Genomic DNA, 56066 nt, shown 5'->3' with positions numbered 1-56066 from the left:
AGCTGGCGCTGGCCGCGCGTCTTGGCGCGGAGGTCACCGTCAACGCCAAGACCTCCGACGTTGTCGAGGAGGTGCAGAAAGCCACCGGCGGGGTGCACGGTGTGCTCGTCACCGCGGTGCATCCTCAGGCGTTCGGCCAAGCGATCGGCCTGACCCGGCGCGGTGGAACCATCGTGTTCAACGGTCTGCCGCCCGGCGACTTCCCGGCACCGATCTTCGATATCGTGCTGAAGGGCTTGACGATTCGCGGATCGATCGTCGGAACCCGCCAGGACATGGCCGAGGCGCTGGACTTCTACGCCCGCGGCCTCATCCACCCCACGGTCGAAGCGGCCAAGCTCGAGGACATCAACGAGGTATTCGGCCGGATGGAGCGCGGCCAGATCGACGGCCGCATCGTCATCGACTACCGCTGAGACCCCAGCTGCGCGCGGGAGCCTTCGATGCCGACCAGGCGGATATCATCGCGGCGGATCGTGGCCCACTGCCCCGGCGTCATGGTGAACTCCACCATGGTGTCGGGGCGGTCGCGTCGTTGCTCGACGGTGGTGCCGGTCTCGGTGTAGGGCAGCGAGCGTGTCACCGCCAGCGAGGCCGCGTTGTCGTGCCAGGCCCGGGTGACGGCGAGATCGGCCTCGAAGCCCGCGAAGATCAGATGCAGCGCGGCCTGTCGGACCTCCTTGCCGATACCCTGACGCTGGTGGGCCAGGCCCAGCCACGAGCCGGTGGTCAGCGTCCGGTTGGCCGGAAACTGTTCGGCGTGAACCGAACACATCCCGACCACCGACTCCTCGACCAGGACGGCGAGGTCGAGATTCCACCGCTGCGCCGTCGTCTCTGCGCGGTTGCGCCAATAGAACTGCATGCTGTTACGCTCCAGCTGCGGTGAGGGCACATCGGTCCACGGTTCACTGAACGGCATCGTCGCGGGATGGTGAATACCCTTGGCCGCCAACGTGGCCAGCCGCACGCCCAGCTCGTCGCCGACGTAGCGCAGCACGACCCGCGGTGTCACTACCTGCAGGTCGGCCAGCGGCCAGATGTCGTGTGCCATGGCATTCATCGGACCACATCGAAGGTGAGTCGAAAAGCGAATTTCCCGGCGATCGTCAGCCGGGGCGATGGCGGTGGTAGTGGCGGGCCACCCGGGTCCGGTTGGCGCAGATGTTCTGGGTGCAGAACTTTCGCCGGGCGTCGGTGGCGACGAAAAGCATACTGCAGGAGGGATTTTGGCATCGTCTGAGCCGTTTGTTCGCTGGCCCGGCCAGCAGGTCCATGAGACTGTCGGTGACAGCCCCCAGTGCGAGCTCGTGCCGGCGGTTGGCCGGCACATGGTGGGTGGTGACCGCCGTCCACCCCGCCCGGGTGTGTTCCAGGCGCCGGGTGGCGGTTACCCCGGCGGCCACGTCATTGACGTACTCGACGGCGGCCGGATCGGGTGCGGTTCCGGCGACGTGCGCGTCGAGCAGGTCGCGGACCGCACGGCGTAGTTCGACGGTGAGCGCCAGCGTGGGCGTTGTCGCCCTCTCGGGCATGCGATCCCGCTCCAGGCTCCACCACAGCCGGCAGGTCGCCTCGTCCGACAGCAGGTCGGTAGCCGGATCCGTGGTGGTGATGATCGTGTCGGCCAAGTCCACGGCCAGGGGTTCTCCCGCCACGATGAACCCGGCCACCTGCGCCTTCTCCATACGGGACCCGGCATTCATTCGACTAATGCTATCAGGGCATTGACAGCGTTAGCTCTGGTCGGGTAAGAAAACTAACGTCAATAAGGCACTACTACCGTTAGACATGGGAGGGTCCGTTCATGGATTCGCTGGAACTACTGCAAAGCGCAGATCGCCGCCTGGTCGATCTGACCGCCGGTCTGGGCGGGAACGACCTGGACCTGGCCAGCCCGTGCTCCGCCTGGAACGTGCGCTCGATGCTCAGCCACACCGTTGCGTCGATCGACGCATTCGCCGCGGCGGTGGACGGCGGCTCCGGCCCGACCGAGCAGGAACTGTTCAGCGGCACCGACATCCTCGGTGCCGACCCACTGGGTGTCGTCGAACGGTCGGTGCAACGCTCGCAACGCGCGTGGGCGACGATCACCGACTGGCAGCTGCCCGTCGCGACCGTCCTCGGCGAGATGCCGGCCGCACAGGCCATCGGGATCATCACCTATTCCACGCTCGTTCACAGCTGGGATCTGGCGGTGGCGGTCGGGCGACCGGTCGAGTTCGACGAAGCCGAAGCCAACCTGGCCGAAGCGGTGGGCAAGAACCTCGTGCCACCGTTGCGGCAGCAAGACCTCTTCGGTGCGGAGGTCGAGACGGCCATCGACGCGACCCCGACGCAGCGAGTCGTGGCCTTCTCCGGCCGCAGCCCGCTGTGACCGGATTCCACAGCGGCGAGCTTGCGGTGCAGGAGCGGGCCGGAGTGGCAACGCGCGCACACCAACTCGCTGGCATGGTCGGCCGGGGCGAACTTCGCCCCGCGACCGCCGAATTCCTGGCGGCAGCGCGGCTTGCGATGCTCACCGCGCGTGACGGGGCCGGCCGGCTGTGGATCTCACCCCTGCTGGGGCCTTCCGGGTTCCTTCGCGCAGATACGCCCACGACGCTGGATGTGGACTTCCGCTGGCCCGCCGCCGATCCGCTGCACGTCCTACCGGCGGGCCAGCCCGCGGGACTGGTCGTGATCGACCTTGCCGCCCGCAGGCGCATTCGCATCAACGGTGTGCTGACCCGTGCCGGCGCGACGGGGATGTCCATCGAGGTCGGCCAGGCGTACGGCAACTGCCCGCAATACATCCACCCGCGCCGGTTGGGCACTCGCGGCGATCAGTCGACACCGGACCGGATACCGGTGTTCACGGGTGCCGCGCTGCGGCCGCAGGACCGACGGCTCGTCGAACGCGCCGACACGTTCTTCCTCGGCACAACACATCCGGCGTCAGGCAATGACGCGTCGCATCGCGGCGGGCCGGCTGGATTCGTGCGGGTCGACGGCGGCCGCCTGAGCTGGGCGGACTATCCGGGCAACAATCTGTTCAACAGCCTGGGAAACCTGGCCGTCGATCCCAGCGCCGCCATGGTGTTCCTCGACTTCTCCACCGGGACGACGCTGCAGTTATCGGGCACGGCGGCGCTCGCCTGGCACGACCCGAAGTCCGGCGAAGACCATGACACCGGTCGGGAGGTGACATTCACACCCGAACGCGTCGTCGTGACCGCGATCCCGGGTCTGCACGTCGAGTCCTGACTCAGGCCACGCGGCTGGTCGTCTGCAAAGATGCCAGTTGATGAGCACAACTAACGGACCTCAGGCGGCGTTCTGCGTCGGCTTCACCCGGGTCAGCGAGGCCGGCATCTCGCTGGATCAACAGGTGACGGCGACGCTGGTCGATCATCGGGGGTTGGTGGAGATGCCGGCCTATGCGGTGATGGCCGAATCGGTCACCAGCGGCGCCTACTGGTACACGTTCGCCGAGCCGGTCGCCACGGTGCAGTCCTGGCTGGCCCTCACCGCCGGGGTTCGGCCCCGGGTGGGGGATCGGCTCCACGCCGTGTCGGTGCTGGCCCATCACGACGACGCCCACGGCACCGCCACGATGACCATTACCAACGGATCCCACGAGGTCGTCTGCGCGGGGGTGGCCCGCGCCGTGCGGGTCGGCCGCAGCACCGAGGCACTGCGGGCGCTGGACAAGGATGCGATCGCCCAACCGGTCGAGACGCTGCCCGCACCACCCGACGTCGACACCACCGTGTCGACCATCGACCCGGATTGGGATGGCCGGCGCGTCCTGGCCGCGATCAGCCGCGGCGACATCGCCCGCGGACCGCTCTGCGAACTGCTCGCCATGACCGTGGACCTCGACGACGAACCGGTGATGACCGTGCAGCCCCAGCCGTGGATGGCCAACCCACTCGGTGCCATCCAGGGCGGTGTCATCGCCTCGCTCATCGGCCAGGCATGCTCGCTGGCCGGCCAGGCCCACACCGGCCCCGGCGACCGCTACACACTGGCTGACCTGAGCGTTTTCTATTTCCGGTCGCCCCCGGTCGACGGGCGGCCCCTCACGCTGGCCACCACCACCGAGCGGGTCGGTCGGCGGATGGCGACGGTCGCGGCCACCATGGCCGACGCCGCCGGCACCCGCTACGTCCGCGCCGTCGCCAACATCGCCTACGAGCGGGGATGAGCGTTTTGACCTGCCCGGATCGTCGCAGGTAAGCTGCCACGTTGGCGTGCGGTACGCCGCGGTTTCGCACCGCGGGGTAAGCCGGGTTCTCGGGTCAGTGTTGGTCGCCGAGATGTAACCCCCACCGTCGCGTCCCGACCGGCACCCGGGTCATACCGGGACCACCACCGGGGTGTGAATCCCAAATTTAGAGAGGTAGCGCTGTGTCTACGTACACGCCGAAGGCGGGTGACACCACGCGATCGTGGTACGTCATCGACGCCACCGACGTGGTGCTCGGCCGGCTCGCCGTTGAAGCAGCGAAGTTGCTGCGCGGCAAGCACAAGCCGACATTCACGCCGAATGTCGACGGTGGCGATTTCGTCATCGTCATCAACGCCGACAAGATCGCCGTCAGCGGCGACAAGCTCCACACCAAGATGACTTACCGGCACTCGGGTTACCCCGGTGGCCTGCGCTCCCGCACCCTTGGTGACGAGATGGCCAAGCACGCCGACCGTGTGGTGGAGAACGCCATCGTCGGGATGCTGCCGCACAACAAGCTGAGTCGGCAGGTGCAGAAGAAGCTCAAGGTTTACGTCGGCCCGGATCATCCGCATGCCGCGCAGCAGCCGATTCCGTTCGAGATCAAGCAGGTGGCGCAGTGAGCGAGACGACAGAAGGCACGACTGAGGTCGAGGCGACTGAGGTCGTCGAGGTCGAGGTGACCGAGACCCCCGAGGTTCCTGAGGCCGCCGCCGAGGCGGCGCCGCGCGAGCCGGTCATCATCGACCGTCCCATTCAGACCGTCGGTCGCCGCAAGGAGGCTGTGGTGCGGGTTCGGCTGGTGCCGGGTACCGGCCAGTTCAACCTCGACGGCCGCAGCCTGGAGGCCTACTTCCCGAACAAGGTGCACCAGCAGCTGATCAAGGCCCCGCTGGTGACCGTCGATCGGCTGGAAAGCTTCGACGTCTACGCCCACCTCGATGGCGGTGGCCCCTCGGGTCAGGCCGGCGCGCTGCGCCTGGCGATCGCCCGCGCGCTGATTCTGGTGCAGCCCGAGGACCGGCCGGCCCTGAAAAAGGCCGGCTTCCTCACCCGTGACCCGCGTGCCATCGAGCGCAAGAAGTACGGCCTCAAGAAGGCCCGCAAGGCGCCGCAGTACAGCAAGCGCTGACCTGCCGCGTATCCCTACGCAACGGCTCGCCGGGCGTCATCCAGTCTCTTGGGCTGGAGGCGCCCGGCGAGCCGTTTGTGGTGGGGGGCACAGGACGACTTGCCGGTTGAGAGACCCTGGTGCGGGCAGTGTCCGCGTTCACGGGCATCTCGGTGCAGTTTCGGTTTGGCGGCGACATGACGGTTACCCTCGTCGGTTGTGTCTTGAGCCGGTAGTTGTGAGAGGTTTGTCCGCATGGGTCGACTGTTCGGGACCGACGGTGTCCGCGGCGTCGCCAACCGAGAACTGACTGCTGAGCTGGGTTTGGCGCTGGGAGCGGCTGCCGCGCGCCGACTCGCCGTGACGAGGAGCTCGGGGCGGCGCGTCGCCGTCGTCGGCCGCGACCCGCGAGCCAGCGGCGAAATGCTGGAGGCGGCGGTGATCGCCGGTGTCACCAGCGAGGGCGTCGACGCGCTGCGCGTCGGGGTGTTGCCCACCCCGGCGGTGGCCCACCTCACGGGTGCCTACGGCGCCGACTTCGGCGTGATGATCTCCGCTTCGCACAACCCCATGCCCGACAACGGCATCAAGATCTTCGGGCCGGGTGGTCACAAACTCGACGACGACGCCGAGGATCGGATCGAGGAACTCATCGCGCAGGGACCCGGTCTGCGTCCCGTCGGCGCCGACATCGGCCGCGTCGTCGATGCCGCCGACGCGCTGGAGCGCTACCTGCATCATGTTCGGTCGGCGGCGCCGGTCCGGCTGGACGGCGTGACCGTCGTCGTGGACTGCGCCCACGGCGCCGCCTTCCAGGCCGCACCGCGCGCCTACCACGCGGCCGGGGCGCGGGTCATCGCGATCAACGCCGAACCCGACGGCCTGAACATCAACGACGGCTGCGGGTCGACGCACCTGGAACGATTGCAGGCCGCGGTGGTCGCCCACCGGGCCGACATCGGTCTGGCCCACGACGGTGACGCCGACCGCTGCCTGGCCGTGGACGCCAACGGCCAGGTGGTCGACGGCGACGCCATCATGGTGATCCTGGCCCTGGCCATGCGGGAGGCCGGTGAGCTGGCCTCAGAGACCCTGGTGGCCACCGTGATGAGCAACCTGGGCCTGCATCTGGCGATGCGGGAGGCCGGTATCACCGTGCGCACCACCGGCGTGGGTGACCGCTACGTCCTGGAGGAGCTGCGGGTCGGCGAGTACACCTTGGGCGGCGAGCAATCGGGCCACATCGTGATGCCCGCGCTGGGCACCACCGGCGATGGGATCGCTACCGGGCTGCGGTTGATGGCGCGGATGGCGCAGACCCGCCTGCCGCTGGCCGCGCTGGCCGCACCGATGCAGACGATGCCGCAGGTGCTGATCAATGTCGAGGTCGCCGACAAGGCGACAGTCGCCGAGGCGCCCTCGGTACAGTCCGCGGTGCGCGCGGCGGAGGCCGAGCTTGGCGACACCGGACGAATCCTGCTGCGCCCGTCGGGAACCGAGCAGATGGTTCGCGTGATGGTGGAAGCCGCCGACGAGGACACCGCGCGGCAGCTGGCGATCCGCATTGCCGAATCGGTCAGCGCCGAAAGCTGATCGGAAGCATCGGGGAACCGATTGCCGCAGCGGTGCGTCATACCCGGGCATGGGTAACACACGCGTGGACACTGCGACGGTACGTGCCGCCGCGCAGCGCTTCGACACCGCCGCCGACGCTCTCGGCGGCGCGCTGCCGAGCCGGCTGCGCTTCGACGGGAGTGTGGCGGGGCGAACGCACGCCACCCACGGTGATGCGCTGCGCTCAGCGCTGGACCGGCTCACCGCCGAGATGGTGCAGTGGTCACGCGCCGCCCAGGAGATCGCTGCCGCGCTGAGGGGGACCGCCGACCGCTACGGCGATGCCGAGCTGCGTGCGGCGGCCCGATGACCACCGACGTCACGGCCCGGCTGGCGGCCGGGCGGCCATCGGTGTCCAACACGCAAGCCTATGTGGCGGCCTGCCATGCGGTCGGCTACCAGCATCCTGACCTGACCGCACACGGGGCGCAGATCGTCGAATGGTATGGCGGCGAAGAGGGTTTGGACCTGCACGCGCTGGACGCCGACTGCGCCACACTGCGCAACGCGGCGGCCGCCGCCGACGAGGCCGTGCGGGTGCTCCGCGACGGCCATACCGCGGTGCTGGCGGCCTGGCGAGGCAAATCCGGTTCTAGTGCTGCTGATTTCATCGAACGGCACTGCGCAACCGGCGCGGCTGTTGCCGGCACACTGCACGCGGCATCGACGGCGTGCGAGGCGTTGCGAGACGCGCTGTCGCGCGCGGTCGAGGAGAAGGTCGGCGCGGCGATCTCGATCGATGACCGCCGCGCCGGCGAGCGGCCGGCCTGGCTGGCCGCGGCGACCACCGTGACAAGCGGGGGAGCGGCCCGCGATGACGCCGTCGCGGTCGTCACCGAGCAGATCACTCCCTACGTCGACGCCGATATCCGCACCGAATGGATCGCCTCGATGCGGTCGTCGACGTCATCGGTGGTGGCCGCGTACGCCGAAGCCCTGCACCAGTTGAGTGCCGCTCCGGCAGCGTATTTCGAGGTACCCGGACGGTGGGACGGCCCGCCGGATGCAGGACCCAGACCCGTACCCACCGCGCCCGCCGGGGTGATAGCCGCCGCGTCCCCGCCGGAAGCGCCGGCCACTGAGTCCGCATCGGCACCACCAATGCCGGATACCACAGCGGCCCAACCACTTCCAACCACCCCGATGGCTGAGATGCCACCGCAGCCGAGCCTTGGTCCCACACCGTCCGCCGGTGTCCCGGGCATGGCCGATGTCGGCGGGGGCCTGTCCGGGCTGGTGGGCCAGATCGCCGATGCGTTTGGCGGTCTGTTCGACGGTGTGCCGGACACCGGGGTGGGCGACGAGCCGCCGCAGCTCGAGGACCCGGCCGGGCCGGATATCGACAAACCCGAGCCGGACGAGACCGATCCAGACATCGGGTGCACGGAAGAGGCTGTGCCCGAGGATGTTCCGGTGGCCGACGAGGTCGACGGCGGCGACGGGGCGCCGAGCGCGGAACCCGCCGCGGCCGCCGATGTCGAGCCCCCCGAGCCGCTGCCCTCACCGCCGGTGGAGCCGTCGGATGAAATGGCCGAGCCATTCGACGAGCAGACGCCCTGCGAGATCGCCGCCGACGAGCTGGCGCAGGTCGGCCAGTGACCACGGACCGCGACCGGCTGGTCGTCGCCGCGTCGCAGCGTCGGGTGCTGCGCCCGGCCGACGAGCAGCGGGCGGCGCGCCCGCCGGTCATCAGGGCAGCAGCTGCTGCAATTCCTCTACCCAGCTGATGTATTCGGCGCCATCGGTGGTGACCGGTGTGGTCAGCAGTGTGGTGACCCCCGCCTCGGCGAAGGCGGCGATGCGTTCCTTGACGAACCCGCGCGGACCGATCAGGTTCACGTTGCGCACCAATTCGTCGGGCACCGCGGCGATCGCCTCGGCCTTGTGTCCGGCCAGGAACAGGTCCTGGATGTGGTCGGCCACCTCGCCATAGCCGTACCGGGTGGCCAGCTTGTGGTAGAAGTTCTGACCCCTGGCGCCCATGCCGCCGATGTAGAGTGCCAGATGCGGTTTGGCCCAGTTCAGCCGCTCCTCGACATCGTCGCCGATGGCCAGTGACACTCCGACCATCACGTCGAGTTCGCCGAGTTGGCTGTCGCGCTTGGCTTTTCCGGCCCGCAGTGCGTCACCCCAGACGTCGTCGGCCTTCTCGGGATAGAAGAATATCGGCTGCCAGCCCTCGGCGATCTCCGCGGTGAGCTCGACGTTCTTGGGGCCCAGCGCGGCGATGGAGATCGGAATCCGTTCGCGTACCGGGTGATTGATGAGCTGCAGCGGCTTGCCCAGGCCGGTCCCCTGGTCGGCCGGCAGCGGGATCTGGTAGCTGCGGCCCTGGTGCTGCACGCGTTCGCGGCGCCAGACCTGACGGCAGATGTCGACGACCTCGCGGGTGCGGCCGAGCGGAGCGTCGAACGGCACCCCGTGAAACCCCTCCACCACCTGGGGGCCGGACGTGCCGATACCGAGCCGGAAGCGGCCGTCGGACACGAAGTCCAGGCCGGCGGCGGTCATCGCCAGCAGGGTGGGGGTCCTGGTGTAGATGGGGAAGACGCCCGAGCCCAGCTCGATCGTGGACGTCTTGGCCGCCAGATAGCCGAGCTGGCTGACGGCGTCGTAGGAGTAGGCCTCGGCGACCAGGGCGATGTCCACCCCGGCCTTCTCCAGCACCACGATGTGCTCGACTGCCTCGCGGAAGCCACCCGAATAGTCCAGAAAGATGCCGGTGCGCATCAGGACGTTATATCACCAACCAGTTGGTTGACTGATCGCCGGGCACGGCATTCCGGCCGCCAGCAGACGCAGAATCGCACTCCGGGGACCGGAATGGTGCGATTCTGTGTCTGCTCGCCCCGCGCAACTACGTGAGCAGCGCGACGATCTGGTCCTCCGGCGTGACCGGCGGCGCCTCCGGATCGAGCGGCTCGGTCTTGGGCAGCACGGCCTCGGGGTCGGCGAACTCCTTGTAGTCCTTGTCGCCGGTGAGGTGAAACAGCAGGAAGCCGGTCAGCAGGGCGCGGGCCGTCTTCTGGGTGCGTCGATCCGAACCCGGCAGGCCCAGTGCCCCCGCGATGCGGCGCTTCTCGGCCAGCCCGGCGGATTCTGCCTTGCTGACGATGCGCAGCACCGACCCCTTCCACGCGTGGGCCAGGTCGAGGGCGTCGGTGCGCAGCGACTGCGGGTCGTCGGGCGCGCTGAGCACCAGTCCCGGCACCTTCAGCGACGCCGCCGGTTGCCGGGCGGGCGGTTTGGTCACCGACGGGAACAACGCTGCGACCGCCTTGGGAGCGCCCGCGCCCGCCCCGGCCAGGCCGGCCACGGCAAACACCGCCGCCGAACCGCCGAATCCGTGGCCGGCCAGCCCCAGTTTGGTGGGATGCACGCTGATCTGGCCAGGGCCCAGTCGGACCCCGGTAATGATGTCGAGGGTGGTGCCCAGGTCGAAAGCCAGGTTCAGCACCGAGGGGGCCAGGCCGCGCTCGGTGTTCGGCGCAGCGGCCACGATGCCCCACGACGCGAGGTGTTCGAGCGTTTTCAGGTAGTGATCGACGTCTGTGAGCCAATCGTGGCCGAAGGCCACACCGGGCAGATTGAAGCCCGACGCCGGGGTGTAGACGGTGCCGGGGAGCCCGGCAAAGGCCAGGTCACCGCGCAGAACGGGATGCGGGCCGCGACGCGTCAGCGCCGCGAAGAGCTTGCGTGTCCGGGCCACCTCACGAACCTAGCCCACCGGGTCCGGTCCGCCGCTGCACTACCCTGGTTAGACATGTGCGGAATCGTGGCTTACGTCGGGCATCGCCCTGCCCGGGGTGTCGTCGTCGACGCACTGCGGCGGATGGAGTACCGCGGTTACGACTCCTCCGGTATCGCACTGATCGACGGAGGGGGCGGCCTCACCGTGCGCCGCCGCGCCGGTCGGCTGAGCAATCTCGAGGAAGCGCTGGCCGAAACGGATCCGGCCGCGCTGACCGGAGTCGCGGGCATGGGCCACACCCGATGGGCCACCCACGGTCGGCCCACCGACCGCAACGCTCACCCGCATCGCGACGCGGCCGGCAAGTTCGCCGTCGTCCACAACGGCATCATCGAGAACTTCCCCACCTTGCGCCAGGAACTCGAGGCAGACGGTGTGGAGTTCGCCAGCGACACCGACACCGAGGTGGCCGTCCACCTGGTCGCCCAGGCTTACCGGCAGGGCCCGACCGCCGGTGACTTCGAGGCGTCGGTACTTGCGGTGCTGCGCCGGCTGGAGGGGCACTTCACGCTGGTGTTCGCCCACGCCGACGATCCCGGCACCATCATCGCCGCCCGGCGGTCCACCCCGTTGGTGGTCGGCATCGGCGACGGCGAGATGTTCATCGGGTCCGATGTTGCGGCCTTCATCGAATTCACCAGGGACGCTGTCGAACTGGGCCAGGACCAGGCAGTGGTGATCACCGCCGACGGCTACCGGATCACCGATTTTCAGGGCCACGCCGTCCGCGAGTACCGAGAATTTCACATCGATTGGGACCTCTCAGCCGCCGAGAAGGGCGGTTACGAGTACTTCATGCTCAAGGAGATCGCCGAGCAGCCCGCCGCCGTCGCCGACACCCTGCTGGGCCATTTCATCGACGGCCGCATCGTGCTCGACGAACAGCGGTTGAGCGATCAGGAACTGCGCGAGGTCGACAAGGTGTTCATCGTCGCCTGCGGCACCGCCTTCCATTCAGGGCTGCTGGCCAAGTACGCGATCGAGCACTGGACGCGGCTGCCCGTGGAAGTGGAACTCGCCAGTGAATTCAGATACCGGGACCCGGTTCTGGACCGCGGCACTTTGGTGATCGCGATCTCCCAGTCCGGTGAAACCGCCGACACGCTGGAGGCGGTCCGGCACGCCAAGAGCCAGAAGGCCAAGGTGCTGGCGATCTGCAACACCAACGGCAGCCAGATCCCGCGGGAAGCCGACGCCGTGCTCTACACCCGCGCCGGACCCGAGATCGGGGTGGCGGCCACCAAGACGTTCCTGGCCCAGATCGCCGCCAATTACCTCGTCGGCCTGGCCCTGGCGCAGGCGCGCGGCACCAAGTACCCCGACGAGGTCGAGCGGGAGTACCGCGAGCTGGAATCGATGCCCGATCTGGTGGCCCGCACGCTTGACCACCTGGGTCCGATCACCGAGCTGGGGCAGCGGTTCGCGGCGTCACCGACCGTGTTGTTCCTGGGCCGCCACGTCGGCTACCCGGTGGCGCTCGAGGGCGCGCTCAAGCTCAAGGAACTGGCCTACATGCACGCCGAGGGCTTCGCCGCCGGCGAGCTCAAGCACGGTCCGATCGCGCTGATCGACGAGGGGCTGCCCGTCATCGTGGTGATGCCGTCGCCGAAGAACGCGGCGACCCTGCACGCCAAGCTGCTGAGCAACATCCGCGAGATCCAGGCCCGCGGCGCCGTCACCATCGTGATCGCCGAGGAGGGTGACGACACCGTGCGCCCGTATGCCGACCACATCTTCGAAATACCGGCGGTGTCAACGCTTTTCCAGCCGTTGCTGTCCACCGTGCCACTTCAGGTGTTCGCCGCGGCGGTGGCTCGCGCTCGTGGCTACGACGTCGACAAGCCGCGCAACCTCGCCAAGTCCGTCACCGTCGAATAGCCGATCAGCCCAGGTCGGCCACGGCGGCCAGGATCTCGGCGACCTCGGTTCGGGTGGTGTAGTCGGGGTGGATATCGCTCCAGGTGATTACCCCGTCACCGTCGATGACCAGGACGGTGGGCATCGGGAGCTCATAGCCGCCGTCGGCATTGGCCTCGCGAAGGTCCAACCCCAGCCGCTGGGTGGCCGCCCGGGATGCTTCCGAGGGCGCGGTGACGATGCCGAGCGCGGCCGCGATCCGATTGCCGGGATCGGAGACCACGTCGAAGGTCAGCGCGTTGACTTCGATGCTGGACAGCGTTCCGTCGGGCTTCTGCGGGCTGATGGCGATCAGCCGGATGCCGCGCGCGGCAAGTGTCGGCACCAGCTGGTCCTGATAGGTCTTCAGCGCCAGGTTGCAGTACGGGCACCACGCGCCCCGGTAGAAGACGACGACGGCCGGCCCGCCGCCGCGCAGCGCCGTGATCGTCGTCGTATTTCCCTGTGCATCAATGACTTCCGGATCGGGCAGCACAGTTCCGGGTCGAGCCGCGCCCGGCGCGGCACCGTCGTCGAGCATCCGCTTCTGGTCGGCGACCAACACCTCGATGACGTCGGCGGGCAAGTGTTCGGACAGGCCTTCCTGCAGTTGGGCGACCTGGGCGGCGATCGTGACGGGTTCGGTGGTGGACATCGCGGTTCCTCTCCGGTGGGCGTGTGCCCCATGCTGGCGCGCAAAAAATGGAGTGTCAATGCCAAAAAATCAGCGGCGGCGAACCAACGCGCGGGCAGGTTCGGTCAACTGAGCCGCGATCTGGGCGATCACCGTGTCCATCGCGGCGGTGAGGGCGGCGGTGTCGCGGTTGACCTGACTGAGTAACAACCCGCCCTGGGTGGCAGCCAGCAGGGCCAGCGCCAGGCGATCGGTGTCGGTGCCGGCCGGGAACTGGCCGGCGGCGGCCATCGACGCCAGGCCGTCGCGCAGGATGCGTTCCCACTCGGCGAACCATCGCGCCAACTGTGCCCGCGCCAGCGGGTCCGTCTCGACCAGGTCGGCGGCCAGAGAACCCAGCGGGCAGCCTCCGATACAGTTCTGAGCTGTGCGGATGCCGACGACCAGATCCCGCCAGCGCCATAGGTCGTCCAGGCACGTCACCCGGGCCAGGCCCAGCTGCTGGACATCGAGGACGCGGCGGCCCTGCAATTCGATGACGGCGGCGATCAAGGCGTCCTTGTCGGCGAAGTAGTGGTACAGCTGTGACGAGCTCACGCCGGCGGCGGCCTGGATGTCCTCGATGGTGGTGCGCGCCACGCCCCGTTCCTGCATCAGGTCGGCGGCGGCGCCGACGATCCGATCTCGCGTCTGCGCACCCTTGCGGGTCAGGCTACGGCCGTTGACCGCGGCGGGCAGCTGAACAGATTTTGGTTCAGTCACTCCAAAATGGTACCCGGGATCAGCCCGCGACCGGTGTCTGTCGATACAGCACCAGCCGCCATCCCGCGCGTTCGAGATCCAGAAGTTCATCAAGCAACTGCTGATCGGTCATACGGGTGAATACCCGCGCGGAGTTCGCTGCTATCACACGTTGAGGACGTAACCTTGGTGCCGATGCGGCACTACTACACCGCCGACGCGATCCGCGCCGCCGAGGCGCCCTTGTTGGCCAGCCTGCCCGATGGTGCACTGATGCGTCGCGCCGCCTACGGCTTGGCTACCGCGATCGCCGCGGAGCTGCGCGCCCGGACCGGGTCGCTGGCCGGCCGGCAGGTCTGTGCCGTCGTCGGATCCGGCGACAACGGCGGTGACGCACTGTGGTCGGCGACCCTCCTGCGTCGCCGTGGTGTGGCGGCGACGGCGGTATTGCTGAACCCCGAGCGGACCCATGCCAAGGCGCTGGCGGCGTTTCGTGCCGCCGGTGGCCGGGTGGTCTCCGCCGTTCCCCCCACGGCGGATCTGGTGATCGACGGGGTCGTCGGCATCTCGGGGAAGGGACCGCTGCGCGAGGCAGCCGCCGCCGTTTTCGCCGCGGTCGAGGCCGCGGGCATCGCGGTGGTGGCCGTCGACATTCCCAGCGGAATCGACGTGCAGACCGGCGCGCTCACCGGGCCGGCCGTGCGCGCCGCGCTCACCGTGACCTTCGGCGGGCTCAAACCCGTTCACGCCCTTGCCGACTGCGGCCGCGTCGAACTCGTCGACATCGGGCTGGATCTGCCAGCCACCGATCTGGTCGGCCTCGATGCCGCCGACGTCAAAGCCCGCTGGCCGATTCCCGGCGTCCGCGACGACAAATACAGCCAGGGAGTCACCGGCATCCTGGCCGGCTCGTCCACCTATCCCGGTGCGGCGATCCTGTGCACCGGGGCCGCGGTGGCCGCGACGTCGGGAATGAAACGCTACGCCGGGTCAGCGGCCGCGGAGGTGGTGTCGCACTGGCCGGAGGTGGTCGCCGCACCGAACCCGCACGCCGCCGGCCGGGTGCAGGCCTGGGTAGTCGGACCGGGCCTGGGCGCCGACGAAAACGCGTTCGGTGCTTTGAATTTCGCGCTCAACACTGATCTTCCGGTGATCGTCGACGCCGACGCTCTGACCATGCTGTCCGCGCAGCCGGACCTGGTGGCGGGGCGCGCCGCCCCGACAGTGCTGACGCCGCACGCCGGCGAATTCGCCAGGCTGGCTTCCGGAGCCGGCTGGCCGGCGACGTCGGACGAAGTGCCACCGGGGGAGGACCGGGTGGCGGCCACCCGCCGGCTCGCCGAGGCGTACGGCGCCACGGTCCTGCTCAAGGGCAATGTCACCGTCATCGCCGAGCCCTCAGGCTTGGCCTACCTCAACCCCGCCGGAGGTTCGTGGGCAGCCACCGCCGGATCCGGTGACGTGCTGTCCGGCATGATCGGCGCGTTGTTGGCCTCGGGCCTGCCGCCCGTCGAGGCGGCTGCCGCGTCGGCATTCGTGCATGCCCGCGCCGCCAACGCCGCCGCCGCCGACCCGGGCCCGGTGTCGGTGCCCACGTCGGCGTCGCGCATCCTCGCTCACATCCGTCAGGCCGTCGCAGAACTGTAGAAAGGACTCTCGTGCCCCACGTCAAGTACCGTTCCCCGTCGATCTCGCCCGCCTACACCGGCCGGCTGTCCGCCGACCCGATCCCGTCGCTGCGGCTGCCCGACGAGCCGATGGAACCCGCCGCGGCCTATCGATTCATCCACGACGAGTTGATGCTCGACGGCAGCTCCCGGCTGAACCTGGCGACGTTCGTCACCACGTGGATGGACCCCGAAGCCGAGAAGCTGATGGCCGAGACGTTCGACAAGAACATGATCGACAAGGACGAGTATCCGGCCACCGCTGCGATCGAATCTCGTTGTGTGTCAATGGTTGCCGACCTCTTCCATGCCGAGGATCTGCGCGACGACGATGCCTCCAGTGCCACCGGTGTGTCGACCATCGGATCCTCGGAGGCGGTGATGCTCGGCGGGCTGGCGCTGAAGTGGCGGTGGAAGGATCGGGTGGGAGAGAAGTGGAAGACCCGCACACCCAACCTGGTCATGGGTTCCAACGTCCAGGTGGTGTGGGAGAAGTTCTGCCGCTACTTCGAAGTCGAGCCGCGCTACATTCCGATGACGGAGGACCGCTACGTCATCACGCCCGAACAGGTACTCGACTACGTCGACGAGGACACCATCGGCGTGGTGGCCATCCTCGGCACCACTTACACCGGTGAGCTGGAGCCGATCGCCGAAATCTGCGCCGCCCTGGACAAACTCGAGAAGGACAAGGGTCTTGACATCCCGGTGCACGTGGACGCGGCCAGTGGCGGATTCGTGGTGCCCTTCCTGCATCCCGACCTGGTCTGGGACTTCCGGCTGCCGCGCGTGGCGTCGATCAACGTCAGCGGCCACAAGTATGGGTTGACCTACCCAGGCCTGGGTTTCGTGGTGTGGCGCAACAAGGATCTGCTGCCCGAGGATCTGGTTTTCCGGGTCAATTATCTCGGCGGCGACATGCCGACCTTCACGTTGAACTTCTCCCGACCCGGCAACCAGGTGGTAGGCCAGTACTACAACTTCGTGCGGCTGGGGCGCGCCGGTTACACCACGGTCATGAAACGCCTGTCGCACACCGCGCGATGGCTGTCCGATCAGCTGGCCGAGTGCAAGCACTTCGAGGTGATCTCCGACGGGTCGGCGATCCCGGTGGTGGCCTTCCGGCTGAGCGGCGACTTCGGCTACACCGAATTCGACGTGTCGGCGGCGCTGCGCTCGTACGGCTGGCAGGTGCCGGCCTACACCATGCCCGAAGGCGCGGAGAACGTCACGGTGCTACGGGTGGTGGTGCGAGAAGGGTTCTCCGCCGACCTTGCCCGCTCACTGTGGGATGACCTCAACGCCGTGCTGGGCCACCTCGATGCGATCAAGCCAGAGGGGCACTTCACCGAGCAGCACTTCGCGCACTAGGCGCTACGCCAGCATCCAGTTCCGGGTCGAGGTCCCGGAGACCGAACGATTGATTCACGGTAATGCCGATGCCGCGCGAAGCACCTGCCGATCGCTGGCGCCCGAGCCTGACGCTGACGGTCACAAAAACGACAGGTCAGCGCCCTATGCGGGCATCGGTGTCGGCTTCTGGGACAATTGGCTGCGGTGACATGAACATGCACACGACATCGTTGACCCCGTCGACGCAAACCCAGACTTCGCGCCCCGGCGCCGAAGCGCTCGTCGATCTCGGGGCGATCGCCCACAACGTGCGCGTTTTGCGTGAGCACGCGGGGTCCGCCCAGGTGATGGCGGTCGTCAAGGCCGACGCGTACGGCCATGGCGCCGTCCAGGCGGGCCGGGCGGCGGTGGCCGCCGGCGCCGCCGAGTTGGGGGTCGCCACCATCGACGAGGCGCTGGCCCTGCGCTCGGGTGGCATCACCGCACCCGTGCTGGCCTGGCTGCATCCGCCGGGCACCGACTTCGCCCCGGCGTTGACGGCCGATGTGCAAATCGCCGTCTCGTCGGCGCGGCAAGTCGCCGAACTGCTCGACGCGGTCCGGCGCACCGGACGCACGGCCGAGGTCACGATCAAGGTCGATACCGGGCTCAACCGCAACGGGGTCCTTCTGGCCGATTACCCGACGGTCCTGGCCGAACTGCAGCGTGCCGTTGCCGCCGATGCGGTCCGGTTGCGCGGCATCATGTCGCACCTGGCCAACGGTGACCTTCCCGATGATCCACTCAATGACCTTCAGGCGCAGCGGTTTACCGACATGATCGCCGAAGCACGCAGGCGCGGCGTCGAATTCGAGGTGGCCCACCTGTCCAACTCGCCGTCGGCGATGGCGCGGCCAGACCTGGCCTTCGACATGGTCCGGCCCGGTATCGCAGTGTATGGACTGAGCCCCATCCCCGAGCGTGGCGATATGGGGTTGCGTCCGGCGATGACGCTGAAATGCGCGGTAGCGATGGTCAAACCGGTCAAAGCCGGCGATGGCGTGTCCTACGGGCACACTTGGATCGCCGGCCGCGACACCAACGTGGCGTTGCTGCCCATCGGCTACGCCGACGGGCTGTACCGGCCGCTCGGTGGCCGGATCGACGTGCTGATCAACGGCAGGCTGCGCCCCAGCGTCGGACGGGTCTGCATGGATCAGTTCGTCGTCGATATCGGTCCTGGTGAACCCGACATCGCCGAGGGCGACGAGGCGATTCTGTTCGGCCCCGGCACTTCCGGTGAGCCGACGGCCCAGCACTGGGCCGACCTACTCGGCACCATCCACTATGAGGTGGTCACCAGCCCGCGCGGGCGGGTGGTACGTACCTATCGGGAGGCTGATGCCGGTGGGCAGTGATCACGAGAAGAACCTCAAGCGTTCCCGCGGCATCGACGAACGCTTGGCGCGTCGTGCCGAGAAGACCGCCGAACGGCTGGCCCGCAAGTCCGACCGCCCCGGTCTCGGGGTCGGCAAGAAGGCCGGGTTGATGGCCGGTGTGGCCGGACTGGGCGCTGTCAGCACCGTTGCCGGGCTGTCGGCCGCGCGTTCGCTGCGGTACCGGTCCTTCATCGAAGATGCCTACCGGGGTGAGGATTTCGCGCTTCTCGACGCCGATCGCGGCTGTGTCGTCACCACCCCGGACGGCACCCCGCTGGTGGTGCGCGAGGTCGGGCCGATCACCGCTCCGCTCACCGTTGTGTTCGCCCACGGATTCTGCCTGCGGATGGGGTCTTTTCACTTTCAGCGGGCCGCCCTGGCGGACCGCTGGGGAGGTCAGGTCCGGATGGTGTTCTACGACCAGCGTGGCCACGGACAGTCCAGCGCGGCACCGGTCGATACCTACACGGTGACCCAGCTGGGTCAGGACCTGGAAACCATTCTGCAGGTGATGGTTCCGCGTGGCCCGATCGTGCTCGTCGGGCATTCGATGGGCGGGATGACGGTGCTGTCGCACGCCCGTCAGTTCCCCGAGCACTACGGCAGCCGCGTCGTCGGTGCGGCGCTGATCTCCTCGGCCGCCGAAGGTCTGCCTCGTTCGCCGGTGGGCGAGATCCTGCAGAACCCCGCGCTGGAGGCTGTTCGTTTCGCGGCGCGGTACGTACCCAAGATGATTCACCGTACCCGTGGCGCAGCCCGTTCGGTGCTGCGCCCGATCCTGCGTACCGCCTCCTACGGCGACGACAAGACGAGTCCGAGCGTTGCGGCTTTCTCCGAAGAGATGATTCACGACACCCCGATCGCCACCCTGGTCGAGTTCCTGCACGCCCTGGAGGTTCACGACGAGAGTGCGGCGCTGCCGGTACTGGCCCGGATCCCCACCCTGATCGCCTGCGGCGACCACGATGTGCTGACCCCGGTCGTGCACTCCGAGGAGATGGCCGCGGTGCTGCCGAACAGTGAACTGCTCATCGTCGCCGGCGCCGGCCACCTGGTACAGCTCGAACAGCCTGAGGTGATCAACGACGCGCTGGTAAGGCTCGTCGAACGCGCGACCCCGTCGAAACTGGTGGCCTTCGCCCGCGCGCTCAAGGACCGCGCCCGTGGATAGGACGCAGGTGCGCAGCGGCACACTCGAACTGCCCACCGTGGAGGACACCATCGCCCTCGGGGAGCAGCTGGGCCGGCAGCTGCGGGCCGGCGACGTTGTCGTCCTGTCCGGGCCACTGGGAGCTGGAAAGACCGCCCTCACCAAGGGAATCGCACTCGGCATGGATGTCGAGGGGCCGGTGACCTCGCCGACCTTCGTACTGGCCCGGGTGCACCGGCCGCGGCGCGCTGGACGGCCGGAACTGGTGCATGTCGACGTCTACCGTCTGCTCGAACACACCGGCGCGGACCTGCTGGCCGAACTTGATTCGCTGGACCTCGACGCCGATCTCGACGACGCCGTCGTGGTGGTCGAATGGGGTGAAGGTCTGGCCGAACGGCTCTCGGAGAATCACCTGGACATCACCCTCGTGCGCAGCGCCGACAGCGAGATGCGCACCGCGACATGGCAGTGGAATCACCGATGATCCACAACGTCTTGGTCATCGATACCGCCACGCCGGCCGTGACGGCCGCGGTTGTGGTTCGCGGCGACGGGATCGGCGTCGCCGGAGAGCGGATCACGCTGGACGCACGCGCTCATGCCGAGACGTTGACCCCCAACGTGGTGGTGGCGGTCTCCGATGCCGGCCTGACGATGGCCGATCTGGACGCCGTCGTCGTCGGTTGCGGCCCAGGACCGTTCACCGGCCTACGGGTCGGAATGGCGACGGCCGCGGCCTACGGGCATGCCCTGGGCCGCCCGGTCCACGGCGTATGCAGCCTGGACGCGATCGGGGCGCTGACGACCGGTGAGGTGCTGGTGGTCACCGACGCCCGCCGCCGCGAGGTGTATTGGGCGCGCTATCGCGACGGCGCGCGCATCGAGGGGCCGGATGTCGCCGCGCCCGCCGATGTATCGGTCGGTGCAGCCGTTGCGATCGCCGGATCGCCGGAACACGCCGCACTGTTCGGGCTGCCCGTCATCGGCCCCGCCTACCCGACCGCGACGGGTCTGGTTGCCGCCGTTAGTGATTGGACTACAGATCCCGATCCGCTGGTGCCGCTGTATCTGCGCCGCCCGGATGCCAAGACGTTGGCTGAACGCGGAGTCCTGCAATGAACGTCCGGTACGGCCCGCTGACCAAGGCCGACGCCGCCCGCTGTGCGGAGCTGGAGAACATGCTGTTCGAGGGTGATGACCCGTGGCCGGATTTCGCGTTCGTCCGTGAGTTGGCCGCTCCGCACAACCGCTACGTCGCCGCCCGGGTCGACGACAAACTGGTCGGCTACGCCGGGATCTCGCGGTTGGGGCGCATCCCGCCGTTCGAGTACGAGATCCACACCGTCGGAGTCGATCCCGCCTATCAGGGGCAGGGGATCGGTCGGCAGATGATGGTCGAGCTGCTGAGCGCGATCGGCCCGGACTCGGTGGTGTACCTGGAGGTCCGCACCGACAACGAGCCGGCGATCGCGCTCTACACCAGCCTCGGCTTCGCCAAAGTCGGCGTACGCAAGCGCTATTATCGGGTCAGTGGCGCCGACGCCTACACTATGCGACGGGACGCTCATGCCTGACCCCGAGTCGCTTCGCCCCTGCCCGCCGTCCCAGATTGTCTTGGCCATCGAAAGTTCCTGTGATGAAACGGGAGTCGGCATCGCTCGGCTGGATGCCGACGGCACAGTGTCGCTGCTCGCCGACGAGGTGGCCTCCAGCGTCGACGAGCACGCCCGGTTCGGCGGCGTGGTTCCCGAGATCGCCTCGCGCGCCCACCTCGAAGCACTCGGGCCGACGATGCGCAGGGCGCTGCGGGTCGCCGGCATCGACAGACCCGACATCGTCGCGGCCACCATCGGGCCGGGCCTGGCCGGTGCCCTGCTGGTCGGTGTGGCCGCCGCCAAGGCCTATGCCGCCGCGTGGGGCGTTCCGTTCTACGCCGTCAACCACCTCGGCGGGCACCTGGCCGCCGATGTCTACGATCACGGTCCGCTGCCCGAATGTGTGGGCCTGCTGGTCTCGGGCGGGCACACCCACCTGCTGCACGTGCGGTCACTGGGCGAGCCGATCGTCGAACTCGGCAGCACTGTCGACGACGCGGCGGGGGAGGCCTACGACAAGGTGGCCCGCTTGCTGGGGCTGGGTTATCCGGGCGGGCGGCCGCTGGACGAGCTGGCCCGCACCGGCGACCGTGAGGCGATCGTCTTCCCACGGGGTATGACCGGTCCGCGCGATGAGCCGTTCGCGTTCTCGTTCTCCGGCCTCAAAACCGCCGTCGCCCGCTACGTCGAAAGCCATCCCGAGGCGTCGACCGCCGACATCGCCGCCGGATTCCAGGAGGCCGTCTCCGACGTGCTCACCGCCAAGGCGGTGCGGGCGGCCGGCGAGCTCGGAGTATCTACTTTGCTGATTGCCGGCGGGGTGGCAGCCAATTCGCGACTGCGTGAATTGGCCGAAGAGCGGTGTGCAGCAGCGGGTTTGACACTTCGGATTCCCCGACCACGGTTGTGCACCGACAATGGGGCGATGATCGCCTCGTTCGCCGCGCATCTGATCGCGGCCGGCGCGGCGCCGTCGCCGCTGGACGTGCCCAGCGACCCCGGCCTGCCGGTCATCGCCGGCCAGGTCATGACGAGCCGGTCCGGCCGGTGATGCACTACGACAACCGGCTGCGTCCGGCGCAGCCGACCACCCCGGCACCGGATGCCTTCACCGTCCACCGCCGTGAGGTGCCGGCAACCACTGGCCGGGATGGGCTCGCGCTGGCCTTCGTGGACGAAGGAGTCGGCGGCTATCCGCTACTCCTGCTGCACGGCTATCCCGAAACCAAGCGGATCTGGTGGCGCAACATCGCCGCACTCGCCGAGGCCGGCTACGAGGTGATCGCCCCGGACCTGCGCGGGCACGGCGACTCTGACCTGTCCCAGGATGACGTTTACGACATCGCGGCCTACAGCCGCGACGTCTACCTGCTGGTCCACGATGTCCTCGGCCATGAGCACTGCGGCGTCGTCGGCGGCGACGTCGGCGGGGTGGTCGCCGTGGACCTGCTGCACCGGTATCCCGGCTTCGTCGACAAGCTGGTGTTCTTCGACACCGTGCCGCCGCTGGTGTTCGACGACTACGTCGCCGCGGGCATCGACCCGGCCGTCATCCTGAGCGACGGACCCACCGGCGACTACCGCCACCGCCAGGGCGCCACCCCCGACGAACTGGCCGCCGAGCTGGACACCGTCGACAAACGGCGCCGCTACATCGGCGAGATGTACGGCCACCGGCTGTGGGCTTCGCCCGGGACGTTCAGCGCCGATGATGTCGATTTCATGACCGAACCCTTCGGCGCCGAGGAGCGGCTGCGGGCCGGCTGGGCCGTCTACCAGCTCGCACACGGCAGGCCGTCCAGCGAACCGCCGATCATGGACCGCAAGGTCGACGTGCCGACCCTGATCCTCTACGGCATGGACGACCACGTCGTCGGCCCGGAGTTCGTGCATCTGTGCGAGGTGGCCTTCACCGACCGAACCGGACCCGTCGTGCTGCCCGGCGCCGGGCACTTCCTGCAGTGGGAACGCGCCGACCTGGTCAATGCCCTGGTCATCGCGTTTTTCGGCGATATGCGCGTGCTACACGAGTTGCCGGCCTGAGCGGCCAGGTCTGCTCTCGGCGAATACGCAGCGGGCCACCCTTGAGTGCTAGCACTCGCATGTATAGAGTGCTAGGTGGCTTGCGGACAAACCCTGTGTCGGCACCCGCGACGACGGCGCGAGGGCATGGACGTATGCCGAACACCTGGTAATTCCGACTGGTCCGGGCGCATTAGCCCCGGCCCGCAAGTTAACTAAGTGGAGGACTCCATCGTGGCCGTGAACATCAAGCCACTCGAGGACAAGATCCTCGTACAGGCCAATGAGGCCGAGACGACCACCGCGTCGGGTCTGGTCATCCCGGACACCGCCAAGGAGAAGCCGCAGGAAGGCACCGTCGTCGCAGTTGGCCCCGGCCGCTGGGATGAGGATGGCGAGAAGCGGATTCCCCTGGACGTTGCCGAGGGTGACACCGTCATCTACAGCAAGTACGGCGGCACCGAGATCAAGTACAACGGCGAGGAGTACTTGATCCTGTCGGCCCGCGACGTGCTGGCGGTCGTCAACAAGTAGCAGTCGTGAACCGCCCCGGAGATCCCCGTAGCGGTACGGGTGGTGTCCGGGGCGGAACGCGCTGGAGCGAAGTCAGGACTGATATATGAGCAAGCAGATTGAGTTCAACGAGACTGCGCGCCGGGCCATGGAGGTCGGCGTCGACAAGCTCGCCGACGCCGTGCGGGTGACGCTGGGCCCGCGTGGCCGCTATGTGGTGCTCGCCAAGGCGTTCGGCGGCCCGACCGTCACCAACGACGGCGTGACCATCGCCCGTGAGATCGAGCTGGAGGATCCGTTCGAGAACCTCGGCGCGCAGTTGGTGAAGTCGGTGGCCACCAAGACCAACGACGTCGCCGGTGACGGCACCACCACGGCCACCGTACTGGCGCAAGCCATCATCAAGAACGGCCTGCGCAACGTCGCTGCGGGCGCCAACCCGATCGCACTCGGATCGGGGATCGGCCGGGCGGCTGACGCCGTGTCGGAGGCGCTGCTGGCCGCGGCTACCCCGGTCGCCGGCAAGACCGGCATCGCCCAGATCGCGACCGTCTCCTCACGTGACGAGGAGATCGGCGAGATGGTCGGCGAGGCGATGACCAAGGTCGGCGGCGACGGTGTGGTCAGCGTCGAGGAGTCCTCGACGATGAACAACGAGCTAGAGATCACCGACGGTGTCGGTTTCGACAAGGGCTTCATCTCGGCCTACTTCGTCACCGATTTCGACTCGCAGGAGGCTGTCCTCGAGGACGCCTTGGTGCTGCTGCACCGCGACAAGATCAGCTCCCTGCCCGACCTGCTGCCGTTGCTGGAGAAGGTGGCCCAGGACGGGAAGCCGCTGCTGATAGTCGCCGAGGACGTCGAGGGTGAGGCGCTGTCGACGCTGGTCGTCAACGCCATCCGCAAGACGCTCAAGGCGGTCGCGGTCAAGGCGCCGTTCTTCGGCGACCGCCGCAAGGCGTTCCTCGATGACCTGGCTGTCGTGACCGGTGCTCAGGTGGTCAACCCCGATGTCGGCCTGCTGCTGCGTGACGTCGGCCTCGAGGTGCTGGGCACCGCGCGCCGCGTGGTGGTCAGCAAGGACGACACCGTCATCGTCGACGGCGGCGGCACCAAGGAGGACATCGCCGACCGGGTCAAGCAGCTCAAGGGCGAGATCGAGGCGAGCGAATCCGACTGGGACCGCGAGAAGCTGCAGGAACGGTTGGCCAAGCTGGCCGGCGGCGTCGCGGTGATCAAGGTTGGTGCGGCCACCGAGACCGCGCTCAAGACGCGTAAAGCCTCGGTTGAGGATGCCGTGCACGCGGCCAAGGCCGCAGTCGAGGAGGGCATCGTCGCCGGTGGCGGCAGCGCCCTGGTGCAGGCCAACAAGGCCCTCGACGCGCTGCGGGCATCGGTATCCGGCGACGAGGCGCTCGGCGTCGAGGTGTTCGCCTCGGCACTGACGGCCCCGCTGTTCTGGATCGCCACCAACGCCGGTCTCGATGGAGCCGTCGTGGTCAACAAGGTCGGTGAGCTGCCCACCGGGCACGGTTTCAACGCCGCAACACTGACCTATGGCGACCTGATCGCCGACGGTGTGATCGATCCGGTCAAGGTGACCCGCTCCGCGGTGCTCAACGCCGCGTCGGTGGCACGCATGGTGCTCACCACCGAGACCGCGATCGTGGAGAAGCCGGTCGAGGTCGAGGACGACGGTCATGGCCACGGCCATCACCACGGGCACGCGCACTAAGTAGTTCTCTGCCGAGCAGACGGAACCGCCCCCGACACGCCGAGTGTTCGGGGGCTTTTCCGTCTGCTCATACCCGTGGTTTGACGTCCTTGTCAATTAATGTCCCAGCCATTACGGTCCGAGCGGGACCAGTGCGGGGAGGCCAACCAGATGACAGTGACGGACGCGATTCGATTCACCGGCTTTGCGGCAAAGACTGTCGGCGACTCCGTGTGGGTGAACAGCAAGGCGTTTCGCGCCCGCCGGCACTGGCAGATCGATGCGGCGATCAGCGATTACGACCCGCTCGACCCGGTGACGGCCGCGCAGCCCCATGAGGCCTATCGCCGGCTGCATGCCGGCGACCGGGTGCAGTACAACCCGAAACGTAAGGTGTGGATCCTGAGCCGTCTGGACGACGTCCGGACCGCCCTTCGCGACGACACGGCATTGTCCAGCGCCGACGGGCCCTCCCTGATCAAAGTCCGGGCGCCGACCCTGGTTTCGACCGACGGTGACAAGCATGCCCAGCTGCGCCGCCAGGTGTTGCCCGCCTTCACCAAAGCGGCATTGGACGGTTGGCGTCAGGCCATCGATGAGCTGGCGGCGGAGACGGTTCGCGACGTGATGGACCATCCCGGTTGTGACGTCGTCCAACGGTTGGCGGTACCCATGCCGGTACGGCTCATCGCCCGACTACTCGGTGTCCCCGACACGGACGTGGCGGATTTCCGGCGGTGGTCGGAAGCGGCCGTACAGGTCACCGATCTGGCGCCGACGGCGGCAGGCGTGCGGAAGCTGGCAGGCGCGCTGAGCGGTTCCTGGGCGATGGAGCGCTACTTCCGACGACAGTTCGCCGCAGGTGGACTGAAGGGCACGGACGCCATCCTCGGACGACTCCTGGCCGAGAACGAGGCAGGTTCGCTCAGCGATGCCGAATTGTTCCGGTTCGCGATGCTGCTGCTGTTGGCCGGCAATGAGACCACCACCAATCTGCTCGGCGGCATGTTCGCCACTTTGGCCGCCAACCCCGAACAGTTCGACGCGGTGCGCGCCGATCACGGGTTGATCCCGATGGCGATCGAGGAATGTCTGCGCTACCTGTCGCCGGCCCAGAACCTGTATCGCACAGCGCTCAGTGACTACCGGGTGGGCGAGGTGACCATTCCGGCGGGCGCGCGGATCTTGCTATGCCTCGGTGCCGCTAACCGCGACCCGCGGGTCTTCGACAAGCCTGACGAGTTCCGGGTGGACCGAAACTCGACCCAGCACATCGCTTTTGGGTTCGGAGTCCATCTTTGTTTGGGTGCTCAGCTGACCCGCATGGAAGCCCAAGCGGTGCTGCTTGAACTCGCGACGCAGGCTAGTGGGATATCGACGGTGGGTGAAGTGATCTGGTCGACCAATAGCTTGTTGCGGGGACCGACGCGCGTGCCGGTGCGCCTCACCCGGGCCTGAGCGACCATCAATCGAGTCCAACACGGTGGCGGGTGGTCGGTGACGGCTGCTTCGGGATTACCTGTGGTGGCCTGCTCCGATGTGTGAGCTCGGGTAGCCTCGGATCAGGAAGCAATAGGGACCGGGGGGCCGCTATGCACGTCTCGGCGTTTGTTCCAGTAGTGAGTGCGGATGACAGCGGCTCGGGCATCACAGCCACTGGTTTTCCGATGACCACATTCTCTGTCGGTGAGTTTCCGATCGGGGTTCAGATTCCGATCGTCTTGTCGGTGTGGACCGACAACGGCTCCGATCACGACCCGCACTTGTACACGGTCGCCCGCGATCCGGACGGGGAGCGGCGCGGTACGGTCGAGGTGTTCTGGCATTGGCCAGACGTCGATGGCCAGCCGTGCAAGGTGGGCGCGAGGGTGCTGCAATTGGCCTTCGTCGCCACGAAGCCGGGCACGTATCGGGTGGGCCTCTACGAGGAACCGGACTGCATGGAAACCGACCACTCATTCCCGTTGGTTGTGACGGGGTCGGTGCCCAGCCTGGTTAGTCACTGAAGGCCCGGCAGCTCGACAACGAGCACCACGCGCAGGTGACTGCATTCGAGACCCGAATACCGTGCGTGCGAGCCGGGCCGAAGGAATACGCTCGAAGGGAATCGGGGACAGGGAGCGGGACGTATGCCCCTCACGGATCTGCGTTACCCGGCGGCCGGGCTCATGGCCTGTGCGGCCGCGATCGTGTGCGGGGTGCCGGCCAACGCCGACCCGCTGGACCCGATCCCCGGGGAGGGATTCTTTCTCGTCGGACCCGATATCGCGCCGGGCCTCTACAACACCGGCGGGTCGGCATCGCCCTTCGGGATCTGGATCAACGACGTGCCGACCCAGGACTCGATGTGCGTCTGGTTCACCTACAGCACACCTGACTCGAACAAGGACCATGTGGTCGCCACGAACATGTCCATCGGTCCGATGAACGCCAACATCAATTCGACGGTGAAGGCCTTCGAGTCGCACAACTGTCAGCCTTGGACTCGGGTCACCTGAGCTGAGCATGACGCAAGTGACAGCCACCGGGCAGGAGACGGCGCGACCAGGCCGCTGGTGCCGGGAGCCTGACAGCTACCTAGGAATCCAGCCAGTCCCAGGCCTGGTCGACGTCGTCGAAATACCGGGCCTCTTGGGCATAGAACGGCTCAGCGAGCCGGGTTAGCCACTTCTCCCACTGGTGGTGACCGACTAGGGCCATTCGCTCGATCGAGCGGTGGTATTTCTTGCCGAACCGAAGGTCCGCGCCCCAGGCCTCGACCTTCTCCCAGTGGAATTCGCTCATGTCCAGCAGGACCCGCACTGATCCCGATGCATCGACGATGGTCTGAACGTCAGGTCCGAGGATGTCATAGTCCGCACGGGTGACATCCCCGCTGACCCGGAATCCAACAACGTTGTCATGACTGCGGGACATTTTCTCGATCACAACGACCTCCTCAACAGTTCACCCTCCACACAAACTACACATACGTGTAGATCGATCAGGCGCGAACGGCGCTCGAACAACCCGGCCGAACGTTGTCGTCAAACGCATTTGCAGCACAACACCTTTGCTGGATCGAGCACCGCCGCCGTCGGCCCCGAGATCGGGGTCTACGTCCGAGGCGGCGGGTGCGGTTTCGGTGGAGTCGCTGCAGAATGGGTGATCGGCCGTACCGCGAACAGCGCCTCGTGCTGGGGTGGTTTCGCTACGAGCGACCCGCTGGCCACGCCGACTACTACTTCCGTATTCACGGCGCCGCCGCTGACGCACAGGAGTTATACCGCCAAAGCGCCGCTGAGTCGGCGGGTGACCGCGGCGAGCTGTTCACCCATCCGGGTGATGTCTGCGCCGCTCATCGGCTCTGCACTGGGAACGAGGCTGAGCATCAGTGACATTCGAGAATCCGGCCCGAGGATCGGGGAGTCGATGTGGCTCACCGTGTAGGTTCCCTTGGGCTCGAGGCTGGCCGGGAACCACTCCTCCTGGTGGATCAGTTCGTCGGTCAACTCCTGGGCCAGTTGACTCAGCCGGGTAGAGCGGACCTCCGCGCTGCGCACGATCAACGCCAGTTCCTGTAGGCGCAGATCCGGCAGCAGATGAAGCCCTACCGCGTAACCACGCTGCGTGGCATTGGCGATCGCGTGTCGGTACCGATCGCGGACGTCCTCGGGCAGCGTGCTCAGCCAGCGCTCCCGAACCTCCGGGTGACTCCACGCGACGGTCGAGGCTCCGTAAGGCGGGCGGTGCGGGAACTGGGTCCCGATCGGCATCGGGTGACCGCCGCCGTGGCTGCTTCGAACCTGGTCGACGACGGTCGAATGATCGTCGTCCACCGAGAACGCGACGCAGTGGGCGCCGGTCGCTGCCGACAGCTCGGCCATCGCCGAGCGTGCCAGCACCAGCGCCGGGTAGCGGTCGGCCGCTTCGCGTCCGAGACGAACCAGCGCGGGGCCGAGGTGATAGGTCTTGCGAACCGGATCGCGCAGCAGCCACCCGGCCCGGAGCAGTTCCGAGAGCATCGAGTGGCAACTGGCTTTGTGGACGCCCAAATACCGAGACACCTCGGCCAACGTCACGCCGCGGCTCCCGTCACCCGCTAGATGCTCGAACAGGTTCACCACCCGTTCGGTCTGTGGCGACGGTCGAGCAGCCATCGACTGATGGTCGCATATTGCGACTGCTTGCGGTGTGATAAGCGACCATGTGACGATGGCCACAATGAACGACCTTGAAGGCAAAGTGGCCGTCGTCACCGGGGGAGCCGGGGGGATCGGCCGCGCAATGGGCAGGCGTTTCGGTCAGGCCGGGATGAAGGTGGTGCTCGCCGACGTCCTGGCCGAATCCCTGGACCAGGCCACCAGGGCACTCGCCGACGACGGCATCGAGGCGCTCGGGGTGGTCACCGATGTCACCGACTACTCCTCGGTCGAATCGCTGGCGAAGGAGGCGCTCGATCGCTTCGGCGCCGTGCATGTCGTGTGCAACAACGCCGGCACCGGCGGGGTCTCCGAGGGCTACATGTGGGAACACGACCTCGCCGACTGGCGCTGGGGGATCGACGTCAACGTGCTCGGCGTCATCCACGGGATCAAGGCCTTCGTGCCGATCCTGCTGGAGCAGGGTGAGGGACACGTGGTCAACACCTGCTCGGGCAACGGCGGGTTCGCGCCGATCGCCCGGGGCGCGATGGGCGGGCCGGCTACGGCCGTCTACCCGATGACCAAGGCCGCGGTGCTGTGTCTGACCGAGAGCCTCTACACGCACCTGGAGATGACGGGATCCGGGGTGCGCGCCCACGTCCTGTTTCCCAGCGGCTTCTTGAACACCGGCATCTGGGAATCGTGGCGCCATCGACCGACCCGGTACGCCGCGACCCAGGACCGTCGCACACCCGACCAGACCCTCGAACGGGTCCTGGGCCGCTTCGAATCCGCAGGCGTCCATGTCGAATTCACGCCGCTCGAAACCGTTGCCGAACAGGTCATTGAGGGAATCCGGGCGAACAGTTTCTGGATGATGGGCCCGCCCGCGCCGTCGGATCAGGTGGTGAGCAGCAAGGCGGCGTCGATCCTGTCCCGGGGCGAGCCCGACTATTTGGTCGACGTCCTCGGCAAACACGCCGAGAACACGTCGGAAACCGGAGGAGGAAAGTCTTGAGCACCAACGTCATTCGCTACGGACCTCGCCCGCCCGAGGCGCGCGTCGACCATGAGATCGACGCCACCAAGGCGCCGATCGCCACCGAGGCCGTCACCGTCACCTACCTCACCGACCCGGAGATCGTTGCCGTCGTGCTGCCCAAGCCGCTGCAGCCCGCGGCCGAACCCCTGGTCCGGATCCAGTTGCAGCGGGTCCAGATCGAAGGCAGGCCGCCATTCGGTTCAGCGGTGTTCTCGGTGACCGCCCGGGACGGCGACCGTGAGGGGGACTATCCCCTGTTCATGCCGCAGTCCACCGAGCAGTCCGTCACCGGCGGGCGCGAAACCTTCGGCGAGCCCAAGAAACTGGCCGAGATCGCCGTCGAGCGTGACGCAGACAGAGTCACCGCCACGGTTGCCCGACTGGGGTATCCGCTCATCAGCGTGGCCGGTCGTGTCACGGGGGAATTGGAGCTGCCGCCCGACCAGGTCAACACCGAGTTCTACTTCAAGTTCCTGCGCGCCCCCGACGGCGACGGCATCACCGACCCCCACCTCGTGTACGGCGAATACCACCGGCACTACGAGCTGCTGGAGAACATCGAGGGCACCCTCGAATTGGGGGAGTCACCGCTGGATCCGGTGGCCGACATCGTCGTCCGTGAGGTCCGGTCGGTCACCTGGTGTCGTCGACGCACCGTCCAGGTGGGACGCATCGCGCGGCAGGTGCCGCAGGAGTGGCTGCTGCCCTACGTGCACCAGCGCTACGACGACGTCGCATTGCTCGCCGCGCCCAGGCCGGAACCAACCCGGGTCTAGCGCATGGACCGCTACACCGTCATCTCGGCGGATTGTCACGCCGGTGCCGACCTGCTCGACTACCGCGACTACCTCGATCCTGAGTTCAGGGACGAATTCGACAGCTGGGCAGCCACTTACGTCAACCCGTTCGCCGACCTCGCCGATGCCGATGCCGAACGCAACTGGGACAGCGACCGGCGCAACGCGGATCTGGATCAAGAGGGTATCGCCGGAGAGGTCATCTACCCCAACACCATTCCGCCGTTCTTCCCGTCGTCGAGCCTGGCGGCGACGCCCCCGGAGACCGCCCGGGAGCTCGAGCTGCGCTGGGCTGGTCTGCGTGCGCACAATCGCTGGCTGGCCGACTTCTGCTCGCTGTCACCGCAGCGCCGCGCCGGGGTGGGACAGGTCATGCTCCAAGACCTGGACGAAGCTGTCACCGAGGTGGCGCGGATCGCCAAACTTGGTCTGCGCGGCGGTGTTCTGCTGCCCGGGATCCCGCCCGGGGCGGCCATCCCGCAACTCTACGCTGAACACTGGGAGCCGCTGTGGGCGGCCTGCGCCGAGGCCGGCATTGTGGTCAACCACCACGGCGGCAACGCCGGACCGAGCCCGCTCGACGGGTGGGGTAGCTCGTTCGCGATATGGGTGTACGAGACGCACTGGTTCGCGCACCGGGCGTTGTGGCACCTGATCTTCAGCGGCGCGATGGATCGCCACCCCGACCTCACCGTGGTCCTCACCGAGCAGGGTGCCGGGTGGATCCCGGCGACCCTCGATTCACTCGACGTCGCCGCGGCCCGCTACGCGCGGGCCGGCTCGGCGATCGCCCGCTTCGCCGGTCCAACCGCCGGCTCCTTGCACCTCAAACCCAGCGAGTACTGGGCGCGCCAGTGCTACGTCGGCGCCAGTTTCATGCGACCCGTCGAGTGCGCCGAGCGCCACGACATCGGCGTCGACCGCATCATGTGGGGAAGTGACTACCCCCACCTCGAGGGAACCGGAACCTTCACCCGAGAAGCGTTGCGCTACACGTTCTCCGGTGTGCCACCTGTGGAAGTCGCGGCCATGCTGGGCGGAAACGCGGCCACCGTCTACGACTTCGATCTGGCGGCTCTCAAACCGTTGGTCGACCGCATCGGCCCGACGGTGGCTGAGGTCGCCGAGCCGCTGGCCGCCGTGCCCGCGGGCGCCAGCAGCACCGTATTCGAACCCGACCCGATCCGTACCTGGTAGCGAAAGGCCCGCAATGGATCCGTACCTGATCATCTCCGCAGACACCCACGCCGAGCTCCCGACCGAGCAGTACCGCGAGTACGTCGACCCCGAATACCGCGAGGACTTCGAGGTCTACCTCGCCGAGAAGATCGCCGCAGCACAAGCCGGCGGATTCATCGACGAGGAATTCGCACAAGAGTGGTTCTCGGAGAACGGCGAAGGCATCGCCGGTGGATGGGATGTCGCACAACGAGATAAGGAGCTCGACGGCGACGGTGTGGCCGGCGAGGTCATCTTCCCCGACGCCGACGCGGTGACCGGGGTCGCGGGCGCCCCGTTCGGCGCGGGCCTCGGACAGTCGGCCAGCCTTGACCCTGGCCGCGCCATGGCCGGGGCGCGGGCGCACAACCGGTGGCTGGCCGAGCTGTGCGGCCACAGCCCGGAGCGCCGGGCCGGGGTCGCCGTCATCCCGATCCTGGCCGATGTCGACGCGGCGGTCGCCGAGATCAAGCGCGCGGCCGAGTCCGGGCTGCGAGGTGGGATCATGATTCCGGTGCTGTGGGGTGACTATCCGCCCTACCACGATCGTCGCTACGACAAGGTCTGGGCCGCCTGCCAGGACCTGAACATGCCGGTGCACACCCACGTCGGGCCCGCCCCGAGTGAAGAGTATGGACCGCACCTGGGCATCTACACCACCGAGGTGCGGTGGTGGGGAGCCAGACCGCTGTGGTTCGCCTTGTGGGCCGGCGTGTTCGAGCGCTTTCCCAAGCTGCGCTGGGGTGCCACTGAGTGCGGCGCGTACTGGGCCAACGACCTGCTGTGGCTGATGGACACCCGCTTCCTGCGTGAGCACTCCGCGAAGAAGATGAGCAAATTGCTCGAAGGCGATCTCACGATGCCGCCCTCGGCGTACTTCGACCGCAACTGCTTCATCGGAGCCACCACCACCGAGCGCCGCGAACTGGCCCGCCGTTACGAGATCGGTGTCCCGAACATGCTGTGGGGCAACGACTACCCACATCCGGAAGGAACCTGGCCGAACACCCGCAAATGGCTGCGCCACACCTTCTGGGACATCCCCATCGACGAGACCCGGCAGATACTGGGCCTGGCTGCGGCCGAGATCTACAACTTCGACCAGAAGGCGCTGGCGCCGCTCGTCGAACGGATCGGTCCGACGCCTGAAGACCTGGGCCAGGACGATGCGGTGAGCATCCCCAAGTGGGCCGCAGCCCGCGAGGCCGGGCGGCATTGGTTGACGGAAGCGGAGCCCATTCCCGAGCTGGTCGAGAACTGATATAGCACGATCGTGACGAATTCGGCCGATGAGCCACACCTGAAAGTCGAGCGTGACGACGGCGTGGTCGTGCTGACTATGAACAATCCGCAGCGGCGAAATGCGCTGACTCCCTCGATGATCACGTTGATGGCCGAAGCGTGGGACGAGATCGACGGCGACGATGGCATCCGCGCCGCAATTCTTACCGGGGAGGGCTCGTCGTACTGTGTCGGCGGGGACCTCGCCGACGGCTGGATGGTGCGGGGATCCTCCGGCAAGGCGCCCGCACCGGAACGTAAATCCGCGGGCAGCATCATCACCGACGGACTGTTGCTGACCCGTACGCTGGCCAAGCCGCTGATCGCCGCCGTCAACGGAGCTTGCTTGGGTGGCGGCTGTGAAATGCTGCAACAGACCGACATTCGTATCGCCGAGGAACACGCGGTATTCGGCCTGCCCGAAGCGAAGTGGGGGCTGATCGCCGGCGCCGGTTCGACGGTTCGCCTGAAGCGCCAGATTCCCTACACCAAGGCCATGGAGATGATCTTGACTGGTGAACCGTTGAGCGCCGCGGAGGCGTACCACTTCGGTTTGGTCGGGCACGTCGTTCCTACCGGCCAGTCGCTGGAGAAGGCCCGAGAGATCGCGGCCAAAGTATGCGCCAACGGCCCGCTCGCGGTGCGCAATGCGAAGGCATCGATCATTGCGAGCGGATGGCTCGACGAGGCGGACGCCCGGCAGATCGAGCAGCGGTTTGTTGTCGAGGTGATGCGCTCCGGTGATGCCAAGGAGGGCCTTGCGGCGTTCAGCGCCAAGCGCCCTCCGCGATTCACCGGACGATGATCGGAAGGCTGATATGGAACATAGCGGGCCGCTGAGCGGTATTCGGGTACTGGAGTTGTCGATTGCGCTCACCGGCCCGTACATCGGTGCGCTCTTCGCCGATCAGGGCGCTGACGTCGTCAAGGTGGAGCGTCCCGACATCGGCGACATCATGCGATGGATCGGCCCCAGCGTGAACGGGTTGAGTGCGGTCTTCCGGGTCTGCAATCGCGGCAAACAGTCGATCGCGGTGGACATCCGGACCGACGTCGGCCGGGAGATCGCGCTCGAATTGGCCGCCCGCGCCGACGTCGTGATTCAAAACTTCCGACCTGGCGTGGCAGAACGCCTCGGCGTCGGGTACGACGACGTGGTCCAGGTCAACCCCGACGTTGTCTATTTGTCGCTGACCGGTTTTGGCGAGGTAGGGCCCTACCGCGATCGAAGCGCCTACGACACGGTGATTCAGGCCTACGGTGGTGTCGCGTCGAGCCAGGCCTCACCGGGCGTCGGGGAGCCGATCTTCCTGCAGCAGGTGCTCGCCGACAAGGTCACCGCCCTGTATGCCAGCCAAGCGGTTACCGCCGCACTGTTCGCGCGTGCTCGGGGACGCGGCGGACAACATGTGCACGTCTCGATGGTCGACGCGGTCGTCTCGTTTCTGTGGACCGATGCCGCGGGCAATGAGGTTCTGCTCGATGCCGATGGCTCACAGCCGTCGAGCTTCACCTCTGGTTTCAAGCCCTTCCGATTCCTCGACGGCTGGGGCGTGGTGACACCGATCTCGGACTCCGATTTCACCGGAATGTGCCGCGCACTGGACGCGGCGGGTGCCGATGATCCGCGGCTTGCGACCGCGGACCTTCGCAACCAGAACCGACCGTTGATGGCGGAGGTGATGGAGTCGTGTTACGCCGGTGCGGCGACGCTCACCGTCGACCAGGCCACCGCACGGTTCGAGGCCGAGGATGTGCCCTACGCGATGATCGTCCCGCCGCACGAACTGCCCAACGATCCGCACGCCATCGAGATGGAGCTGTTCGAGGAGGCCGACGATCCGGTCGTCGGGCGCACCCGGATCCCCCGGCATCCTGCTCTGTTCGATGTCACGACGGCTCGATTAGCCGGGCCTGCACCAGCTTTGGGTCAGCACACCACCCATGTGCTGGGTCAGCTGGGTCGTTCGGATCAGGAAGACGAGCTGCGGCGGGCCCGGGTCGTCGCGGGGTGATCAGCGCTAGTCGGGGCTGCCGGCCAGCAGTCCGGCCGAGGCGAACTTGAGTCGTTCGCGTACAAGCTGCCGACGGTAGGCGGGTGAGCATGCCCATCTGAGCCGTTATGGCGTTGGCAGCCAGCCCACGATGGCGTCGGTGATGTGTTCGAGTCCCGCAGACCGGCACCTTCGAAGATTTCGGTGAGGTGGCCCTCGGACGCTCCGGACAAGAATGCTTCGCCCTGGGCATCTGGGTCGATCACTCGTACCGCATCCCAGAACGGTGCCAGGGCGCCGGTCGCGCCGTCCCACACGCATGCCGCTACGACCCCGCCGGGGCGGGTCACGCGCGCCATCTGCCGCAGGCCCGCCACGGGGTCCGGCATGAAGTGCACGACCAACTGCGCAACTGCGGCGTCGAATGTTGCTGCGCTGTAGGGTAATTCCTCTGCAGTGCCGAGGCGGGCCTCGACATCGGGTAAACGCTTTGCAAGTGCCTCGATAAAGGGCGGTGACGGGTCGATCGCCGTGACGTCGGCTCCGATCGACAGCAGGTGGGCCGTCAGCGCACCTGTTCCACAGCCGACGTCGAGCACCTTGTCGCCGGCGCCGACTCCCGCGAATCGCGCGAAAACCGTGGCGAGGGGTTCGGCGTAGCGGCCCATGAAACGGGCATAGTCTTCGGGTGGGACGACAAAACTCACCCGGAAAATGTTACGTCGCCGGGGTGCGCGGCCGGGTGTTCTCGATCGGTTGTAGGGCAGAGCGTTAGTCGCTCAGTGCCGGATTCCAGGCGCCTGCAGGTGTCAACTCGGCCGGCCAGCGTCCGGACTTGACCAGTGTCGCCACCTCGTCGCGGATGGTGGTCCCCACTTTCACCATGACCTCGCGCGGCAGCTCAAGCTGAGACGTTGCGGCCACCCCGATGCGCTGAGTCAACACGGGTTCGCGCAGCGGTGCGAACCGCATTCGGCCGCTGTCGACATCCCGCCGGCACGCCGACAGCGGAAGGATCCCGAACACCACCCCCGCTTCGATGAGGCTCTTCATCGCCGCCACCGAATCCGTCGTAATGCGGTGACTGACCGTGACTTTGGCCCGTAGCGCCGCATTCTGCAGCAGCGTGCCGATCCCTGCCGACGAACGCGGAATCACCAGCGGCGTCGCGATGGCGTCGACGAACCTGACCGGCCGGTCGGGGTCGAGGTTCGACTCGGGACCGCCCACCAGAACCAGATCCTCGGCCAGCAGCTCGCGGTAGAACACCCGTTCGTCGGGCACCGGGTTGATCAACGCCGCGTCCACCACACCCTTGAGCATCGCCTCGACCAGCTGCTCGGTGCTGCCGGTGGCCACCGAGAACGTGGCGTTCGGGAACACGGCGGTCAGGCTGGCGAGCAGCGGTGCGGCCAGAACATCGACCGATGTCTCCAGCAGGCCGAGCAGCATGTTGCGGTTGAGCCGCGCGACCGGAGACCCGGCATACTGCACGGCGAGTTCCAGTTGGCGCAACGGGCCGGCCGTCGACGCCCGGAGTCGCTCGCCTGCCTCGGTCAGCTCCACGCCGCGACGCGTCCGCCGAAATAGTGCAATGCCGAGATCGTCTTCCAGCAACTGGAGTTGCCGGCTCAACGCGGGTTGGGCAATCCCCAGCACACCCGCTGCGCGGGTGATCGATCCCTCTTCTGCGATCCGCAGGAAGTACTTCAGTCGATGCGTGTCCATCGTGCTCAGAGGTATACCAGCCATCGAGAATCGGCATGACTGAACCCCGTAATCGGTATTACCCGCGCGACCGCTACGGCTCATATCGTCGGCAGGCGGAGGACGGCGAGAGGACAGTCAATGACGGTTCAGGATGACGCTGCGGCCATCGCCGCATTGAATCTCGACAGTCTGCCGCGCCACATCATCGACAAACGCGTCACCGAGCTGATGGACCTGTCGGGCAAGAAGGCCTTTGTGACCGGCGCGGGCGGGGACGGGCTTGGACAGGCCATCGCCAACCGGCTGGCCGGACTCGGTGCCGACGTGGCCCTGATCGGGCGCACCTTCGAGAAGGTCGAACGCCGAGCCGGGGAGATCGAGCAGCGCTGGGGTGTGAACGCCTTCCCGGTCAAGGCCGACATGTCCGATTGGGATCAGGTCCATGACGCGGTCCGCATCGCACACGGCGAACTGGGTGGCCTGGACATCATGGTCAACAACCCCGTCATGGTGGTCGGCGGCCCGTTCGAGAACATGACGAAACAGGACATCGACCACACCGTGCTCGGCAGCCTGACGATGATGATGTACGGCGCCCACGCCGCCTTGGAATTCTTGCTGCCGCAGGGCTCCGGCAAGATCATCAATATCGGTTCGGTGGGCGGGCGCATCCAGCAGCGCGGGCTGGTCGTCTACAACGCCTGCAAGGCCGGCGTCATCGGATTCACCCGCAACCTGGCCCACGAGGTCGCGCTGCGAGGGGTCAACGTCCTCGGCGTGGCCCCGGGCATCATGATCAAACCGGAGATGGTCGAGTACCTGACCAACCCGCAGACCCCGGCGCACTTCGCCGGCCGCGGAGCAATTCTGGAAGCGATCACCACCCAGGTCCAACTCGGCCGGGCCTCGCTCCCCGAAGAAGCGGCCAACATGGTGGCGTTTCTGGCCTCTGAGGCGGCCGACTACCTATGCGGGCAGACCATCGATGTCGCCGGCGGGCAGTGGATGGGCTGAGCGATGGTCAACGCCGCTGAGCTCAAGGACAAAGCCGTCCAACAGACGGGATTGACCGACTTCGGTGCCGACTCATTCGAAGAAGGCTTGGCCATCCTGCTGGCCTCGTTCGGCGACGAAGCGAGGCTGAACGCCAAGGGCGAGGCTTTCATCTACGGTCGTATCACCGGCTATCTGGCGCAGCGCCTGCAGGTGGAGGACTGGTACCGCCGCCATCCGGAGATCGACGACGAGTCCATCGCCGCCCCGCTGATCGGGTTGGGCTTGCCCCGCACCGGATCTACCGCCTTGTCCATGCTGCTGGCCCAAGACCCGGACGTCCGCTATCTGCGGCGCTGGGAGTCATCGCAACCGTGCCCGCCACCGTCGACCGTGGTCGGTGCTGATCCTCGCGTCCCGCCGGACAAGGGCGAAATGATCGGCACCCGCTACCACGTGCCCGCCGACACCCACGGACCGATGGAATGCCATGAACTGATGGCACTGGATTTCAAGTCGCACCTGTTCCAATCCTTCGCCCAGGTCCCGACTTATGCGTCGTGGCTGGTCGACAAGGCTGACCTGACCACGACGATGGCCTATCAGCGGCGGGTCATGAAGCTGCTTCAATGGGGTGAACCCACCCGGGCGTGGCGTCTCAAATGCCCGTCGCATGTGCTGTGGCTCGACGCCGTCGACGCGGCTTTTCCCGACGCCAAATACGTGATGACGCATCGTGACCCGACCGATGTCATCCTGTCGGTGGCCGACCTGTACGCCGACATCATCGGGACATTCACCGACGACATCGACCGGCCCTACATCGGCCGGCTCAACGTCGAGCATTGGTCGCTGGGCATGGATCGTGCTCTGGAATTCCGGGCGGGCGGCGCCGAAGACCGGTTTTACGACATCGACTTTCGGGCCATGCAAGAGGACCCTATCGGCGAGGTCACCGGCTTGTACAACTGGCTCGGTGCCCCGGTGACCGACGAATTCACCCAGCGCATGAACAGCTGGTGGGAGCATGCGGCCGCCGAGCGCGAACCCAGCTCACACGCCGACCCGATAGCGTTCGGCATCGATTTCGAGCAAGTCCGGCCCCGCTTCGCGCGCTATGTCGAACACGCCGACCGCTGGACGAACCACTAGGAGTTGTCATGCCGATCGACCTGACCGGTGGGATCGACCCGTCACGGGAGTACGTCTTCGCCGAGCGCCCGGACAACCCCGAGATGCGCGACTCGGTCAGTTTCTGGACCGTCGACGACCAGGGGCGAATCGGGCTGCCCCGCATCGGAATCGAGGCGGTAGCCGCGAACTGGGACAACCACGAACTGCAGATCAACATCGCCTTCCCCGACGGGCGGGTGTACCGGCTGCGTGACACCGGACCTTCGCTGTCCCCGACGGGCCCCGATGGCAAGCCCGCCGTGCTAGGTGCGGGCGGGTTGGCGTTCCGCTGCGTGGAACCGTTCGCCACCTGGACGATGACCTACGACGGCAAGGCGGTGCAAACCTCGTCGGCCGATCTGGCCGCCGGTCGAACCGGCGGACCGCTGGTCGAGGTGAGCTTCAATGTCGAGGCGACAATGGCGGTGCCGCCGTGGATTCAGGGCGCATTGCAGCGCGACGCTGCCGAGCAGATCAAGAGATCCGTGGAAGGCGGCCTGATGGGTGGCCCCCGCTACGAGCAGCTCTTCCGGGCCCGCGGGGCGGTGACCGTCGCCGGGCAGACACACGACTTCACCGGCAGCGGGCTGCGAATCCGGCGGCAGGGAGTTCGTAAGCTCGCCGAATTCTGGGGTCACTCTTGGCAATCGGCGCTGTTTCCCAGCGGCAAGGCGTTCGGCTACATCGCCTACCCGCCGCGGCCCGACGGGCAGCCGACCTTCAACGAAGGCTATCTGTTCACCGGCGATGGGCACCTGATCCCGGCCCGCGCCGTGCAGGCGCCGTGGCTGACCAAACTGCAGGATCTCGGCGAAGACGTGTCAGTGGTGCTCGAGACCGCCGACGGCACTGTGCGCATCGAGGGAGAGACCGTGTTCTCCACGCACGACATCCACCACAACGACAACACCTTCTCGGTGCGGGAGATGAAGAAGGAGAACCCGAACTTTCCTGCGCTGCAACAGGCGGGGGTGCGCTACCGCTGGGACGGCGAGGAAACGTACGGCATGCTCGAGCGCTCGAACCCGATCGAGAAGATCGAAATCTAATGCAAGGCCTGCGGGGCAAGACTTTCATCGTCGCCGGGGGAGCCACCGGAATCGGCGCTGGAACCGCCAAACGCCTTGCCGACGAGGGCGCCTCGGTGGCCGTCGGCGACATCAACGTCGCCGGGGCCAGAGTCACCGTCGAGCAGATCACCGAATCCGGTGGTGCCGCCGTTGCGGTGGAATTCGACCTCGCCGACGACGACTCGGTCCGCCACCTCGTCAACACCGCCATCGCCGAGTTCGGCGCGGTCCACGGCCTGGACAATGTCGGCGCCGACCTGTCCGAGGACAATCTGGGCCGGGACACCACGATCCTGGACACCCCGTTCGACGTGTGGGGGCGCACCCTCGACGTCAATCTGCTGGGCTACGTCCGAACCATCCGCGCGGTGCTGCCCCACCTGCTCGAGGAGGGCTGCGGAGCGATAGTGAACACTTCATCGGGCGGTTCGCTGGGCACCGATCCCATGCACGTCGCGTACAACGCCGCCAAGGCGGGGGTCAATCAGATCACCCGCCACGTCGCCAACAATTACGGGGCGAAGGGAATTCGGTGCAATGCGCTCATGCCCGGGCTGGTCATGGGGGAGACCCAGGAACGGCAGAACGACCAGCAGATGCAACAGATGTTCCTGATGGCGGCGAAGGTGACCCGGCTGGGGAGGCCCGCCGACTTGGCCGCGGTGGCAGCTTTCCTGCTGTCCGATGAGGCGGAGTGGATCAACGGACAGACCTGGTATATCGGCGGGGCATCCCACATGCGTCAATAGCCACCGGCGGGGCCGGTGACCGCAGTAGAGTGCTGCACGTGGTCAAAGTGTTTGCCGGCGCACGCGGTCGCTGGCTGGCGGTGGCGGCTTCGGTGGCCGTCGCTTCGGCCATGTTCTACGCCCAGAGCACCGAAACTCGGTGTTGTGCTGCGGCGCCCACTGTTTCGCAGGCAGCGCGGACGTCGTCGGTACCCGCGGCCGCTCGCGTCGGTCAACCCACGGAAGCCGAATTGCTGGCCGCCAGCGGACCGGTCTCGGCAGCGGACTTCCAGCTCGCCCTGCCTCGCGGGATCGCGCCGGAAGCGGGCTTGCAGGTTCACACCATCTGGGTGGCCCGTGCCATCAGCGTGATGTTTCTCGAGATCAAGACGATCGGCGGATACCGGCAAGACCCGTTGCCATGGCATCCGAACGGACTTGCGATCGACGTGATGATCCCGAACTATCACTCGCCGGAGGGGATCGAGCTGGGCAACCAGATCGCCGGGTTCGCCCTGGCGAACGCCGAGCGGTGGGGTGTGCTGCATGTGATCTGGCGGCAGGGTTTCTATCCGGGCATCGGTGCGCCGAGCTGGACCGCGGACTACGGCAACGAAACGGCCAACCACTTCGACCATGTGCACATCGCCACCGATGGCGGCGGATACCCGATCGGGCGCGAAACCTATTTCCTCGGGTCGATGCGTTCGGAGGCGGCGTAATCCCGATGAGCCACATGCCGCGGACCTTGGCTGCTCGTCTGGCAGTGCTGCTTGTCTTGGGTGCCGCCATGTTGACGAGCTGCGGGGGATCCCCCGAGCGGCCACCGGCCGCGCCGGTCACCGCGGGTGAGGCCGCCGGCTCCCCGGTGCCCCAGGACGCGCCGGGCCCGCCGCCGCTGGTCAAGCGCGATGTGGTCAAGACGGCATCGATGTCCATCTTGGTGGCCAACCCTACCGAGGCCGCCGACAAGGCGGCTGTGCTGGTCGCGAATGCCGACGGCCGGGTGGACGGCCGATCGGAAGACGCCGGATCAGGCACGGGCCGGGCCCGCTCGTCGGTGGTTCTGCGGGTTCCTGCCGCGAAGCTCGATCATGTGCTGGGCGAATTGAAGGCGTTGGGCACCGTTGAGCACGTCGAGATCACGTCCGACGACGTCACCGCGCAGCGCGTCGACCTCGACGCCCGGATCAAGGCGCTGCAGACCTCGGTGGACCGGCTGCTGGGCATCATGCGTGACGCCAAGGATCCCGACGCACTGATCAAGGCCGAGGGCGCGCTCTCGGAACGCCAGGCGGAATTGGACAGCCTGCGGGCGCAACGAGATGCCCTTGGTGACCGCATCGACTACAGCACCGTCAACGTCACCTTCGTCGCCGAGGCCATCGGCGGTCCGACGTCCAGCGAGTATCGGGGTTTCTTCGGCCAGATTGAACGCGGTTGGGACGCCCTGGTTTCCGTGGTCGGCAATCTGGTGCTGTTGTTCGGCTTGCTGCTTCCCTGGTTGGCTGTGCTCGCCATTGGCGGTGGCATCGTGTATGGAGTGGTACGGCTGACGACGGCGCGGCTGCCCAAGCCGACGCCTCCGCAGCCGATGCCTCCGCAGCCGATGCCTTCGCACCCGACGCCGGACCGTGCGGTCGAGGACGAAACCCCGTCCAGCTGAGATGACGACGCGATACGACCGGCCCCGACGTCGGCCCGGCGCGGCGGCCTATGCCCGGTGCCGGATTCGGGCATTCCTGAATCCGCCGGTGACGGTCGTCCCGGCGCCGGCCGGCCTGATCAAGGACCACGATGTGGCGGTGCCCATGCGCGACGGCGTCACGTTGCGGGCCAACGTCTACCGCCCACCGGGCGACGGTCCTTTTCCGGTGATCCTGTCCATCCATCCCTACGGCAAGGACAAGCTGCCCCGCCGCACCCGCCGGGGATGGCGGTTGAGCTTCCAATTCCGGATCATGAATCAGTCAGAGCCGTACCAGATTTCGAGCGAGACCGGCTGGGAGGCACCGGATCCCGTGGCGTGGGTCGCGCGCGGCTACGTCGTGATCAACGCCGATGCGCGCGGCGCCGGCACCTCCGACGGCGTGGGGTCGCTGCTGTCCGGCGACGAGGCCCGCGATGTCTACGACATGATCGAGTGGGCCGGAACGCAGCCCTGGTCGAATGGCCGGGTGGGGATGCTCGGGGTGTCCTATCTGGCGATCTCGCAGTACAAGGCGGCGGCACTACGGCCGCCCCACCTCGCGGCGATCTGCCCATGGGAAGGGTTCACCGACGCCTACCGCGACTTCATGACACCGGGTGGCATCCCCGAGCGCGGCTTCTCGGTGGTCTGGCAGGCCATGACCCGCCGCGCTGCCCGCCTGTCGGTGGATCTGGGGGCGCAACGGCGGTTGCACCCGCTGCGCGACGCGTGGTGGCGATCCATCACCCCCGACCTCTCGGGTATCGAGGTGCCGATCCTGGCCTGCGCGAGCTTCTCCGACCACAATCTGCACAGTCAGGGCTCGTGGCGACTCGTCGAGCGGGCGGGTTCGGCCGAACGCAGTGCCTACACCCACCGGGGCGGCAAATGGGCCGTCTTCTACAGCGACGAGGCGCAGCGTGCGCAGGCCGCGTTCTTCGACCGCCATTTGCGTGAACTCGCAGCACCGGCGCCGCCGCGCATTCGTCTGGAGGTGCGTGAACGCCGCGATACCGTGGCCGCCGTGCGCGACGAACGAGAATGGCCGCTGGCGCGCACCCACTGGACGACACTGCACCTGGGCGACGACGGCACACTCGGTGCGTCCCAGCCGCCGGTCGCGGGCACCGCGGCGTTCCGGCTGCGCCGGCAGGCCGTGGCGTTCTCTCACCGCTTCGACCGCGACACCGAGCTGACCGGCCCGATGGAGCTGCGGCTGCGCATCTCGCTGAGCGGCGCCGACGACGCAAATCTGTTCGTCGGCGTGGAGAAATGGAGCGGCAGACAGTACGTGCCGTTCGAGGGCTCCTACGGCTACGGTCGCGACCGGATCGCCGACGGTCGGCTGCGACTGGCACTTCGGCACTCGCTGGACGCGCTGCACCCGGTGCGGCCCGGTGAGATCGTGGACGCCGACATCGCACTCAGTGCCTCGTCGACGCTGTTTCGCACGGGCGACGAACTCCGGCTGATCATCGCCGGCCGCTATCTCGAACCGTTCAACCCCTTGTTCGGCCATCTGCCCGCGCGCTACCCGCCGAGTAGCCGAGGCCGCGCCCTTGTGCACTGGGGTCCGGACTCCTCGACGCTGACCGTCCCGGTAATTCCCGGATGAGAACAACGCCATGCCGACGTTAGGTGCACCAGACAACCACAACGATCACTGGAGGGTTCCCATGCGAATCGCAGTGGCCGGTGCGACCGGAAACATCGGTGCCCGCACTGCCACGGGGCTCGAATGCGACGGGCACGACGTCGTGCGCATCAGCCGTTCGCTGGGCGTCGACCTGATCACCGGCGACGGTCTGGAAGCGGCCCTTGACGGGGTTGACGCGGTGGTCGACGCCATCAGCGCCCCACCCGTGGGCCCCGACGAGACGCGTGAGTATTTCGCAACAACGACGACAAACCTTCTGCAGGCCGAGCAACGCGCCGGCGTGCGTCATCACGTCCTGCTGTCGATCGTCGGTATTCACCGAACCGACGGCGGCACCCCCCACTACGAGGGCAAACGGGAACAGGGGCGGCTGGTCGAGGCTGGCCCGGTGCCATGGACGATCGTCCCGGCTACGTAGTTCCACGACTTCGTGGCGATGGCGGCCAGCTGGACCGAACACGACGGTGTCGCGGTCATCGCTCCGCTGCTGGTGCAACCGATCGCGCCGGACGACATCGCGCACGTGCTGGCTGAGGTCGCGGCGGGTGCGCCCGCGCGTCGCTATGTCGATGTCGCTGGACCCGAAACCCAGGACCTGGTCGACATGGCCCGACGCACCCATGAGGTTCTCGGCCACTCGGTGAAGCTGGTGCCGACGTGGGCAGGTCCGCTGGGGGTGGAGTTGGCGGGCAATATCCTGCTGCCTGGCGACGGTGCCCGTCTCGCCCCGACGACGTTCGAACAATGGCTGGCAGCCGGTGCCCGGTGAAGTGCAGCGCACCGTCCGACCACCAAAAGAGGCTCATCCCGAAGTGGGGTGAGCCTCCTTTGAAGTTTGCTGAAAGTCAGGCGGTGCGGCGAATACCGCGTTTGAGCAACAATTCGCGCTCCGATTCGCTCAATCCACCCCAGATGCCGTAAGGCTCTCCGACGGCCAAAGCATGCGAACGGCACTGAGCGATCACCGGGCAACTCCGGCACATTTCCTTGGCGCGCATCTCGCGCTGGGCGCGGGCGCGGCCACGCTCTCCGTCGGGGTGGAAGAACATCGATGAATCGACGCCTCGGCAAAGGCCTTGCATCTGCCAATCCCAGATGTCGGCGTTCGGGCCGGGTAGCTGCTGCGGCTGTGGCATTGGAAAACCCCTATCTCCGCACATCTTTCACGTGCGTGAGTTGTGGAACCGATCCGAGCACTGTCGCCTATGACTACTCGTGCCCCCAAAATTAGGGTGGCTTGCAAACCTCGTCAATAGCCGAGCCATGTGCGCAATCACATAATCGCAGCTCGAGAATTTACATCACGTTCATCATTGCGACCCATCGTCGCCGGCTGAAGTGCTATCCGGCCGGTCTCGATCGTGATGATTCCGTGATTTGCGCAGGACGGCATCACCGCCGTCAACACGCGATTTCCTAGCGCTCAATAGGTAGTAAACATGGCTGTAACACTGCGACCACGAACTGTTAACTGACGCGAGTGTCGAGATCGATTGATAGCGTCCCGGTCAGATGAACTCCACCACACTGGCCGCCGCCGCCTTCGGCGACAACCCGGGCTGCTGGCCACTGCCCACGGCGAACACGCCCACGCAATTGTGGCTGCGAGCCGTCTCCGCCGCCGGCCAAGGCCACTACAGTAGCGCCCGCGCCGACCTCGCGGCACTGCGCCGTCACCAACCCGCCGACTCGCTGACCTCACTGTCCTACAGCACAGCGGCATCGCTGTTGCGCCAGCTCGGTGGTCATCGTGTCGCCGCGGGCTGGGATGGACGAGCACTCGCGCTTGCGCAGGCCGCCGTCGACGACCCGATGGGGCTGCAGGCCGGTGTCGACGCCGCCGTCGGGCTGGCCGCCGACGCTCTCGGGGTGGGGCGGCTTGCCGCCTCGGCCCGACTGCTCGAGCGGGCCGGGGAAATGATGTGCCGCGCCGAGGCGCCACCACCGCGACTGACCATCCGGATGGCGTGGGTCAGTGCCGAGCTGGCGATGGCCGCGGGCCGCGGCGAGGACGCGGTGACTCACGCGCGGCACGGGGTCGAGGTCGCCGAATCCGCGTTGCCGGCTTTGCGGCGGCATCGGGTCAAAAGCGATGTGGTGCTTGCCGCGGCGCTGTGCTGCGCCGGATCGGTGGACAGCGCCCGCGACATCGCCGACGCCGCGTTGGGCGACACGCAGACCTACGGTCTGGTTCCGCTGCGCTGGGCGCTGGCGTGTCTGCTGGCGGATATCAATAGCGCAACGCTTACGCCACAGGATGTCTCGGCGATCCGGGATGAATGTGCTGGCGTTATCACACGGCGCGGCGGGCGATGGAGTCACCGCTAGCGCCCGATCGGCATGTTGGGCCGATATTGTCTAGCTGAATGGCTGCCGGGTAGCACCCCGTTCGTAACGTTGGAGATATCGCCGTCGATGACAATTCCAGGAGATCGTCTCGACGCCGCCGTTGCTGAAGCCGTGGCAGGCAGCCGGGATGCCCTCCGGGAAGTGGTGGAGACCATCCGCCCCATTGTCGTCCGTTACGTGCGGGCTCGGCTGGGGTCCACGGAGCGGGTTGGCCTCTCTGCCGACGACGTCGCACAGGAGGTTTGCTTGGCCGCCATCCAGGCGCTGCCGCGCTACCAGGATCAGGGTCGCCCCTTCCTGGCCTTCGTGTACGGCATCGCAGCTCACAAGGTCGCCGACGCGCATCGCGCCGCCGGCCGCAACCGTTCCGACCCCACCGATGTGGTGCCGGAGCGGTACTCGCTGGACGCGGGTCCCGAGCAGATGGCGCTGCAATCCGATTCCGCTGCCCGGATGAGCAAGTTGCTCGAGGTTCTGCCCGAGAAGCAGCGCGAGATCCTGATGCTGCGGATCGTCGTCGGGTTGTCGGCCGAGGAGACCGCAGAGGCGGTCGGCAGCACGCCCGGGGCGGTGCGAGTCGCGCAGCACCGGGCGTTGGCCAAGCTCAAGTCCGAGATCACCGCGGCAGGAGGTCACGGCTATGCCTGACTTCCGGCGCAACTCGGGCGGCGACGATCCGTCGCTGGACGCCGTCATCAACAGTGACCGCTTCATCGACGCCCTGGCTGCGGGCCATCGGGCGGCCCCGCAGGACCAGGCCGACGCCGTGCTGGCCGCGATGCTCGGAGACTGGCGTGATGAGATGCGCTGGCCGCCGGCGACCGGGCTGATCACCGAGCGTGACGCCGTCAACGCATTGCGGGCAGGCCTGGCCGAGAAGCAGCGCAGTGGGCGCAGCCGACGCGGTCTGAGCATCGTCGGCGCCGCGGCGGCCGGTGTGCTGGTGTTCGGCGGCTTCGGTGCGGTCGTATACGGCGCCGGACCCGGAGATGCTCTCTATGGGCTGCACACGATGCTCTTCGGCGAGCCCAAGCAGGTCCGTGAAGACCGGGTCACCCTGGCCTCCGCAGAGGAGCAGCTCAAACAGGTTCAGCAGCTGGTCGCTCAGGGCGACTGGCAGCAGGCGCAGGACAAGCTGGTCGAGGTCAGCTCGCAGGTGAACAGCGTCGGTGACACACCGCAAAAGCAGGCGGTGCTCGACCAGTGGAACCAGCTGTCGGCAAAGGTCGTCCAGAAGGATCCTGAGGCCACCGTGCCCCCCGGTATCACCTACACGGTGCCGCCGTCGGCCACCGAGATCGTCCCGGCCGTGATCACCCCGGCCGATGGGCCCGAGGTGGTGCCGACCAGCATTCCGGGCCTGCCGCCGATCACGATCTCCACCACACCGGATGGCACCGGCACGTTCGGCCCGACCACCTCGGATACCCCGACGGATACCCCGACCTCACCGGTGGAGCAGACCGAGCCGACGACCACCGAGTCGGCGGAGCCGACGACCACCACGTCCGCCGCGCCGACGACCACCACGTCCGCCGCGCCGACGACCACTACGTCCGCGGTCGCTCCGACCACCACGACCACGACGGTCGCTCCGACCACCACGACCACGACGGTCGCTCCGACCACCACCACGACCATGGCCAGCGGGGACGGGCCCACGTCCGCGAGTTCATCAGCGGCCGCGCAGTCGCCCGCGGTCGCGACGACGTCGGGGCCGTCGGCTGCCGAGTCACCGGCTGCGGCGGCGACCACGTCGGCACCGGTGCAGTCAGCGCCGGTGCAACAGTCCTCGGCTCCCACGGCCGCCTCGATACCGAGCGCGACCCAGCCCCAGACGATCGCGTCGGTACCGTCGACGGCAGTTCAGGCGCCCAAGACGCAACCCAAGACTGTGATCACCACCACCATGGTCATGCCGATGCCGCAGTTGCCGAAGCTGCCGAGTTTCGGCGGCGGAAGTGGCAGCAGTGGAAGCGGCGGCGGGGGCTGAGCGACTACACGCTCAGCGAAAGCCGTCGTAGTCCGAGGTCGCCTCGTTCAGCGAGGCGTCGGCGTATCCGCGGCAGTAGTCCCACGTAACGTAGGCGTCCGGTTCTGGGTCGTAGGCGGGCTCATGGGGACGGACGGTGCCGTCGACCAACAGCTGAAGAAGGTTGGCGCGCAACATATCCCAGTCGTGATAGTGGTCCTGCTGGCATTCGTCGCAGCAGACCACCAGGCCGCGGACGCCCCGGTGTGCCAGCAACGCCTCATAGACCGCTAGGTCGGCCAGATCAGCCTCGACCGCGGCGCGCTCCTGGGGATCCAGCGGCTGACCTGGCTCCAGCGCGTCCAGCACGGCCGACGGGTCGGAAGGGTCGTCGGCAAACGGATCGGGTGGCAGGCCTGGTGGGAGGTGGTCGCGCACGGCTCCACACTACGCAGCGCAGCGGGTATCGCGCCAGGGAACGCGATCGCGAGCCGATAGGATGGGGTTCACATTCCGCCAGTTCCGCCAGCTGATGGGGGCCCCACCGATGACCATTGCCGAAGGCAGCGCCGGCCGCATCGACGGCCTGACCGCGCATCTGAATGCCCTGCTGGGGGATTCGGTTCCGACCGGCGGTGACGATCCCAACAAGATCGCGATGCTGGGCCTGACCTTCGACGACGTTCTGCTGCTGCCCGCAGCTTCCGACGTCGTGCCCGCCGCGGCCGACACCTCCAGCCAACTGACCAAGAAGATCCGCCTCAAGGTCCCGCTGGTCAGCTCGGCGATGGACACCGTGACCGAAGCCCGGATGGCCATCGCGATGGCCCGCCAGGGCGGCATGGGTGTGTTGCACCGCAACCTGTCGATCGCCGAGCAGGCCGGACAGGTGGAAATGGTCAAGCGGTCCGAGGCCGGCATGGTCACCGACCCGGTCACCTGCTCGCCGGACAACACACTGGCCGAGGTCGACGCGATGTGTGCCCGGTTCCGCATCTCGGGTCTGCCGGTGGTGGATGCACTGGGCTCGCTCGTTGGCATCATCACCAACCGGGACATGCGCTTCGAGGTCGACATGAGCAAGCCGGTCTCGGAGGTGATGACCAAGTCTCCGCTGATCACCGCGCAGGAGGGTGTCACCGCCGACGCCGCGCTGGGCCTGTTGCGGCGCAACAAGATCGAGAAGCTGCCGATCGTCGACGGGCGCGGCCGGTTGACCGGTCTGATCACCGTCAAGGACTTCGTCAAGACCGAGCAGCATCCGCTGGCTACCAAGGACAGCGACGGACGGCTCCTGGTCGGGGCGGCGGTGGGCGTCGGCGACGACGCGTGGGATCGCGCCATGGCGCTGGCCGACGCCGGTGTCGATGTACTCGTGGTCGACACGGCTCACGCCCACAACCGCCTGGTGCTGGAGATGGTCGGCAAGGTCAAGGCCGACGTGGGTGACCGCGTCGAGGTCATCGGCGGCAACGTCGCAACCCGCAGTGCCGCCGCCGCACTGGTAGACGCCGGGGCCGACGCGGTCAAGGTGGGGGTGGGTCCTGGCTCGATCTGCACGACGCGGGTGGTGGCCGGTGTCGGCGCCCCGCAGATCACCGCGATTCTGGAGGCCACCGCGGTGTGCGCGCCGGCCGGTGTGCCGGTGATCGCTGACGGTGGGCTGCAGTATTCGGGTGACATCGCCAAGGCACTGGCGGCCGGCGCGTCGACCGCGATGCTCGGCTCGCTGCTGGCCGGCACCGCCGAGGCGCCCGGTGAATTGATCTTCGTCAATGGCAAGCAGTTCAAGAGCTACCGCGGGATGGGTTCGCTGGGCGCCATGCAGGGCCGCGGCGCAGCCAAGTCTTACTCCAAGGACCGTTACTTTCAGGACGATGTGTTGTCCGAGGACAAGCTGGTGCCCGAGGGCATCGAGGGGCGGGTGCCCTTCCGCGGCCCGCTGGCCACCGTGATCCACCAACTGACCGGCGGTCTGCGCGCCGCCATGGGCTACACCGGCGCCTCCACCGTCGAGGCGTTGCAGCACGCCCAGTTCGTGCGGATCACGGCGGCGGGGCTCAAGGAGAGTCACCCGCACGACATCGCCATGACGGTCGAAGCCCCCAACTACTACGCCCGCTAGGGGTGCCGATGAGCGCTTGCGCGAAGAGGAGACAGCACCGTCGTGCGTGACATGGTTGAAATCGGCATGGGCAGAACTGCCCGCCGCACTTACGAACTCGACGAGATCAACATCGTTCCGTCCCGCCGGACCCGGTCGTCCCAGGACGTCTCCACCGCCTGGCAGCTGGACGCCTACCGGTTCGAGATCCCGGTCGTCGCTCATCCGACCGACGCCCTGGTGTCACCGGAGTTCGCCATCGAAATGGGCCGCCTCGGCGGGCTCGGAGTGCTCAACGGCGAAGGTCTGATCGGCCGGCACGCCGATGTCGAGGCCAAGATCGCGCAGGTGATCGAGGCCGCCGAGAAGGAGCCCGAACCCGCGGCGGCGATCCGGCTGTTACAACAGCTGCACGCCGCACCCCTGGACCCCGAACTGCTGGCCGCGGCGGTGGCCCGCATCCGCGACGCCGGGGTCACCACGGCGGTTCGGGTGAGCCCGCAGAACGCGCAGGCGCTGACCCCCGCACTGATCTCGGCGGGGATCGACCTGCTGGTCATCCAGGGCACGATCATCTCCGCCGAGCGGGTGGCGTCCGACGGCGAACCGCTGAACCTGAAGACGTTCATCTCCGAGTTGGACGTGCCGGTGGTGGCCGGTGGGGTGTTGGATCACCGGACCGCGTTGCACCTGATGCGCACCGGAGCGGCCGGGGTCATCGTCGGCTACGGCTCCACGTTGGGGGTGACCACCAGCGACGAGGTGCTCGGCATCAGCGTGCCGATGGCGACGGCGATCGCCGATGCCGCGGCCGCCCGCCGGGAATACCTGGACGAGACCGGTGGGCGTTACGTGCATGTGCTGGCCGACGGCGACATCCACACCTCCGGAGACCTGGCCAAGGCCATCGCCTGCGGCGCCGACGCGGTAGTGCTGGGCACCCCGCTTGCCGAGTCCGCCGAGGCCCTCGGCGACGGCTGGTTCTGGCCGGTGGCCGCAGCACACCCCTCCCTGCCGCGGGGCGCGCTGCTCCAGATCGCGGCCGGTGAGCGCCCGTCGCTGGATCGCGTGCTCAACGGACCTTCCGATGACCCGTTCGGCTCGCTGAATCTGGTCGGCGGCCTTCGCCGTTCGATGGCCAAAGCCGGTTATTGCGACCTCAAGGAGTTCCAGAAGGTTGGCCTGACCGTCGGTCGGTGACGGGACTCTGAGCCCCGACGTTGGACGGGAACGCCCACCGGTGGAATCGCGCCAACGGCGCGGGCGCCCACCAGTTCAGCCTCCCGAGGACATGCATGAATGCGGGCACCAGCAGCATCCGGACCACGGTCGCGTCGGCAAGGACAGCGATCGTCAGTCCGACTGCGAACATGCGCATGAATGACACGCCGGCAAATATCAGCGCGGCAAAAGAGATCGTCATCAGCAGCGCGGCAGCGGTGACCACCCGCCCGGTGCGCTCGATACCGAGCGCGATGCTCTCGTCGTTGTCCCGGCTGGTTCGGGGAGAAGCGAGCCAATACTCCCGAATTCGGGAGAGCAGGAACACCTCGTAGTCCATCGACAATCCGAACGCGATGCAGAACATGAGCACGGGGATGTTGACTGCCAGGGTGCCTGTCGGTGTCGTGCCGGCGGCCCACAGATGCCCTTCCTGGAATATCCACACGAGTGCGCCGAACGCCGCCGTGAGCGACAGAATGTTGAGCAACACCGCTTTGATCGGCAACACGACGCTGCCGGTGAGCAGGAAGAGCAATATCAGCGTCACGACGGCGATGAAACCGAGCACCAGCGGCAGGCGCGAGGTGATGCCCTGCACGCTGTCGCGGTTCGTCTGCGCCGCCCCGGTCAACAATGCGGGCTCCGTTCCCGGGGGGGTCACCGCATGCAAACGGTCGAGTTGGGTTTCGGACGCCGGTGTGTACAGCGGCGCGGCGCTTTCAACGGTGAGAAATGCGCTATCGGCGGACATACCGGCTGGGGCCGACGGGGGCCCTGAGCGCTGACCGTCGACGAACGTGCCCGTCGGCGCCGACACGGCGGTCACGTCGGGCACCTGGGACAGCTGGTTCGCGTAGGTCTCGAGGTCGCTCTCCGTCAATCCCGCGGTATCGGGTAGCACGATCTTGACGGCGGTAGTGGAATTCATCGCGAAATCGGTGCGGATTTGGTCGTTGACGGCCCGCACCGATGAGGAGGGGGGTAACACCCTGTCGTCGGGGTTCCCCCAGTTGACCCGAAGAAAGGGCCAGCCGAGCATCAGTAATGCCACGGTCAGTAGCACGCCAACTGGAACTGCATGACGCATAACTAGTTTCGCCATCCGATACCATGCCGTGCGCTCGGCTGCCGGCGTGGGCGATTCGGCACGGCCCAGGAGGGATCGCAATAGCCGCCGAACGTTCAGCGCGTCGAGTCGGTCGCCGGCGAGCACGATCGCGGCCGGGGTCACCGCTACCGCGGCGAACGCGGCGAACCCCACCACCGCCACCCCGGCGTACGCGAAGGACTTGAGAAAATACATCGGGAACAGTGCCATCCCGACCAGCGCAAGTGCCACCGTCACCGCCGAGAACAGAACGGTCCGGCCAGCGGTGGTCATCGTGCGTACCAGTGCTTGCCCGCGCGAGCCGCCGTCGACCAGTTCATCGCGGTACCGGCTGACGATCAGCAGGGTGTAGTCGACGGCCAATGCGAATCCCAATGCCACCGCGACGTTGAGCGCGAAGATCGATACGTCGGTGACCAGCGATATCGCCCTCAGGGCCGCAAGCGAGCCCAGGATGGCGAATCCGCCGACGGCCACCGGCAGGGCGGCAGCCAGAAGTCCGCCGAAGACCCACACCAATGCGGCGAAGCTCAACGGGATCGCAATGGCTTCCATGCGGATCAGGTCTGATTTCGTCTGACGGCTTATTTCCGCGTAGACGAGTGCAGACCCACCTGCCTGTACCTCGACATCGCCGGTGCTCCGTGGCAGCCGATCGGCCAGGGTTCGGGCTCGCTGTGGAGCGGTGTTCTCGTCCCCTTTGATCGCGGCGACGATCATTGCCGACTTACCGTCTCCGGTCAGAGTCCCCGGCACGGGGTGGCTGTCCCACGGGGACATGACGCGCGACACGAATGGCGAAGCCGTGAGCTCACCCGTGATCGCGGTACCCACCGCGCGCGCGTCGCCTGTCGCGGCTCCGCGCTGCGAATGCACAATGACGACCAGTTCCATGTCGCCCTGGTCGAAAGTATCGGCGAGCATCGCCGAGGCCCGGGCCGAATCGGAACCGGGATCGAGAAAACCGCCGGCAGACAGCCGTGAGGCGGCCGGGATTGCGAAGACTGCGGTGCCGATCAGCAGGAGTAGCGCCGCTGCGACAATTCGCCGCGGAGCGGCGACTGAGAGCCTGGCTACGGCCGCCAGCATCTATCGTCCTCGCGGCCCGGAATTCAGCCCTGGGGCCGGCGGCCGGGAGTGCTCAACTGAGTCCCATCGCAACAACATCGACAATCCCGGGTCCTTCTAGTGCCAATCCGCCTGTCGGCCAATCTGTTACCCAAGGTATATTCACTTGCTTAACTATTCAATGCCTGAATGAAAAGGTGTTGCAGGGGTACGCTGGCACCCAGCAAGGGCTGTTGCGCGCGATGAGAAGGTGGTCAGTGACATGGCGTTGCTCGAACACCGCAAACGGCGGCATATCGAGGTGTGCCTGAATGGCGACGTCGATCACCAGGGCGTGACTACGGGTCTGGAACGTTACCGGCTCCCCTACAACGCGCTCACCCAGACCCGCTTGGACGATATCGATCTGACTACCGAGTTTCTCGGCGCCCGATTGCGTGCGCCGGTGCTGGTGGGCGCCATGACAGGCGGAGCCGAACTCTCGGCGGCCATCAATCGGAATCTGGCCACCGCTGCGCAGCGACTCGGCGTCGGGATGATGCTCGGCTCACAACGAGTGATGTTCAGCAATGCACTGGGTGAGAGAGCTGCAGCGAGCTTCGCCGTGCGTGATGTCGCGCCCGACGTGCTGTTGGTCGGCAACATCGGGCTCGCGCAGCTGACCAGAGAGGCGGTGCCAGAGATCGTTTCCGCGCTTGCCAGGGTCGGTGCGGACGTCCTTGCGGTGCACACGAATCCACTGCAGGAAGCGATGCAGAGAAACGGCGACACCGACTGTGCCGGCTCGCTCGAGCGACTGCATGAGGTGGTTCCGCTCCTCGGCTATCCGGTCCTGCTCAAAGAAGTGGGTCACGGGATCGGCGCGAGCGCGGTGTCCGAATTGCTGCGGCCGACGGGCGAGCCGCCGGTTGCGGCGATCGACGTGGCGGGGGCGGGTGGTACGTCCTGGTCGCGGGTCGAGCAATTGGTCCGCTACGGCGAACTGCGCCATCCGGATCTGGCCGACTGGGGGATTCCCACCGCCCAAGCACTCGTGGAGGTGCGTGCGGCGCTGCCGCGAATTCCGCTGGTGGCCTCCGGCGGAATTCGGACCGGCTCCGATGCGGCCAAAGCCCTCGCGATGGGTGCCGACGTGGTGGCGGTTGCCCGTCCGCTCCTGCCTGCCGCAATCGATTCCGCTGCAGCTGTGGTGGAGTGGCTGCAGCGTTTCATCGATGAGCTTCGCATTTGTCTGCATGGTTGTGGCGCAACAAATCTGGCCGCGTTGCGCGGCCTTGGCCTGGTTCCCGTCGAATAGTCGCTGCGATGGGTGTGATCTTGGCCTACGGCTCGCCGGCTCTGGGACATGTTTACCCACTGGCGGCACTCT

General features: G+C 67.2%; 59 protein-coding genes (2 of these 59 cut by a window edge). 46 read left to right on the top strand and 13 right to left on the bottom strand.

Annotated elements, in window-relative coordinates:
* Window positions 1–416 carry the end of an alcohol dehydrogenase AdhP gene (adhP, locus tag ORI27_RS19795; RefSeq protein ID WP_265998598.1) on the top strand. Its footprint begins 646 nt before the window's first position, so the window shows 416 of its 1062 coding nt (coding positions 647–1062); the start codon falls outside the window, past its left edge; its stop codon occupies window positions 414–416.
* Here adhP and ORI27_RS19790 read toward each other — a convergent pair.
* Window positions 407–1054, bottom strand: a complete 648-nt coding sequence (locus ORI27_RS19790) for a GNAT family N-acetyltransferase (RefSeq protein WP_265998599.1) — start codon at window positions 1052–1054, stop codon at window positions 407–409. The genes adhP and ORI27_RS19790 overlap by 10 nt on opposite strands.
* A 55-nt stretch (window positions 1055–1109) precedes the next feature.
* A complete protein-coding gene (locus tag ORI27_RS19785) occupies window positions 1110–1706 on the bottom strand; it encodes a CGNR zinc finger domain-containing protein (RefSeq protein WP_265998600.1) in 597 nt (198 codons plus the stop codon).
* 101 nt (window positions 1707–1807) lie between these two features.
* Here ORI27_RS19785 and ORI27_RS19780 point away from each other — a divergent pair, with 101 nt between their 5' ends.
* The 8 genes from ORI27_RS19780 (at window position 1808) to ORI27_RS19745 (ending at window position 8537) form a co-directional block, all read left to right on the top strand.
* On the top strand, window positions 1808–2377 hold the full coding sequence (locus tag ORI27_RS19780) for a TIGR03086 family metal-binding protein (protein ID WP_265998601.1): 570 nt from the start codon (window positions 1808–1810) through the stop codon (window positions 2375–2377).
* Window positions 2374–3246 carry a pyridoxamine 5'-phosphate oxidase family protein gene (locus ORI27_RS19775; RefSeq protein ID WP_265998602.1) on the top strand — a complete coding sequence of 291 codons (873 nt, stop codon included), beginning with the start codon at window positions 2374–2376 and terminating at the stop codon, window positions 3244–3246. Before ORI27_RS19780 ends, ORI27_RS19775 begins: the two co-directional genes overlap by 4 nt.
* A gap of 40 nt (window positions 3247–3286) precedes the next feature.
* Complete coding sequence (locus ORI27_RS19770; protein ID WP_265998603.1) at window positions 3287–4189, top strand: PaaI family thioesterase; 903 nt, start codon at window positions 3287–3289, stop codon at window positions 4187–4189.
* A 203-nt stretch (window positions 4190–4392) separates the two neighbouring features.
* The gene (gene rplM / locus ORI27_RS19765; protein ID WP_265998604.1) at window positions 4393–4836 is read left to right on the top strand and encodes a 50S ribosomal protein L13; all 444 of its coding nucleotides are present in this window, start codon (window positions 4393–4395) and stop codon (window positions 4834–4836) included.
* Window positions 4837–4892: 56 nt separating this feature from the next.
* Entirely contained in the window at window positions 4893–5345 is a 453-nt protein-coding gene (gene rpsI / locus ORI27_RS19760) for a 30S ribosomal protein S9 (protein WP_265998695.1), read from the top strand.
* 234 nt (window positions 5346–5579) lie between these two features.
* Window positions 5580–6917 (top strand): phosphoglucosamine mutase, encoded by a 1338-nt coding sequence (glmM, locus tag ORI27_RS19755; RefSeq protein WP_265998605.1) that lies wholly within the window; start codon window positions 5580–5582, stop codon window positions 6915–6917.
* Between the two features lie 49 nt (window positions 6918–6966).
* Complete coding sequence (locus tag ORI27_RS19750) at window positions 6967–7248, top strand: type VII secretion target (protein WP_265998606.1); 282 nt, start codon at window positions 6967–6969, stop codon at window positions 7246–7248.
* Entirely contained in the window at window positions 7245–8537 is a 1293-nt protein-coding gene (locus ORI27_RS19745; protein ID WP_265998607.1) for a hypothetical protein, read from the top strand. The genes ORI27_RS19750 and ORI27_RS19745 overlap by 4 nt, the downstream gene beginning before the upstream one ends.
* Window positions 8538–8627: 90 nt before the next feature.
* Here the strand turns inward: ORI27_RS19745 and ORI27_RS19740 are convergent, their stop codons facing one another.
* Window positions 8628–9668 carry an LLM class F420-dependent oxidoreductase gene (locus ORI27_RS19740; RefSeq protein ID WP_265998608.1) on the bottom strand — a complete coding sequence of 347 codons (1041 nt, stop codon included), beginning with the start codon at window positions 9666–9668 and terminating at the stop codon, window positions 8628–8630.
* Between the two features lie 127 nt (window positions 9669–9795).
* On the bottom strand, window positions 9796–10647 hold the full coding sequence (locus tag ORI27_RS19735; protein WP_265998609.1) for a dienelactone hydrolase family protein: 852 nt from the start codon (window positions 10645–10647) through the stop codon (window positions 9796–9798).
* 54 nt (window positions 10648–10701) lie between these two features.
* Between ORI27_RS19735 and glmS the strand changes: the two genes are divergently transcribed.
* Complete coding sequence (gene glmS, locus ORI27_RS19730; protein WP_265998610.1) at window positions 10702–12567, top strand: glutamine--fructose-6-phosphate transaminase (isomerizing); 1866 nt, start codon at window positions 10702–10704, stop codon at window positions 12565–12567.
* A 4-nt stretch (window positions 12568–12571) separates the two neighbouring features.
* Here the strand turns inward: glmS and ORI27_RS19725 are convergent, their stop codons facing one another.
* Window positions 12572–13240, bottom strand: coding sequence for a peroxiredoxin-like family protein (locus ORI27_RS19725; protein ID WP_265998611.1), 669 nt, complete (start codon window positions 13238–13240; stop codon window positions 12572–12574).
* Between the two features lie 69 nt (window positions 13241–13309).
* On the bottom strand, window positions 13310–13981 hold the full coding sequence (locus tag ORI27_RS19720) for a TetR/AcrR family transcriptional regulator (RefSeq protein WP_265998612.1): 672 nt from the start codon (window positions 13979–13981) through the stop codon (window positions 13310–13312).
* 174 nt (window positions 13982–14155) lie between these two features.
* On the opposite strand from ORI27_RS19720, the gene ORI27_RS19715 reads away from it, so the two are divergent.
* The 14 genes from ORI27_RS19715 to ORI27_RS19650 all read left to right on the top strand — a co-directional run bounded on the left by ORI27_RS19715 (window position 14156) and on the right by ORI27_RS19650 (window position 27893).
* Window positions 14156–15607 (top strand): NAD(P)H-hydrate dehydratase, encoded by a 1452-nt coding sequence (locus ORI27_RS19715; protein WP_265998613.1) that lies wholly within the window; start codon window positions 14156–14158, stop codon window positions 15605–15607.
* An 11-nt stretch (window positions 15608–15618) separates the two neighbouring features.
* Window positions 15619–16998, top strand: coding sequence for a glutamate decarboxylase (locus ORI27_RS19710; protein ID WP_265998614.1), 1380 nt, complete (start codon window positions 15619–15621; stop codon window positions 16996–16998).
* A 191-nt stretch (window positions 16999–17189) separates the two neighbouring features.
* Window positions 17190–18377 (top strand): alanine racemase, encoded by a 1188-nt coding sequence (gene alr, locus ORI27_RS19705; RefSeq protein ID WP_407666367.1) that lies wholly within the window; start codon window positions 17190–17192, stop codon window positions 18375–18377.
* Between the two features lie 130 nt (window positions 18378–18507).
* Window positions 18508–19569, top strand: coding sequence for an alpha/beta fold hydrolase (locus ORI27_RS19700; protein WP_265998697.1), 1062 nt, complete (start codon window positions 18508–18510; stop codon window positions 19567–19569).
* Window positions 19562–20035, top strand: coding sequence for a tRNA (adenosine(37)-N6)-threonylcarbamoyltransferase complex ATPase subunit type 1 TsaE (tsaE, locus tag ORI27_RS19695; RefSeq protein ID WP_265998615.1), 474 nt, complete (start codon window positions 19562–19564; stop codon window positions 20033–20035). Before ORI27_RS19700 ends, tsaE begins: the two co-directional genes overlap by 8 nt.
* Complete coding sequence (gene tsaB, locus ORI27_RS19690) at window positions 20032–20670, top strand: tRNA (adenosine(37)-N6)-threonylcarbamoyltransferase complex dimerization subunit type 1 TsaB (RefSeq protein WP_265998698.1); 639 nt, start codon at window positions 20032–20034, stop codon at window positions 20668–20670. Before tsaE ends, tsaB begins: the two co-directional genes overlap by 4 nt.
* On the top strand, window positions 20667–21125 hold the full coding sequence (rimI, locus tag ORI27_RS19685) for a ribosomal protein S18-alanine N-acetyltransferase (RefSeq protein ID WP_265998616.1): 459 nt from the start codon (window positions 20667–20669) through the stop codon (window positions 21123–21125). The genes tsaB and rimI overlap by 4 nt, the downstream gene beginning before the upstream one ends.
* Window positions 21118–22197: a tRNA (adenosine(37)-N6)-threonylcarbamoyltransferase complex transferase subunit TsaD gene (gene tsaD / locus ORI27_RS19680; protein WP_265998617.1), complete on the top strand. Its 1080-nt coding sequence runs from the start codon at window positions 21118–21120 to the stop codon at window positions 22195–22197. Before rimI ends, tsaD begins: the two co-directional genes overlap by 8 nt.
* Window positions 22197–23189, top strand: coding sequence for an alpha/beta fold hydrolase (locus tag ORI27_RS19675; RefSeq protein ID WP_265998699.1), 993 nt, complete (start codon window positions 22197–22199; stop codon window positions 23187–23189). The genes tsaD and ORI27_RS19675 overlap by 1 nt, the downstream gene beginning before the upstream one ends.
* Window positions 23190–23399: 210 nt before the next feature.
* Window positions 23400–23702 carry a co-chaperone GroES gene (gene groES, locus ORI27_RS19670; protein WP_036346100.1) on the top strand — a complete coding sequence of 101 codons (303 nt, stop codon included), beginning with the start codon at window positions 23400–23402 and terminating at the stop codon, window positions 23700–23702.
* An 85-nt stretch (window positions 23703–23787) separates the two neighbouring features.
* Window positions 23788–25416: a chaperonin GroEL gene (gene groL / locus ORI27_RS19665; protein ID WP_265998618.1), complete on the top strand. Its 1629-nt coding sequence runs from the start codon at window positions 23788–23790 to the stop codon at window positions 25414–25416.
* Window positions 25417–25566: 150 nt separating this feature from the next.
* On the top strand, window positions 25567–26853 hold the full coding sequence (locus tag ORI27_RS19660) for a cytochrome P450 (protein ID WP_265998619.1): 1287 nt from the start codon (window positions 25567–25569) through the stop codon (window positions 26851–26853).
* Window positions 26854–27062: 209 nt separating this feature from the next.
* Window positions 27063–27401 (top strand): hypothetical protein, encoded by a 339-nt coding sequence (locus tag ORI27_RS19655; protein WP_265998620.1) that lies wholly within the window; start codon window positions 27063–27065, stop codon window positions 27399–27401.
* A gap of 123 nt (window positions 27402–27524) precedes the next feature.
* Entirely contained in the window at window positions 27525–27893 is a 369-nt protein-coding gene (locus ORI27_RS19650; RefSeq protein WP_265998621.1) for a hypothetical protein, read from the top strand.
* 79 nt (window positions 27894–27972) lie between these two features.
* Here the strand turns inward: ORI27_RS19650 and ORI27_RS19645 are convergent, their stop codons facing one another.
* Window positions 27973–28323, bottom strand: coding sequence for a SpoIIAA family protein (locus ORI27_RS19645; protein WP_265998622.1), 351 nt, complete (start codon window positions 28321–28323; stop codon window positions 27973–27975).
* Between the two features lie 332 nt (window positions 28324–28655).
* Window positions 28656–29534, bottom strand: a complete 879-nt coding sequence (locus ORI27_RS19640; RefSeq protein ID WP_265998623.1) for an IclR family transcriptional regulator — start codon at window positions 29532–29534, stop codon at window positions 28656–28658.
* Window positions 29535–29598: 64 nt separating this feature from the next.
* Between ORI27_RS19640 and ORI27_RS19635 the strand changes: the two genes are divergently transcribed.
* The 6 genes from ORI27_RS19635 to ORI27_RS19610 are packed head-to-tail and all read left to right on the top strand — an operon-like array spanning window position 29599 to window position 35872.
* On the top strand, window positions 29599–30537 hold the full coding sequence (locus tag ORI27_RS19635; RefSeq protein ID WP_265998624.1) for an SDR family NAD(P)-dependent oxidoreductase: 939 nt from the start codon (window positions 29599–29601) through the stop codon (window positions 30535–30537).
* On the top strand, window positions 30534–31337 hold the full coding sequence (locus ORI27_RS19630; RefSeq protein WP_265998625.1) for an acetoacetate decarboxylase family protein: 804 nt from the start codon (window positions 30534–30536) through the stop codon (window positions 31335–31337). The genes ORI27_RS19635 and ORI27_RS19630 overlap by 4 nt, the downstream gene beginning before the upstream one ends.
* A gap of 3 nt (window positions 31338–31340) precedes the next feature.
* Window positions 31341–32555, top strand: a complete 1215-nt coding sequence (locus tag ORI27_RS19625; protein ID WP_265998626.1) for an amidohydrolase family protein — start codon at window positions 31341–31343, stop codon at window positions 32553–32555.
* A gap of 13 nt (window positions 32556–32568) precedes the next feature.
* Window positions 32569–33837 carry an amidohydrolase family protein gene (locus tag ORI27_RS19620; protein ID WP_265998627.1) on the top strand — a complete coding sequence of 423 codons (1269 nt, stop codon included), beginning with the start codon at window positions 32569–32571 and terminating at the stop codon, window positions 33835–33837.
* Between the two features lie 12 nt (window positions 33838–33849).
* Window positions 33850–34662, top strand: a complete 813-nt coding sequence (locus tag ORI27_RS19615; RefSeq protein ID WP_265998628.1) for an enoyl-CoA hydratase-related protein — start codon at window positions 33850–33852, stop codon at window positions 34660–34662.
* Window positions 34663–34675: 13 nt separating this feature from the next.
* Complete coding sequence (locus tag ORI27_RS19610; RefSeq protein ID WP_265998629.1) at window positions 34676–35872, top strand: CaiB/BaiF CoA transferase family protein; 1197 nt, start codon at window positions 34676–34678, stop codon at window positions 35870–35872.
* Here the strand turns inward: ORI27_RS19610 and ORI27_RS19605 are convergent.
* Complete coding sequence (locus ORI27_RS19605; protein ID WP_265998630.1) at window positions 35830–36558, bottom strand: class I SAM-dependent methyltransferase; 729 nt, start codon at window positions 36556–36558, stop codon at window positions 35830–35832. The genes ORI27_RS19610 and ORI27_RS19605 overlap by 43 nt on opposite strands.
* Before the next feature lie 64 nt (window positions 36559–36622).
* Entirely contained in the window at window positions 36623–37579 is a 957-nt protein-coding gene (locus ORI27_RS19600; RefSeq protein ID WP_265998631.1) for a LysR family transcriptional regulator, read from the bottom strand.
* A 120-nt stretch (window positions 37580–37699) separates the two neighbouring features.
* Here ORI27_RS19600 and ORI27_RS19595 point away from each other — a divergent pair, with 120 nt between their 5' ends.
* The 9 genes from ORI27_RS19595 (at window position 37700) to ORI27_RS19555 (ending at window position 45641) form a co-directional block, all read left to right on the top strand.
* Window positions 37700–38575 carry an SDR family NAD(P)-dependent oxidoreductase gene (locus tag ORI27_RS19595; protein WP_265998632.1) on the top strand — a complete coding sequence of 292 codons (876 nt, stop codon included), beginning with the start codon at window positions 37700–37702 and terminating at the stop codon, window positions 38573–38575.
* 3 nt (window positions 38576–38578) lie between these two features.
* Window positions 38579–39706 (top strand): sulfotransferase family protein, encoded by a 1128-nt coding sequence (locus ORI27_RS19590; RefSeq protein ID WP_265998633.1) that lies wholly within the window; start codon window positions 38579–38581, stop codon window positions 39704–39706.
* Between the two features lie 8 nt (window positions 39707–39714).
* Window positions 39715–40776, top strand: coding sequence for a hypothetical protein (locus ORI27_RS19585; protein ID WP_265998634.1), 1062 nt, complete (start codon window positions 39715–39717; stop codon window positions 40774–40776).
* Window positions 40776–41546 (top strand): SDR family NAD(P)-dependent oxidoreductase, encoded by a 771-nt coding sequence (locus ORI27_RS19580; protein ID WP_265998635.1) that lies wholly within the window; start codon window positions 40776–40778, stop codon window positions 41544–41546. Before ORI27_RS19585 ends, ORI27_RS19580 begins: the two co-directional genes overlap by 1 nt.
* Window positions 41547–41656: 110 nt before the next feature.
* Complete coding sequence (locus ORI27_RS19575; protein ID WP_323055633.1) at window positions 41657–42247, top strand: glycoside hydrolase; 591 nt, start codon at window positions 41657–41659, stop codon at window positions 42245–42247.
* A 5-nt stretch (window positions 42248–42252) separates the two neighbouring features.
* Window positions 42253–43191, top strand: coding sequence for a DUF4349 domain-containing protein (locus tag ORI27_RS19570; protein WP_407666368.1), 939 nt, complete (start codon window positions 42253–42255; stop codon window positions 43189–43191).
* 1 nt (window position 43192) lies between these two features.
* Window positions 43193–44830, top strand: a complete 1638-nt coding sequence (locus tag ORI27_RS19565) for a CocE/NonD family hydrolase (RefSeq protein ID WP_265998637.1) — start codon at window positions 43193–43195, stop codon at window positions 44828–44830.
* A 61-nt stretch (window positions 44831–44891) separates the two neighbouring features.
* Window positions 44892–45290: an SDR family oxidoreductase gene (locus ORI27_RS19560; protein ID WP_265998638.1), complete on the top strand. Its 399-nt coding sequence runs from the start codon at window positions 44892–44894 to the stop codon at window positions 45288–45290.
* A gap of 18 nt (window positions 45291–45308) precedes the next feature.
* On the top strand, window positions 45309–45641 hold the full coding sequence (locus ORI27_RS19555; protein WP_265998639.1) for a hypothetical protein: 333 nt from the start codon (window positions 45309–45311) through the stop codon (window positions 45639–45641).
* Window positions 45642–45717: 76 nt separating this feature from the next.
* Here ORI27_RS19555 and ORI27_RS19550 read toward each other — a convergent pair whose 3' ends face one another.
* Window positions 45718–46008, bottom strand: a complete 291-nt coding sequence (locus ORI27_RS19550) for a WhiB family transcriptional regulator (RefSeq protein WP_005140150.1) — start codon at window positions 46006–46008, stop codon at window positions 45718–45720.
* A 376-nt stretch (window positions 46009–46384) separates the two neighbouring features.
* Between ORI27_RS19550 and ORI27_RS19545 the strand changes: the two genes are divergently transcribed.
* The 3 genes from ORI27_RS19545 to ORI27_RS19535 all read left to right on the top strand — a co-directional run bounded on the left by ORI27_RS19545 (window position 46385) and on the right by ORI27_RS19535 (window position 49214).
* Entirely contained in the window at window positions 46385–47200 is an 816-nt protein-coding gene (locus ORI27_RS19545) for a hypothetical protein (protein WP_265998640.1), read from the top strand.
* 87 nt (window positions 47201–47287) lie between these two features.
* Complete coding sequence (locus tag ORI27_RS19540) at window positions 47288–47869, top strand: sigma-70 family RNA polymerase sigma factor (RefSeq protein WP_265998641.1); 582 nt, start codon at window positions 47288–47290, stop codon at window positions 47867–47869.
* Window positions 47862–49214, top strand: a complete 1353-nt coding sequence (locus ORI27_RS19535; RefSeq protein WP_265998642.1) for an anti-sigma-D factor RsdA — start codon at window positions 47862–47864, stop codon at window positions 49212–49214. Before ORI27_RS19540 ends, ORI27_RS19535 begins: the two co-directional genes overlap by 8 nt.
* A 12-nt stretch (window positions 49215–49226) precedes the next feature.
* On the opposite strand, the gene ORI27_RS19530 is transcribed toward ORI27_RS19535, so the two are convergent.
* A complete protein-coding gene (locus tag ORI27_RS19530) occupies window positions 49227–49631 on the bottom strand; it encodes a DUF5319 domain-containing protein (protein WP_265998643.1) in 405 nt (134 codons plus the stop codon).
* A gap of 109 nt (window positions 49632–49740) precedes the next feature.
* Between ORI27_RS19530 and guaB the strand changes: the two genes are divergently transcribed.
* Together guaB and ORI27_RS19520 are read left to right on the top strand one after the other, a co-directional pair.
* On the top strand, window positions 49741–51318 hold the full coding sequence (gene guaB, locus ORI27_RS19525) for an IMP dehydrogenase (RefSeq protein WP_323055632.1): 1578 nt from the start codon (window positions 49741–49743) through the stop codon (window positions 51316–51318).
* A 51-nt stretch (window positions 51319–51369) separates the two neighbouring features.
* Window positions 51370–52497, top strand: a complete 1128-nt coding sequence (locus ORI27_RS19520) for a GuaB3 family IMP dehydrogenase-related protein (RefSeq protein ID WP_265998704.1) — start codon at window positions 51370–51372, stop codon at window positions 52495–52497.
* Here the strand turns inward: ORI27_RS19520 and ORI27_RS19515 are convergent.
* The gene (locus tag ORI27_RS19515; RefSeq protein ID WP_265998644.1) at window positions 52457–54718 is read right to left on the bottom strand and encodes an MMPL family transporter; all 2262 of its coding nucleotides are present in this window, start codon (window positions 54716–54718) and stop codon (window positions 52457–52459) included. The two genes, ORI27_RS19520 and ORI27_RS19515, sit on opposite strands and share 41 nt — an antisense overlap.
* Before the next feature lie 241 nt (window positions 54719–54959).
* On the opposite strand from ORI27_RS19515, the gene fni reads away from it, so the two are divergent.
* Together fni and ORI27_RS19505 are read left to right on the top strand one after the other, a co-directional pair.
* Window positions 54960–55994 carry a type 2 isopentenyl-diphosphate Delta-isomerase gene (fni, locus tag ORI27_RS19510; RefSeq protein WP_265998645.1) on the top strand — a complete coding sequence of 345 codons (1035 nt, stop codon included), beginning with the start codon at window positions 54960–54962 and terminating at the stop codon, window positions 55992–55994.
* A gap of 8 nt (window positions 55995–56002) precedes the next feature.
* Window positions 56003–56066 carry the start of a glycosyltransferase gene (locus ORI27_RS19505; protein WP_265998646.1) on the top strand. It continues 1235 nt past the right edge of the window, so only the first 64 of its 1299 coding nucleotides appear in the window; it begins with the start codon at window positions 56003–56005; the stop codon falls past the right edge of the window.

Source organism: Mycobacterium pinniadriaticum (assembly GCF_026242045.1).
In the GTDB taxonomy this organism is placed as follows: Bacteria; Actinomycetota; Actinomycetes; order Mycobacteriales; family Mycobacteriaceae; genus Mycobacterium; species Mycobacterium pinniadriaticum.
The sequence above is the reverse complement of the archived record's forward strand: the minus strand, read 5'-3'. Positions and strand labels throughout refer to the sequence as shown.

Coding starts and splice junctions, on each gene's coding strand:
- ORI27_RS19655 (WP_265998620.1), top strand. CDS start 27,063: ATGACCACATTCTCTGTCGGTGAGTTTCCGATCGGGGTTCAGATTCCG.
- alr (WP_407666367.1), top strand. CDS start 17,190: ATGAACATGCACACGACATCGTTGACCCCGTCGACGCAAACCCAGACT.
- ORI27_RS19715 (WP_265998613.1), top strand. CDS start 14,156: ATGCGGCACTACTACACCGCCGACGCGATCCGCGCCGCCGAGGCGCCC.
- tsaB (WP_265998698.1), top strand. CDS start 20,032: ATGATCCACAACGTCTTGGTCATCGATACCGCCACGCCGGCCGTGACG.
- ORI27_RS19555 (WP_265998639.1), top strand. CDS start 45,309: ATGGCGGCCAGCTGGACCGAACACGACGGTGTCGCGGTCATCGCTCCG.
- ORI27_RS19785 (WP_265998600.1), bottom strand. CDS start 1,706: ATGAATGCCGGGTCCCGTATGGAGAAGGCGCAGGTGGCCGGGTTCATC.
- ORI27_RS19595 (WP_265998632.1), top strand. CDS start 37,700: ATGACGGTTCAGGATGACGCTGCGGCCATCGCCGCATTGAATCTCGAC.
- ORI27_RS19540 (WP_265998641.1), top strand. CDS start 47,288: ATGACAATTCCAGGAGATCGTCTCGACGCCGCCGTTGCTGAAGCCGTG.
- ORI27_RS19560 (WP_265998638.1), top strand. CDS start 44,892: ATGCGAATCGCAGTGGCCGGTGCGACCGGAAACATCGGTGCCCGCACT.
- ORI27_RS19550 (WP_005140150.1), bottom strand. CDS start 46,008: ATGCCACAGCCGCAGCAGCTACCCGGCCCGAACGCCGACATCTGGGAT.
- ORI27_RS19570 (WP_407666368.1), top strand. CDS start 42,253: ATGAGCCACATGCCGCGGACCTTGGCTGCTCGTCTGGCAGTGCTGCTT.
- glmS (WP_265998610.1), top strand. CDS start 10,702: ATGTGCGGAATCGTGGCTTACGTCGGGCATCGCCCTGCCCGGGGTGTC.
- ORI27_RS19590 (WP_265998633.1), top strand. CDS start 38,579: ATGGTCAACGCCGCTGAGCTCAAGGACAAAGCCGTCCAACAGACGGGA.
- ORI27_RS19585 (WP_265998634.1), top strand. CDS start 39,715: ATGCCGATCGACCTGACCGGTGGGATCGACCCGTCACGGGAGTACGTC.
- ORI27_RS19635 (WP_265998624.1), top strand. CDS start 29,599: ATGAACGACCTTGAAGGCAAAGTGGCCGTCGTCACCGGGGGAGCCGGG.
- ORI27_RS19745 (WP_265998607.1), top strand. CDS start 7,245: ATGACCACCGACGTCACGGCCCGGCTGGCGGCCGGGCGGCCATCGGTG.
- guaB (WP_323055632.1), top strand. CDS start 49,741: ATGACCATTGCCGAAGGCAGCGCCGGCCGCATCGACGGCCTGACCGCG.
- ORI27_RS19660 (WP_265998619.1), top strand. CDS start 25,567: ATGACAGTGACGGACGCGATTCGATTCACCGGCTTTGCGGCAAAGACT.
- ORI27_RS19700 (WP_265998697.1), top strand. CDS start 18,508: ATGGCCGGTGTGGCCGGACTGGGCGCTGTCAGCACCGTTGCCGGGCTG.
- ORI27_RS19580 (WP_265998635.1), top strand. CDS start 40,776: ATGCAAGGCCTGCGGGGCAAGACTTTCATCGTCGCCGGGGGAGCCACC.
- ORI27_RS19650 (WP_265998621.1), top strand. CDS start 27,525: ATGCCCCTCACGGATCTGCGTTACCCGGCGGCCGGGCTCATGGCCTGT.
- ORI27_RS19770 (WP_265998603.1), top strand. CDS start 3,287: ATGAGCACAACTAACGGACCTCAGGCGGCGTTCTGCGTCGGCTTCACC.
- fni (WP_265998645.1), top strand. CDS start 54,960: ATGGCGTTGCTCGAACACCGCAAACGGCGGCATATCGAGGTGTGCCTG.
- glmM (WP_265998605.1), top strand. CDS start 5,580: ATGGGTCGACTGTTCGGGACCGACGGTGTCCGCGGCGTCGCCAACCGA.
- ORI27_RS19780 (WP_265998601.1), top strand. CDS start 1,808: ATGGATTCGCTGGAACTACTGCAAAGCGCAGATCGCCGCCTGGTCGAT.
- ORI27_RS19575 (WP_323055633.1), top strand. CDS start 41,657: ATGTTCTACGCCCAGAGCACCGAAACTCGGTGTTGTGCTGCGGCGCCC.
- ORI27_RS19750 (WP_265998606.1), top strand. CDS start 6,967: ATGGGTAACACACGCGTGGACACTGCGACGGTACGTGCCGCCGCGCAG.
- ORI27_RS19535 (WP_265998642.1), top strand. CDS start 47,862: ATGCCTGACTTCCGGCGCAACTCGGGCGGCGACGATCCGTCGCTGGAC.
- ORI27_RS19610 (WP_265998629.1), top strand. CDS start 34,676: ATGGAACATAGCGGGCCGCTGAGCGGTATTCGGGTACTGGAGTTGTCG.
- ORI27_RS19545 (WP_265998640.1), top strand. CDS start 46,385: ATGAACTCCACCACACTGGCCGCCGCCGCCTTCGGCGACAACCCGGGC.
- ORI27_RS19740 (WP_265998608.1), bottom strand. CDS start 9,668: ATGCGCACCGGCATCTTTCTGGACTATTCGGGTGGCTTCCGCGAGGCA.
- ORI27_RS19620 (WP_265998627.1), top strand. CDS start 32,569: ATGGATCCGTACCTGATCATCTCCGCAGACACCCACGCCGAGCTCCCG.
- groL (WP_265998618.1), top strand. CDS start 23,788: ATGAGCAAGCAGATTGAGTTCAACGAGACTGCGCGCCGGGCCATGGAG.
- ORI27_RS19675 (WP_265998699.1), top strand. CDS start 22,197: ATGCACTACGACAACCGGCTGCGTCCGGCGCAGCCGACCACCCCGGCA.
- tsaD (WP_265998617.1), top strand. CDS start 21,118: ATGCCTGACCCCGAGTCGCTTCGCCCCTGCCCGCCGTCCCAGATTGTC.
- ORI27_RS19565 (WP_265998637.1), top strand. CDS start 43,193: ATGACGACGCGATACGACCGGCCCCGACGTCGGCCCGGCGCGGCGGCC.
- ORI27_RS19515 (WP_265998644.1), bottom strand. CDS start 54,718: ATGCTGGCGGCCGTAGCCAGGCTCTCAGTCGCCGCTCCGCGGCGAATT.
- ORI27_RS19790 (WP_265998599.1), bottom strand. CDS start 1,054: ATGGCACACGACATCTGGCCGCTGGCCGACCTGCAGGTAGTGACACCG.
- ORI27_RS19725 (WP_265998611.1), bottom strand. CDS start 13,240: ATGTCCACCACCGAACCCGTCACGATCGCCGCCCAGGTCGCCCAACTG.
- ORI27_RS19625 (WP_265998626.1), top strand. CDS start 31,341: ATGGACCGCTACACCGTCATCTCGGCGGATTGTCACGCCGGTGCCGAC.
- ORI27_RS19600 (WP_265998631.1), bottom strand. CDS start 37,579: ATGGACACGCATCGACTGAAGTACTTCCTGCGGATCGCAGAAGAGGGA.
- ORI27_RS19520 (WP_265998704.1), top strand. CDS start 51,370: ATGGTTGAAATCGGCATGGGCAGAACTGCCCGCCGCACTTACGAACTC.
- rimI (WP_265998616.1), top strand. CDS start 20,667: ATGAACGTCCGGTACGGCCCGCTGACCAAGGCCGACGCCGCCCGCTGT.
- ORI27_RS19640 (WP_265998623.1), bottom strand. CDS start 29,534: ATGGCTGCTCGACCGTCGCCACAGACCGAACGGGTGGTGAACCTGTTC.